General features: G+C 48.3%; 53 protein-coding genes (1 of these 53 only partly in view). 28 read left to right on the forward strand and 25 right to left on the reverse strand.

Translation table 11 applies throughout. From position 1 onward, the window contains the following. The 3 genes from NC980_RS02000 to NC980_RS02010 all read left to right on the forward strand — a co-directional run. Nucleotides 1–486 carry the 3' portion of an ABC transporter ATP-binding protein gene (locus tag NC980_RS02000; RefSeq protein ID WP_190378794.1) on the forward strand. Its footprint begins 384 nt before the window's first position, so the window shows 486 of its 870 coding nt (coding positions 385–870); its start codon lies beyond the left edge, outside the window; the stop codon is at nt 484–486. Between the two features lie 273 nt (nt 487–759). Further along, nucleotides 760–1,344: a TetR/AcrR family transcriptional regulator gene (locus NC980_RS02005; protein ID WP_190378795.1), complete on the forward strand. Its 585-nt coding sequence runs from the start codon at nt 760–762 to the stop codon at nt 1,342–1,344. A gap of 54 nt (nt 1,345–1,398) precedes the next feature. Next, complete coding sequence (locus tag NC980_RS02010) at nt 1,399–2,034, forward strand: methyltransferase domain-containing protein (protein ID WP_190378796.1); 636 nt, start codon at nt 1,399–1,401, stop codon at nt 2,032–2,034. Nucleotides 2,035–2,320: 286 nt separating this feature from the next. Here NC980_RS02010 and NC980_RS02015 read toward each other — a convergent pair whose 3' ends face one another. Beyond that, entirely contained in the window at nt 2,321–2,944 is a 624-nt protein-coding gene (locus tag NC980_RS02015; protein ID WP_190378797.1) for a methyltransferase domain-containing protein, read from the reverse strand. 27 nt (nt 2,945–2,971) lie between these two features. Then, nucleotides 2,972–4,327, reverse strand: a complete 1,356-nt coding sequence (locus NC980_RS02020) for an amino acid permease (RefSeq protein WP_190378798.1) — start codon at nt 4,325–4,327, stop codon at nt 2,972–2,974. A 310-nt stretch (nt 4,328–4,637) separates the two neighbouring features. On the opposite strand from NC980_RS02020, the gene NC980_RS02025 reads away from it, so the two are divergent. Next, on the forward strand, nt 4,638–5,639 hold the full coding sequence (locus NC980_RS02025; protein WP_190378799.1) for a peptidoglycan-binding protein: 1,002 nt from the start codon (nt 4,638–4,640) through the stop codon (nt 5,637–5,639). A gap of 11 nt (nt 5,640–5,650) precedes the next feature. Here the strand turns inward: NC980_RS02025 and NC980_RS02030 are convergent, their stop codons facing one another. The 9 genes from NC980_RS02030 to NC980_RS02070 form a co-directional block, all read right to left on the reverse strand. Continuing rightward, nucleotides 5,651–6,115 (reverse strand): transcriptional repressor, encoded by a 465-nt coding sequence (locus NC980_RS02030; RefSeq protein ID WP_190378800.1) that lies wholly within the window; start codon nt 6,113–6,115, stop codon nt 5,651–5,653. Nucleotides 6,116–6,224: 109 nt separating this feature from the next. Next, nucleotides 6,225–7,460 (reverse strand): RNA polymerase sigma factor SigC, encoded by a 1,236-nt coding sequence (sigC, locus tag NC980_RS02035; protein ID WP_190378801.1) that lies wholly within the window; start codon nt 7,458–7,460, stop codon nt 6,225–6,227. Between the two features lie 342 nt (nt 7,461–7,802). Continuing rightward, nucleotides 7,803–9,641 (reverse strand): DNA/RNA helicase domain-containing protein, encoded by a 1,839-nt coding sequence (locus tag NC980_RS02040; RefSeq protein WP_190378802.1) that lies wholly within the window; start codon nt 9,639–9,641, stop codon nt 7,803–7,805. A 42-nt stretch (nt 9,642–9,683) separates the two neighbouring features. Further along, a complete protein-coding gene (locus NC980_RS02045) occupies nt 9,684–10,502 on the reverse strand; it encodes a RodZ domain-containing protein (protein WP_190378803.1) in 819 nt (272 codons plus the stop codon). Next, nucleotides 10,499–11,290 (reverse strand): pseudouridine synthase, encoded by a 792-nt coding sequence (locus tag NC980_RS02050; protein ID WP_190378804.1) that lies wholly within the window; start codon nt 11,288–11,290, stop codon nt 10,499–10,501. Before NC980_RS02050 ends, NC980_RS02045 begins: the two co-directional genes overlap by 4 nt. A 176-nt stretch (nt 11,291–11,466) precedes the next feature. Next, entirely contained in the window at nt 11,467–12,771 is a 1,305-nt protein-coding gene (locus NC980_RS02055; protein WP_190378805.1) for an ATP-binding protein, read from the reverse strand. 52 nt (nt 12,772–12,823) lie between these two features. Then, nucleotides 12,824–13,585, reverse strand: a complete 762-nt coding sequence (locus NC980_RS02060; protein ID WP_190378806.1) for a response regulator transcription factor — start codon at nt 13,583–13,585, stop codon at nt 12,824–12,826. A 79-nt stretch (nt 13,586–13,664) separates the two neighbouring features. Next, on the reverse strand, nt 13,665–14,669 hold the full coding sequence (locus tag NC980_RS02065) for an AEC family transporter (protein WP_347272967.1): 1,005 nt from the start codon (nt 14,667–14,669) through the stop codon (nt 13,665–13,667). 63 nt (nt 14,670–14,732) lie between these two features. Then, a complete protein-coding gene (locus NC980_RS02070) occupies nt 14,733–16,835 on the reverse strand; it encodes an IMS domain-containing protein (RefSeq protein ID WP_190378807.1) in 2,103 nt (700 codons plus the stop codon). 357 nt (nt 16,836–17,192) lie between these two features. Between NC980_RS02070 and pdhA the strand changes: the two genes are divergently transcribed. Further along, entirely contained in the window at nt 17,193–18,224 is a 1,032-nt protein-coding gene (gene pdhA, locus NC980_RS02075; protein WP_190378808.1) for a pyruvate dehydrogenase (acetyl-transferring) E1 component subunit alpha, read from the forward strand. Nucleotides 18,225–18,330: 106 nt separating this feature from the next. On the opposite strand, the gene NC980_RS02080 is transcribed toward pdhA, so the two are convergent. Continuing rightward, complete coding sequence (locus tag NC980_RS02080; protein WP_190378809.1) at nt 18,331–19,653, reverse strand: ATP-binding protein; 1,323 nt, start codon at nt 19,651–19,653, stop codon at nt 18,331–18,333. Between the two features lie 297 nt (nt 19,654–19,950). Next, entirely contained in the window at nt 19,951–20,478 is a 528-nt protein-coding gene (locus NC980_RS02085; RefSeq protein ID WP_348253899.1) for a LuxR C-terminal-related transcriptional regulator, read from the reverse strand. Nucleotides 20,479–20,774: 296 nt separating this feature from the next. Here NC980_RS02085 and NC980_RS02090 point away from each other — a divergent pair, with 296 nt between their 5' ends. Then, nucleotides 20,775–24,308 carry an NB-ARC domain-containing protein gene (locus NC980_RS02090; RefSeq protein ID WP_190378811.1) on the forward strand — a complete coding sequence of 1,178 codons (3,534 nt, stop codon included), beginning with the start codon at nt 20,775–20,777 and terminating at the stop codon, nt 24,306–24,308. Between the two features lie 9 nt (nt 24,309–24,317). Further along, nucleotides 24,318–24,944 (forward strand): DUF938 domain-containing protein, encoded by a 627-nt coding sequence (locus NC980_RS02095; RefSeq protein ID WP_190378812.1) that lies wholly within the window; start codon nt 24,318–24,320, stop codon nt 24,942–24,944. On the opposite strand, the gene ileS is transcribed toward NC980_RS02095, so the two are convergent. Together ileS and NC980_RS02105 are read right to left on the reverse strand one after the other, a co-directional pair. Further along, nucleotides 24,945–27,827 (reverse strand): isoleucine--tRNA ligase, encoded by a 2,883-nt coding sequence (gene ileS, locus NC980_RS02100; RefSeq protein ID WP_190378813.1) that lies wholly within the window; start codon nt 27,825–27,827, stop codon nt 24,945–24,947. A gap of 187 nt (nt 27,828–28,014) precedes the next feature. Next, entirely contained in the window at nt 28,015–28,206 is a 192-nt protein-coding gene (locus NC980_RS02105) for a hypothetical protein (RefSeq protein ID WP_190378814.1), read from the reverse strand. Nucleotides 28,207–28,393: 187 nt separating this feature from the next. On the opposite strand from NC980_RS02105, the gene lpdA reads away from it, so the two are divergent. The 4 genes from lpdA to NC980_RS02125 all read left to right on the forward strand — a co-directional run bounded on the left by lpdA (nt 28,394) and on the right by NC980_RS02125 (nt 32,181). Next, nucleotides 28,394–29,818: a dihydrolipoyl dehydrogenase gene (gene lpdA, locus NC980_RS02110; protein ID WP_190378815.1), complete on the forward strand. Its 1,425-nt coding sequence runs from the start codon at nt 28,394–28,396 to the stop codon at nt 29,816–29,818. 114 nt (nt 29,819–29,932) lie between these two features. Then, nucleotides 29,933–30,823 carry an indole-3-glycerol phosphate synthase TrpC gene (gene trpC / locus NC980_RS02115; RefSeq protein ID WP_190378816.1) on the forward strand — a complete coding sequence of 297 codons (891 nt, stop codon included), beginning with the start codon at nt 29,933–29,935 and terminating at the stop codon, nt 30,821–30,823. Between the two features lie 120 nt (nt 30,824–30,943). Continuing rightward, on the forward strand, nt 30,944–31,201 hold the full coding sequence (locus NC980_RS02120) for a DUF5340 family protein (RefSeq protein WP_190378817.1): 258 nt from the start codon (nt 30,944–30,946) through the stop codon (nt 31,199–31,201). A gap of 65 nt (nt 31,202–31,266) precedes the next feature. Next, nucleotides 31,267–32,181 (forward strand): hypothetical protein, encoded by a 915-nt coding sequence (locus NC980_RS02125; RefSeq protein WP_190378818.1) that lies wholly within the window; start codon nt 31,267–31,269, stop codon nt 32,179–32,181. On the opposite strand, the gene leuB is transcribed toward NC980_RS02125, so the two are convergent. The 3 genes from leuB to NC980_RS02140 all read right to left on the reverse strand — a co-directional run bounded on the left by leuB (nt 32,178) and on the right by NC980_RS02140 (nt 35,319). Beyond that, on the reverse strand, nt 32,178–33,257 hold the full coding sequence (leuB, locus tag NC980_RS02130) for a 3-isopropylmalate dehydrogenase (RefSeq protein ID WP_190378819.1): 1,080 nt from the start codon (nt 33,255–33,257) through the stop codon (nt 32,178–32,180). The two genes, NC980_RS02125 and leuB, sit on opposite strands and share 4 nt — an antisense overlap. A 308-nt stretch (nt 33,258–33,565) precedes the next feature. Beyond that, complete coding sequence (gene codA, locus NC980_RS02135) at nt 33,566–34,828, reverse strand: cytosine deaminase (RefSeq protein WP_190378910.1); 1,263 nt, start codon at nt 34,826–34,828, stop codon at nt 33,566–33,568. Between the two features lie 176 nt (nt 34,829–35,004). Further along, entirely contained in the window at nt 35,005–35,319 is a 315-nt protein-coding gene (locus NC980_RS02140; protein WP_190378820.1) for a hypothetical protein, read from the reverse strand. A gap of 345 nt (nt 35,320–35,664) precedes the next feature. On the opposite strand from NC980_RS02140, the gene NC980_RS02145 reads away from it, so the two are divergent. The 5 genes from NC980_RS02145 to nuoK all read left to right on the forward strand — a co-directional run bounded on the left by NC980_RS02145 (nt 35,665) and on the right by nuoK (nt 39,966). Continuing rightward, on the forward strand, nt 35,665–36,807 hold the full coding sequence (locus NC980_RS02145; protein ID WP_190378821.1) for a citrate synthase: 1,143 nt from the start codon (nt 35,665–35,667) through the stop codon (nt 36,805–36,807). 451 nt (nt 36,808–37,258) lie between these two features. Further along, a complete protein-coding gene (gene nuoH, locus NC980_RS02150; RefSeq protein WP_190378911.1) occupies nt 37,259–38,377 on the forward strand; it encodes an NADH-quinone oxidoreductase subunit NuoH in 1,119 nt (372 codons plus the stop codon). Between the two features lie 24 nt (nt 38,378–38,401). Continuing rightward, nucleotides 38,402–38,983, forward strand: a complete 582-nt coding sequence (gene ndhI, locus NC980_RS02155; protein ID WP_190378822.1) for an NAD(P)H-quinone oxidoreductase subunit I — start codon at nt 38,402–38,404, stop codon at nt 38,981–38,983. A gap of 59 nt (nt 38,984–39,042) precedes the next feature. Beyond that, nucleotides 39,043–39,648 (forward strand): NADH-quinone oxidoreductase subunit J, encoded by a 606-nt coding sequence (locus NC980_RS02160; protein ID WP_190378823.1) that lies wholly within the window; start codon nt 39,043–39,045, stop codon nt 39,646–39,648. Nucleotides 39,649–39,660: 12 nt separating this feature from the next. Further along, on the forward strand, nt 39,661–39,966 hold the full coding sequence (gene nuoK / locus NC980_RS02165; protein ID WP_190378824.1) for an NADH-quinone oxidoreductase subunit NuoK: 306 nt from the start codon (nt 39,661–39,663) through the stop codon (nt 39,964–39,966). A gap of 154 nt (nt 39,967–40,120) precedes the next feature. Here the strand turns inward: nuoK and NC980_RS02170 are convergent, their stop codons facing one another. Then, a complete protein-coding gene (locus NC980_RS02170) occupies nt 40,121–40,948 on the reverse strand; it encodes a pentapeptide repeat-containing protein (RefSeq protein WP_190378825.1) in 828 nt (275 codons plus the stop codon). Nucleotides 40,949–41,292: 344 nt separating this feature from the next. On the opposite strand from NC980_RS02170, the gene NC980_RS02175 reads away from it, so the two are divergent. Then, nucleotides 41,293–42,210, forward strand: coding sequence for an NAD(+) kinase (locus NC980_RS02175; protein ID WP_190378912.1), 918 nt, complete (start codon nt 41,293–41,295; stop codon nt 42,208–42,210). Nucleotides 42,211–42,254: 44 nt separating this feature from the next. Here the strand turns inward: NC980_RS02175 and NC980_RS02180 are convergent, their stop codons facing one another. Beyond that, the gene (locus NC980_RS02180) at nt 42,255–43,352 is read right to left on the reverse strand and encodes a glycosyltransferase (protein WP_190378826.1); all 1,098 of its coding nucleotides are present in this window, start codon (nt 43,350–43,352) and stop codon (nt 42,255–42,257) included. Beyond that, the gene (hpsE, locus tag NC980_RS02185) at nt 43,349–44,257 is read right to left on the reverse strand and encodes a hormogonium polysaccharide biosynthesis glycosyltransferase HpsE (RefSeq protein ID WP_190378827.1); all 909 of its coding nucleotides are present in this window, start codon (nt 44,255–44,257) and stop codon (nt 43,349–43,351) included. The genes NC980_RS02180 and hpsE overlap by 4 nt, the downstream gene beginning before the upstream one ends. A 118-nt stretch (nt 44,258–44,375) precedes the next feature. On the opposite strand from hpsE, the gene NC980_RS02190 reads away from it, so the two are divergent. The 7 genes from NC980_RS02190 (at nt 44,376) to NC980_RS02220 (ending at nt 50,580) form a co-directional block, all read left to right on the forward strand. After that, nucleotides 44,376–44,753 carry a hypothetical protein gene (locus NC980_RS02190; RefSeq protein WP_190378828.1) on the forward strand — a complete coding sequence of 126 codons (378 nt, stop codon included), beginning with the start codon at nt 44,376–44,378 and terminating at the stop codon, nt 44,751–44,753. Between the two features lie 64 nt (nt 44,754–44,817). Next, on the forward strand, nt 44,818–45,417 hold the full coding sequence (locus NC980_RS02195; RefSeq protein ID WP_190378829.1) for a TIGR04282 family arsenosugar biosynthesis glycosyltransferase: 600 nt from the start codon (nt 44,818–44,820) through the stop codon (nt 45,415–45,417). Continuing rightward, complete coding sequence (locus NC980_RS02200) at nt 45,414–46,106, forward strand: TIGR04283 family arsenosugar biosynthesis glycosyltransferase (RefSeq protein ID WP_190378830.1); 693 nt, start codon at nt 45,414–45,416, stop codon at nt 46,104–46,106. The genes NC980_RS02195 and NC980_RS02200 overlap by 4 nt, the downstream gene beginning before the upstream one ends. 15 nt (nt 46,107–46,121) lie before the next feature. Further along, nucleotides 46,122–46,973: a class I SAM-dependent methyltransferase gene (locus NC980_RS02205; RefSeq protein WP_190378831.1), complete on the forward strand. Its 852-nt coding sequence runs from the start codon at nt 46,122–46,124 to the stop codon at nt 46,971–46,973. A gap of 77 nt (nt 46,974–47,050) precedes the next feature. Then, nucleotides 47,051–47,749 carry an HAD family phosphatase gene (locus NC980_RS02210; protein ID WP_190378832.1) on the forward strand — a complete coding sequence of 233 codons (699 nt, stop codon included), beginning with the start codon at nt 47,051–47,053 and terminating at the stop codon, nt 47,747–47,749. Nucleotides 47,750–47,847: 98 nt separating this feature from the next. Continuing rightward, nucleotides 47,848–49,686 carry a DNA repair protein RecN gene (gene recN / locus NC980_RS02215; protein WP_190378833.1) on the forward strand — a complete coding sequence of 613 codons (1,839 nt, stop codon included), beginning with the start codon at nt 47,848–47,850 and terminating at the stop codon, nt 49,684–49,686. A gap of 78 nt (nt 49,687–49,764) precedes the next feature. Next, complete coding sequence (locus NC980_RS02220; RefSeq protein WP_190378834.1) at nt 49,765–50,580, forward strand: TlyA family RNA methyltransferase; 816 nt, start codon at nt 49,765–49,767, stop codon at nt 50,578–50,580. Here NC980_RS02220 and NC980_RS02225 read toward each other — a convergent pair. Both NC980_RS02225 and NC980_RS02230 read right to left on the reverse strand, forming a co-directional pair. After that, the gene (locus NC980_RS02225; protein ID WP_190378835.1) at nt 50,569–51,672 is read right to left on the reverse strand and encodes a saccharopine dehydrogenase NADP-binding domain-containing protein; all 1,104 of its coding nucleotides are present in this window, start codon (nt 51,670–51,672) and stop codon (nt 50,569–50,571) included. The genes NC980_RS02220 and NC980_RS02225 overlap by 12 nt on opposite strands. A 164-nt stretch (nt 51,673–51,836) precedes the next feature. Continuing rightward, on the reverse strand, nt 51,837–52,583 hold the full coding sequence (locus tag NC980_RS02230) for a tetratricopeptide repeat protein (protein ID WP_190378836.1): 747 nt from the start codon (nt 52,581–52,583) through the stop codon (nt 51,837–51,839). 248 nt (nt 52,584–52,831) lie between these two features. On the opposite strand from NC980_RS02230, the gene psb27 reads away from it, so the two are divergent. Further along, nucleotides 52,832–53,230 carry a photosystem II protein Psb27 gene (psb27, locus tag NC980_RS02235; protein WP_190378837.1) on the forward strand — a complete coding sequence of 133 codons (399 nt, stop codon included), beginning with the start codon at nt 52,832–52,834 and terminating at the stop codon, nt 53,228–53,230. A gap of 91 nt (nt 53,231–53,321) precedes the next feature. Here psb27 and NC980_RS02240 read toward each other — a convergent pair whose 3' ends face one another. Beyond that, nucleotides 53,322–54,272, reverse strand: a complete 951-nt coding sequence (locus NC980_RS02240; RefSeq protein WP_190378838.1) for a GDSL-type esterase/lipase family protein — start codon at nt 54,270–54,272, stop codon at nt 53,322–53,324. Between the two features lie 346 nt (nt 54,273–54,618). Here NC980_RS02240 and NC980_RS02245 point away from each other — a divergent pair, with 346 nt between their 5' ends. The 3 genes from NC980_RS02245 to NC980_RS02255 all read left to right on the forward strand — a co-directional run bounded on the left by NC980_RS02245 (nt 54,619) and on the right by NC980_RS02255 (nt 57,095). After that, on the forward strand, nt 54,619–55,605 hold the full coding sequence (locus NC980_RS02245) for a PfkB family carbohydrate kinase (RefSeq protein WP_190378839.1): 987 nt from the start codon (nt 54,619–54,621) through the stop codon (nt 55,603–55,605). Then, nucleotides 55,586–56,668 (forward strand): lipopolysaccharide heptosyltransferase II, encoded by a 1,083-nt coding sequence (gene waaF / locus NC980_RS02250; protein ID WP_190378840.1) that lies wholly within the window; start codon nt 55,586–55,588, stop codon nt 56,666–56,668. The genes NC980_RS02245 and waaF overlap by 20 nt, the downstream gene beginning before the upstream one ends. A gap of 157 nt (nt 56,669–56,825) precedes the next feature. Then, on the forward strand, nt 56,826–57,095 hold the full coding sequence (locus tag NC980_RS02255; protein WP_190378841.1) for a GlsB/YeaQ/YmgE family stress response membrane protein: 270 nt from the start codon (nt 56,826–56,828) through the stop codon (nt 57,093–57,095). Nucleotides 57,096–57,221: 126 nt separating this feature from the next. Here the strand turns inward: NC980_RS02255 and NC980_RS02260 are convergent, their stop codons facing one another. After that, nucleotides 57,222–57,470, reverse strand: coding sequence for an RNA-binding protein (locus tag NC980_RS02260; protein ID WP_190378842.1), 249 nt, complete (start codon nt 57,468–57,470; stop codon nt 57,222–57,224). Between the last annotated feature and the right edge of the window lie 201 nt (nt 57,471–57,671).

Raw genomic sequence — 57,671 nt, forward strand, 5'->3', positions numbered from 1 at the left:
TATCCGCAGATGCCACTTGCGAAACAGAGAGACCTTGTGCGCGAGTACATTGATCTCGTCGGGTTGCAGGGAGCCGATCGCAAGCATCCTCATGAGCTTTCTGGAGGCATGAAGCAACGGGTGGGAATTGCCCGCGCTCTAGCAATTAACCCAGAAATTCTGCTGATGGATGAACCCTTTGGAGCGTTAGATGCGCTGACAAGAGGCTTTCTGCAAGATGAGATTGCTCGCATTTTGGAACAACAGCGTAAAACCGTGATTCTGATTACTCATAGTATCGAGGAAGCACTGCTGCTCTCTGACAAAATTGTAATGATGAGCCGCGGACCAGCAGCTCGAATCGTGGAAGTGTTAGATGTACCCTTTGCTCGTCCTCGCAAGCGCGAAAACCTGGATCAGTATCCGGCTTATCATGAGTTGAAGGCACAGCTAGAGCTACACCTGTCGCGAGAAACACGAGCGATCGAAGAATCGCGGATACATTGATGGTTGTCGCCGGACGAATCGCCTGACTAACCTTTGACTAACCTTGATGAGATTGATGTAACAATTTTGAAAGGTTTGAATCATAGCGACATCTCTAATTCATCTAACTCGTTAAATTGGCTTTCAGTCTTTCAGCATCGACTCTTCCCAAATGTTTGGACTATGCTAGACTTTGCCTGATTGTTCTCAAATCTCTGAGTCGAGAGAAATCCAAAGACTGCAAAGCCTTTACCTTGTTTAGTCATGCTTCACTGCTAGCCACATTTCCCCACAATGGTCAATCTTAAGCGCACTCGCGAAGATATTTTATCCTCGGTTATTGAGTTGATCCATCACCAAGGATTTCAATCAACCGGGCTAAAGGAGTTATTTGCCGCAAGCAACACTTCTTCTGGCAGTTTCTACAATTATTTCCAATCGAAAAATGAATTAGCTCATGCACTAATTGATTACAAATGGAGCCAGATCAAAGCAGTCATCATTGAACCTGCTCAACAAATTTCTGACCCGATCGCGCAAGTGTTTGACATGATCGATCGTCTGGAGGCAAAACATCAATCTGAACCTGATTGCGGCGGCTGTTTCCTAGGAAATTTGATTGTAGATCTAGCAAAACATGACCCATCGTTTCAAGAACATCTCATTCAGGTGTTTGATGCTTGGCAGGCTGCAATTGCACAGTCTCTACAAGCTGGAAAATTTGCGCTGAAACCAGAAATCAACCCTGTTTTGCTTGCCGAACAAGTGTTAACCCAGATAGAAGGAGTGCTGTTAATGAGCCGCCTCTATAATCAGCCCGCTCGCCTCAAGCGTAGCTTCGACATGGTTCGCCAGACGGTGCAATCGGCATTACGCTAAACTCATTTGTCCTGATAAAATCGCTTCAATCTGCTTAAATCGATTTGCTGATCAATGGGTACAAACAAGAGGGTTGAAACGATCGTTCAACAAGAATATGATCGCCTTGCCAAGATCTACGATCAACGTTGGCATAGTTATATTACAAACACACTCACTTTTCTGAAGCAGTGGGCACAAATTGGCTCCCATGAGATTGTTCTAGACGTGGCTTGTGGAACAGGGGAGTTTGAGCGATTGTTGTTGCAAGACCATCCGAATCAGCAGATCGTTGGAATTGATGTCTCAACAGAGATGCTCACGATCGCTCAAGCAAAGCTTCAACCCTACAGCACCGTAACATTTAAGCCAGGAAATGTGACCGCACTTCCTTTGAAGGATGAATGCTTTGATACTGTAGTTTGTGCCAGTGCTTTTCATTATTTTGACTGTCCACTTGATGCCCTAGCAGAAATGCGACGAGTGCTTAAGCCAGGCGGGAAAGTCGTGATTTTGGATTGGTGCAAGGACTTTTTACTCTGTCGCCTCTGCGATGTCGTCTTGAGAATCGTTGATCCAGCCCATAAACAGTGTTACACGCAGAAAGAACTTCAAGATTTTCTGTCCCGATCGCAACTCAGAATTAAAGCTAGCACAAAGCTGCGGTTTGGAGCGTGGGGGTTAATGGCTGCAACAGCGACTAAAGATTAAGCTCGATCATCACTTGGCAGGCTTTTTTTGTCCTCAAAGCAGACGCAGCGCCAATGTGTGCAGGTCACACTCTTGAAAACTGGGCAATTCTCCGCACCATGGCGCTGAATGTGTTTCGCTTACACAGCTTTGCCTCTATCACTCAAGGGATTTGGGGGGCTACCCGCAGATCCAAACGCAACCGAGACTTGTATCGAACTCACATTGAATTAGACACAGTATTGTTAAATGAAAAATTGTCGAACTGATGAAAGAGAGATCGCCTGATCGCTCTCACAAAGCTCAATCATTTCAAATTCGCGGGAATCGTTTTCGGAACCGTCCAGAAGTACACATTCGTTCCTTTCACGTTCACCACCCGATCGGGCTTCCAATCTCCCATATCAAACGCATGAGATACAATCCGCGTTCCTGGTTTGAGCTTCAACAACTTCGAGCGCAGTTGCAAATTGATGCGCGGTAATAGATAAAGCGTAATCACCGATGCCTTGCTCAAATCTGTCTTAAACAAATCTTGCTGAGCAAACTTCACTCGATCGCTCACTCCCGCTTTTTTCGCGTTCGCATTCGCTTCCTTAATGCGTTCTGGATCAATATCCACTCCAAATCCGCGTGTACCAAATCGCTTAGCCGCAGTGATGGGAATGCGCCCATCCCCGCTTCCTAGATCATAAAGCACATCCTTCTTGCCTACCTTTGCCACCTTCAGCATTGCATCGACTACCTCGGTTGGTGTCGGCACATAAGGCACATCTAACTGTGGTGTTGAAGGTTGATTTTGCTTTTCTGGATTAGCAGTTTGCGTCTGAACTTGATTCTCTGTCTTCGGAATCAGATTAGCGACTTGCGAACAGCCAGCGAACATTAAGCTAAAAACTCCAGCACACACCACTAAAGGACGAACAATCATTCTGATTTCTCCTAAAAACGATCGAACCTACCGACGCTGCCAATATAAAACGGGAATTCCTAGCGCGACCACAATCACACCCGCGATCGCGCCCACTTTCACATACTCCAAACTGGAATACAGCAAATAAACACAGATACTACAAAACAAAATCGGTGTAAGCGGATAAAACGGCACTCGAAACGCACTCGATCGTCCCGGTTCCTTAAAGCGCAGGATGATTAACGAAAAGCCAACCAGCAAGAAAAAGAACCAAAACACCGGAGCCGTATAATCTACCATCGTTTCAAAGCCTTTCCGGGTCAAGCTCCCTAACCCAACCAGCAGAAGCGAGATCGCACCTTGAACCAACAGTGCCGGAATCGGCGTATTCTGCCTCGACTGCCACTGCCCCAGAAATCGAAACGCATTCGAGTCTTGTCCGAGGGCATAGTTTGTCCGCGCTCCGGTCAGCACAGTCGCATTCAATGCACCTAATGCTGAAACCGCAATCAGCAAACTAATAAACACAACTCCCGGCTGCCCAAATGCCCGACGCATCAAATCCGCAGCCACCGCAGGCGAATTCGCCATACCTGCGGCTCCCAAACCATGCAAATAAGCAAAGTTAAGGGCAACATAGATCGCGGCAATAATGCCAATGCTCCAAAAGAGCGATCGAGCAATATTCCGATTCGGATTACGAATCTCGGCTGAAATATAAGCCGCCTCATTCCACCCACCGTAGGACAGCAGCACAAAGATCATCGCCATGCCCCAATCTGTCGAAATTTTCGCGTCTGTTACGATTTGCGGCGCAGCGCCCGAAGTCGTCAAACCTGCAACAATCACCAAAACCAGTCCCAGCACCTTTGCCGCTGTCAGCCAGTTCTGAACGCCTTTCCCCTGGCGCAATCCCAAAATGTTGATCAGCGTGAATAGCACGATCGCGCCTGCCGCATAGATCGATCCAGAGAAAGCACCCAGCGGCAAGATCTCAGACGCATAATCTCCAAACACATAAGCCAACAGCGCGATCGATCCAGTTTGCACCACCATCATGCGTGCCCAAGCAAATAAAAACGCGATCGCGTTTCCGTAAGCCCGCTGCAAATAGTAATAGTTACCGCCCACATGCGGATAAGTCGTGGCTAATTCGGCATAGCACAATGCCCCAATCAGCGAAACCACTCCCCCAGCAATCCAAGCCAATAGCACAGTTAAATTCGTGCCCGTATTGGATGCAACCAGCGCAGGAGTCTCAAAAATTCCCGCTCCGATCACAATACCGACAATCAGCGCTACTGCATCAATTACGGTTAGAGCGGTTTTTGGGCCGGGCGGCTGTTCAGCGGTCGAAGGTGCGATCAGCTCTGAATAATCTGAAGAGTTAGGAAACCCCATAGTAATACCTAGTTAAAAACCATCACCAGTCGCGCAAACATTAAATCTTTGGGTGAAATTCTCGAAATTAAGGTTTCAAGGGATTTTAGTTCGCTGACGTGGCAAGTGCGATCTAACGCAAGGCATAGGTCGACAGAGCTAGACGATTTCAGTTTGTCAATCCGTCTTGTAGAATCTCTGCTGGGTAATATATTTTTAAGGAGAAAGATCTATTATCTTATCCCTGTCCAGAAACGTTGCTCAAAAAACTATGGAACCGATCGCACCTCTGCATCTAGCCAGTAAACACAAGATGCTTCATTCCAGATCTATGAAGAACTCACGCATTGCGAATCTCCAAGTTTTGAGTGCAATCGCTGGATGCACCCTTGCTGGGCTCATTGTTAGCTTTGCCTCGGCTGCAACCGCACAGCTTGTTCTTCAAGAAGGAGACTCAGGCACAGCCGTTAGCACCCTACAAGATCGCCTCAGAACCTTAGGCTGTTATGACGGCGAGACGACCGGATTCTTTGGATCTCAAACTCGTGATGCCGTCATTCGATGTCAAGAGCAACGTAACATCACACCCGATGGCATTGTCGGAGCCGAAACCTATCGTGCTCTCGAATTGGGCAATCCCGAACCAGGAACTGGGTCTAATCAATATGGCGATCGATTGCAGGTTGGCGATCGCGGTGCAGGAGTCGAAGAGTTACAGCGCCGACTGCAAACACGCGGCTACTACTACGGTGAGGTTGATGGCGTTTTTGGTCAAGAGACGCAAAGCGCAGTCATTCAACTTCAGCGAGATTCTGGTCTTTCTCAGACCGGCGAGGTGGATGCTCAGGTTTATGCTGTACTTGATGGTTCGACACCGCCAGCGCCCACGCCTGATGTGAGGAATGGACTCCAATTAGGCGACCAAAACTCACGAGTAGCAGACCTCCAACAGCAATTGAATCGCCTTGGGTATTCGCTTCCGGTCACAGGCTATTTTGGCACCCAAACTCAGCAGGCGGTTTTGAGCTTTCAACAATCGCGATCGCTGCCCCCAACAGGGAACGCTGATCCAGAAACCTTGCGGGCGATTCAACAAGCAGCAGGCGGTTCAAGCACTCCTTCAAACAATCGCCGCTATTCGGTGGTTATTCCCTTTACCGATTCTGCTTCGTTTAATCGAATTCAAGCTGTGATTCCAGATGCCGTTCCAAGACAGAATCGCTTAGGAAATTTCGTTCGTGCAGGCAGCTTCACCACACCAGAAGAGGCAGAGCGTCAAGTGAATATCCTGCGATCGCGGGGCTTAACCGATGCCCGCGTCGTTTTTGAATAACTTTTGAATAGCTAGAGCGGCAGCAACGATCGCTGACAGGTCGGACAGACCGCATGAATCGTCAACTGGCAGTCTAGAATGTGGTACCCCTCCTTCTGAGCTGCTTTTGTTCCGGTTTTGAGAATCGAATCGCTTTTAAATTCGATCGTCTTATTGCACCGCACACAAATCAAGTGGTGATGATGATGCGGATAGGGCTGATTGATTTCGTAGTGCTTGTGACCTTCTGCCAGTTCGAGTTCACGCAAAACGCCCATCCGTGACATCAATTTGAGAGTGCGATAGATGGTCGATAAACTAATCCCCTCGCCTTTCGTCTGAAGCTCATGATAAAGATCCTCAGCGCTGAGATGTTGACCTTCAGGAAGTTTTTGAAACACTTGAAGAATCGTTTCGCGCTGCGGTGTTAAGCGCCATCCCTTTTCATTCAATTCAGCCTTGAGCGAAGCACTGGTGTAAGTAGGAGCGTTCAACATTGTCAACAAAGCCTCCTTTCTTGAGAATCATAGCATACAAAAAAAAGAGGCGACTTGCAATAAGTTCGCCTAATTGAGAATATTCTGCAATTGTTGGGGGTTAAGCCCTTTAGCTGAGCGATTCTAGATAATCGCGCACTCGGTTGCGGCGCTTCGGTTGCCGAAGTTTTTGCAGCGCTTTTGCTTCAATCTGTCGAACTCGCTCTCTGGACAATTCTAGAGCGCGTCCAATCTCTGCTAACGAGTAGGGTTGCCCATCGCTACCCAAGCCAAACCGCATCTGAATTACATCTCGCTCACGAGTCGTTAGATCCGCTAGAAGTTGCAGCAAATCGCGTCTCAACGATTCGCGCATCAAGGTTTCTTCGGGCGTAACTTCTTCCGTTTCGAGCAGATCGCCTAGCTCAGTGTCTCGCTCTTTGCCAACTTTAGTTTCGAGCGATACGGAGCGCGGCACCTTGAGCAGGACTTCTCGCACTTGAGGCGGCGACATTTCTAGCTCCACTGCAATATCTTCGATCGTCGCAGTACGCCCTTTTTCTTGCGAAATTTTGCGTTGAGCTTTCTTGATTTTGTTGAGCTTTTCGGTGATATGAACGGGGAGCCGGATGGTGCGGCTTTGAGTTGCGATCGCGCGGGTAATTCCTTGACGAATCCACCAATACGCATAGGTGCTGAATCGGTAGCCTTTTGTTGGATCAAATTTTTCCACCGCTCGCTCTAGTCCCAGTGTGCCCTCTTGAATCAGGTCAAGCAGTTCTAAGCCGCGATTTTGATATTTTTTGGCAACAGAGACTACTAGGCGCAAGTTCGCATTAATCATATGCGTCTTGGCTGCAAGCCCCTGGTTGAGTATCTGATCGAGTTCGGCGACCGTGAGATCTACCACTTTTGCCCAGTGCTGCTTGCCTGCTGCTAACATCGGCTTCAAGTCTGCAACGTCGATCTTGGCTTCGGTAGCCCACCGTTCCAGGGAGGGGCGGTGCGTCAGCGTCGAAACCAATCGATCGCGGACATCGATCAACTCCACATATCGACGAATGGGGGCGCTGCCTTTGGCAGCAGCATCGTTGCGCTGTTCCAGAAGTTTCATATAGCGCTGCACTCTCTGCGCTTCAGACACTTCTTCATCGCGTCCGAGCAAGGGATAGCGCCCGATTTCCTGTAGGTAAAGTCTCACCAGGTCGGTCGTCTTCCGTCCAGCGCCGTACAGTCTAGCTTGTCCTGCTAGTTCGGTTTCGAGTTCAGTCAAATCTGCATTCGGATCGAACTCTGGCGAGATCGGCGAAGGCTCCAGGATGGAGGGATCAAATTCTGCATCAGCGTAGAAAGAAGGTGCTGGCATCATGTTCCTTTGTGCGCTATGTGGAAATCGTTCGGTCGGTTGCTTCACTATTGTTCCCGTAGTCTGGGACTCAGGAACAGGGTCGGGAGTTCCAGGAAACGTTGAAACCACGGAAGCTGAAACGCTAAAGGTATGCGATATCAGAAAGGGCTTCGCGTGAAGCTTCTACTGCCTTAATACAGGGAAGTAGGGCTGGAATTCGGAATTTATGCAGGTAAAGTTTTGTACAAAAGCAATTTCCCTCAGCATAGTCAAGTGTCAAAGCGTCTGCCGTGATGGAGATCAGAGTGTGTTTTGCCTAATATCACTGGCGGTCATTTGTAAAGTTTGAACTCATTGACTTCATGCTTCAGTGTCAAGCGCGACTAATCCGGACGATCGTAGGGCTTCAAACGTGCTGCCCATTTTGGCTTCTTCGGGCACGAAAATAATAAATCCGTCTCGTCCGCGTGTGAGTAAAACTCGATAACTATTGATTCGGAGTTGCAGCGGATTGCGAACGTTTTTTTGGGATTTAGTCATCATCCAAGCGCCATTGCTCCAGATCAAATCGTCACCCCAACCAACAATAGGAAAATCAAGTTCTAAGCCTTGGCAGCTAAATTCTGTAACCACGCGATCGAACGCACAGCAAGATGTTTCCGAGTCAGGCGGATCGATATACCAAGCGCCGAGATTGAGTTTTTGAGTTGAAATGTAGTCGTTTCTAATTCCGTATTTCACTAAGTTGCGCGATCGTGAAGAGGCAACTAAACCATAACGCTTATCTGATTGGTCTTCGTAACGCGATCGACAATAGTTTTTTGCGGTTTCAAGATCGCGAGTGAGATAACAATCAAATCCTTCTGAAACTAACAAAGACATCACTGATTTAGCTTGATCAATTTCGCCATTGAGAACATAAGTAACCCAGGTTTGAAGGTGCTTAGCGAGATGCGATCGCAAAGAAGTGGTGAGATTTAATAAATCATTGGTGTAGGTTGTCGTCTCGAAATATTTCGCTTGCTCAGTAGAACAATGAACCTGCCAAGGCTCGATCGCACTCTTTAAGCCCTGATCCCACTGCTCAATTCCACCCTCCTCGCCCACATGAATCGTTTGCCCTTCACCAATTAAGCCAAGCAACACACACCAATCAGGAACTCGCTCACAGATTCGCAAAACTGCACCCGGAGCCGCACGGGTAATGCCGTATTTTTCGGACATACGATCGGCATCCCAAGCTCGCTGAGCCTCATCAAAAACGACAATATGTTCTCGCGCCGCCGTTTGACGACGCACTTCGTGCTGGAGGTAAAAATTACGAATCTCCCGCACAAAGGCTTTACTTTGAAGCGCATATTGGAGAACTGTAATTAAGGGACGGTTGCCGGATAAAAATATGGCTGGACGATCGCGCTCCGTCTGATACACAAACTGCAATCCTACGAGCGTCTTTCCGGCTCCCGGAACCCCTGTGATCAAAATTAAGTGCCGCTCTTTTTGCCGAGAAGCGCGATCGACAATTTGAGCCAGATAGTCCAAAATTTCGGGAATATTTGCGCTTTGAGCGCGTTTAATACTAGGCAGCGGTTCTTGCTGAAAGATCCGCCGCGCCGCATCAATCACCGTTGGGAGCGGTTCATAAGATGAATTAACCCAGCGATCCGCATCAATTTCCGGTTGTATTTCGACTAGCGTTTCTAAGTAGGTTGAAATTTGCTTTGGATTTAGAATTTGAACTGCATTGCGAGTTGTATTCTCTTTTGTGTAGCGAGTCGGAATCAGAATTGCAGTGACAGGATTGTGAGCTGATGCTTGATGATACTCGGCAAGATCCCGCCTATAAGCAGCGACTTGATCCAAATCAGCCGTTGAAAGGGCTGATTTCTGTTTGAACTCAAAAACAAGGATCTGCCCCGCTCCCAGCAGCACCAGATCCGGTCGCCGCCCACCTTCTCCAGGCAACTCATACTCGAATATTAATGTCCAAGACTTACTATCAGGACGAGTATTCAGGAGCGGCTCAAGCTGCGATCGCAGAATTTCGCCACATTCGTCCCACGCTTGCCGCTGCGTTCCTGCGGGCTGCTGGTGGTATAACGTTTGATAATTCGTCGCTAGCGTTTCTAGCCAATTGGCGGTAGGACAGGCGAGAAACGCAGCGATCGACCCAAACCAGCCTGAATGGATACACGACATACGGCACACAAAAACAAAGGGGCGGTTCACGCCCCCAGTTTATTACCGTAATTCACCGATTGTCAGCTTTGCCATTCTTGGCTCAGGAGGAAAAGACATCTCTTCAATTTCTCCAGGTTGACCTAGCGGTTTGGCTTGGCTTTCGTTAAACGTCACAATCACACCGCCCGCATTTCCAGCTCGCACCACGACTTGCCGATCAGCCGTCCAAGTCCGCTGAGCGCCCTTCGGCAGTTGTCCTTCATATTCCACCTTGCTGTCTGCCATCACGCGCACCCAAGACTCCTCGGTGAGCGTTACACCAACACGAACAGGCTTGTTAGCAGTGGAGGTCGGGGCTTCGTGTTTCCAGTCTGTCTTGAAGCTCGGTTGCTGCCTTGGAGGGGTTGGGCCCATTGGCGCAACCGATGCAGGCGGTTGCTGCATTTCAATGGCAGCGATCGAAGTCTGAGCGGAGCGATTGAGAAAATAGGACAACCCATTCACTGCGCCGACAATCAGCGCCATGTAGATTAAGTACAAATGAATGGGGCGCAACTGTGCTCCCGGTAGCGATCGCCAAGATGTCCGAATCGGCTGCACGACAAAACCAGTCGTCGGAAACTCGCTGGCAAACTCTACGCCGTTCAGCCCGATCGCGCCCGCATATTGGCGAATAAAGCTATGGATATAAACGGGCTCTGGCAGTTCTTCAATTTTTCCTTGCTCAATCGCTCTCAACAAGCGCGGCTGAATACAAGTGGTTCCCGCCACGGTTTCGAGTGAGATGCCTTGAGCTTCGCGACGATCGCGGAGTCGATTACCTAACTCTGCCAGCCGCTCTGCTTGCTCTCGATTGGTTGGGAGGGTTTGCTTTTTCATCTGCGCTGCTCCTTCGTCTGTGCTGGCAACTTCTCTAAGGGTGGGTTCATTCCCTGCTTCAATACACGAATTTCAAAGTCTTCTAATGGTCGATACTGCCCCGCTGCTAAAGCGGGCTTGCCTGATAGGTGGAGTTGAATGTCTCCGATCGCGCTCCGGTGTAGCTGAAGCACAGGGTGCCCCAACTGTTCGGCGACTCGGCGAATTTGACGATTTCTTCCTTCACGAAGAATTATACGCAATAACGTACTAGACGGAGTACGGCGTAGAACCTCAACAGAAGCAGGTAGGGTTTTTCGGTGATCCAACATAACCCCTTCGCGCCAGTGTTGTAGAACAGAGCGCGAGACTTCTCCATTGACCCAAACCTCGTAAGTTTTAGGAATGTGATGGCGGGGGTGAGTTAAATAGTGGGTTAACTCGCCATCGTTCGTCAACAATATCGCCCCGGTTGATTCTACATCTAATCGCCCGATCGGATGAAGTCCTTGTCCTTGCCGCAATGATTTTGGTAAAAGCTCAAGAACAGTTCGCCGATCGTGAGGATCATCGCAGGTTGAGATGATCCCTGCTGGCTTGTTCAGCAGCAAATAAATCAGTTGCGGACGCTCGGTGGCTTGAATCACCTGTCCGTCAACTTCAACGCGATCGCAGGCGGGATCAGCCTTTTGACCCAACTCAGCAACTACGCCATTTAGCTTGACGCGCCCGTCCAAGATCATCTGTTCCGCCTGCCGACGCGAGGCGATTCCCCATTGTGAAAGAATTTTTTGTACTCTTTCGGGCATAGCGCAGCCTAAAGCCTGAAAAACGGTGGGTTTCGGAGGAAACTGTGACAATTGTCTATCTATCAAATTGTCTATCTATCAATATGTACAAATATTACATGAGTCTGGATTCCGCAAAATGTCGGAAAGACTGCCTCATTCGGAATTCATATCCGCTCTCAGGGAGTGATAAGTATTCATGAAGAGTGAGACTTCGCCCTTATCGTAGAGCTTTCACAAGGTAGAACCAGTTGCAGCCATGCACCACCGTCAGGATGATTTTGGGCGCGAACTGTCCCTTGATGTGCCTCCACAATTTGACGCACGATTGCCAGACCTAACCCGCTACCACTGGTCAATTGGGTCGCTGCTTGGCTCTGAGTTGGGCGTACCCGCGATGGATCAGCGCGGTAAAAGCGATCAAAGATGTGCGCGATCACCTCTTCGGGGAATCCTTCGCCTGCATCAATGATATCAACCTGAAGTCGGGGCTTTGACTGCTCTTGCAGCGTTGTCTCAACGCGGACGATGCCCTGAACGGGGCTGTATTTGAGGCTGTTATCAAGCAAGTTGAGAAAGACGCGATACATACGGGCTTCATCGGCTCGGAGCTTCACAGATTCTAAGCCGCTGTAGTGCAGTTGCACTTGTTTTTCGCAGGCAAGCGGTTCTAAGCTTTCCCAGGCAGAATAAATCAGTTTGACCAGATCGATCGAGGTTAATCGCAGCCGTTGAGTCGGATTTAGGTCTAACTGGCTGAGATCAAGGAGATCTTGCACTAATCGACTGAGGCGAATGGTTTCATTCAGTAAGCGATCGATCCAAGCCCGATTCGTAGGATCTAAGCGGGCTTGTAGGGTTTCAGCGACGAGGCGAATCGAGGTCAGGGGCGTTCTGAGTTCGTGGGCAACATCGGATGTCCAGCGGTCACGCTGTTGGACTAAGTTGACTGCCTCTTGACGATTTTCTAGAAAAACACCGACTTCGCCCTTGGAGAGCGGAAAGGCAAGCCCGCGAATCGGCGTGGATCGTGCCTGCGACAGATCTTCTGCATCTGCGGAAATCGGATAAAACATCCACTCGCGCTGATGGAGTTGATTGCGATCGCGAGCCTTTTCAATCAATGAGTCAAGTTCGTAGGATCGCACCAGCTCTAAGAGCAGCCGAGGCGCATAATCATCGCTTTGATGAATGCCTAGCATTTGAACGGCAGCGGGATTGCACCAAGTCAGTTGATTTTCGTCATCAACTTGCAGATAGCCGATCGGCGACAAGCTGAGAATCTGCTTCCATTCTTCGAGCGTGCGTTCTAATTGCTCAATTTGCGCCTGATGATGAGAGATCATCATCGATAAGCGAGAGGTGACCGACAAATCAATCTCTGCTTCATCGGGAGGTAGATTTTTGGTCAGGCGATGAATACGGGCAGTGAGTTGGCCCCGATACACCGTGAAAGGAAGAATCCCGATCGCGAGTCCAGCCAGAAACCAAAGAACAGACACAGGCAAAACGTGGCTAAAGGGCGGTAGGAGATAGCTTCTCTCTGCTCTAAGCTTAGCCGAATCGATAGCCAAAACCCCGGACAGTCACCAAATACTGAGGATTACTTGGATCAAGCTCTAGCTTTTCCCGTAGCCAGCGAATGTGAACATCTACCGTTTTACTTTCGCCCACAAAATCGTGTCCCCAAATTTTCTCTAACAGTTGATCCCGTGACCAAACGCGCTTCGGATGCCTCAGGAAAAGCTCCAACAGCTTGAATTCTTTCGGTGAGAAATTCACGACTTCGCCTCGAACCGTCACCCGGCATTCTTGTGAGTAAATCGTGACATCCTGAAATTGCAGAGTGGGACTCGATTGAGCAGGCTGGAACTGCTGATGACGGCGCAGCAAGGCACGGCAGCGAGCAACCAATTCGCGCATTCCAAACGGCTTGGTGAGATAATCATCGGCTCCCACCTCTAGCCCAACGACGCGATCGGTTTCACTCGCCTTGGCGCTGAGCATCAAAATCGGGACGCTGCTTCCTTCGCGCCGCATCCAACGACAAATATCTAATCCATTCACATAGGGCAGCATCAGATCCAGGATGATCAAATCTGGCATAGATGATTTGTCGGAGTCCTGGCTTAGAGCCGTTTGCAGGATTTCTAGGGCTTGACGACCATCAGTAGCAGTGACCACCTCATATCCTTCGTCGGACAAGGTGAGCGCGATCGTGTCGCGAATCGTCTCTTCATCATCGACAAGCAGAATTCGTCGGATGGAAAGTTTGGATGCGGCAGTTGTAGCGTCAGTCAGGAGCGTTGTCTGCATAAAAAGTGCGTCTCGACTTGTCGGCAAGATTCTACCATTGATCCAGATCACCGTATGGGTTTATACAGTTTCTCAAGATTTAATGACTAATCAGTAACCAAACTGGAATGGTCGCCAAAATCGCGATCGTACTCAAAGCAATACTACTCGCTGCTAAATCGTGGTCTAGATTGTACTCCTCCGCCAGAATCAAACTTGCAAACGCACTGGGTACTCCTGCCATGATCGTCAAAGACAGACGAGCATCGTAATTTAGTCCCAGAATTGCGACCGTGATCGCGACTAAGCTCGGCAAAATCAGTGCTTTGAGCAGTACCGGAATTGTAGCTGTTTTTAGGCTGGCGATGCCGTTGAGTTGAATCAGGCGCATTCCCATCAGCAGAAATGAGGCGGGAATGACAAAGACAAGCGAGGAATGCACGATCGTCTCACTCCACTCCGGAAAGGCGATCGATTGAGTGAAATACGCAGCAGCAAATGCCCAGAGCGTCGGAACCGTAAGAATATCTCGCAGCAGCGTCCAGATTGTGCTTTGAGCTTCTGCGCGACCATAATGGCTCGCTACTAGAACACCAATACCATAAGTTCCAATTAAGTTCTGGGTGACGCTGTAGAACACTGCCCAACTCAGATCCCCGGTGCTAATTAACGCAGGAATTAACCCTAGACCGACAAAGCCTGTGTTTCCGATCGTCGAAGCAATCACAAACGTTCCTTGAGCAGCCCGATCCATCGGCGGCAACCAGCTTTCGATCGCACCCAACCAAGTTGGCTTTGCTTCAGTTCTGAGCCAAATTAAAAGCTGCAATGTGAGCCAGGCAAGGGTCAGTCCTGTTCCCAACGTCGCGATCGTCACCGCAGGCGCAATCCCTACGTGGGTTGAAAAGTCAGTTTCTCGTACCAGGGAAAAAATTTGCCACGGTACGCCCACCCAATATAAGCTCCGCCCTAAAAATCGTGGAAACGATAGAGGCAAAAATCGAAATAATAAAGCACCCACCCCAGTCCAGAAGATTAAGGGGGTGTAAGCGTGAACCAAACTTGCGATCATGCCCTTGCCACCATCGGGCGCTACTCCCTGCACTATCGTAACGGATCGATCCTGCAAATAGCGCATTTAATTAGGACGGACATTTTTAACCCAAAATTACTGCCAGTCTTTGATTCGCCACTGATTGTCTTGGCGTACTAAGGTGTAGCGCACCAACATATCTCGATCAGTCTGTACGTCACCAGGGTTATTTCCGGCAAAATATTTCCGCACCTCAGTCACGGTTGCTTTTACGGTCGCCTGATTCGGGTCGGTTGGACTAGCTTCAACGCTTTGCACTTTAACTGCGTGGTCGTATTCGATGTATAAGTTCTCACGCTTCGTTTCTTCGATGTTCTGCTGCCATTCTGTAAGCTTCGGATCAACTAGCACCTGAGCCAGTTTTGAGCCGTCGTAGTTTTTTCCCATTGCCGCTTTCTTTGCATCAAGCCAGGTTTCTACCACTCTCTGAGCGAGACTTTGGTCGAGATTGCCTGAAAGGGTGACGGGTTGAGAAGAAGGCTGTAAGTTGACGATCGGTTGATCAAGCTGCACGGGAAGCGCTTCACTTGCCGTTTGAGCCGATGGATTCATTAGCGCTCTGAGTGCCCGAATCATCAAAAAGCCTAGTCCCATCGCCAGCGCGACTCCTAAAAGTAGCACAATCCAGCGCGATCGACGATTTTCTCTCGGTGCTTTTGCTCTAGGCACATTTTGATCCGGCGCGTGATAGCGAGAGGAGGCAGAACGGTCGCGCCCGTTGCGACCACTGCGCGACGATCGAGGAAGCGCTGAATCCCCACCATTGGTGCTGCTTCTTGGGGAGCGTTCTGAAACGGAAGCTTCTGCAACACCTGTGGTTAATGTAGCGGTTGCCGAGCGATAGCCGCCGATGTTCTCCTCAACTGGAGTCGTGCGTCCATTGCGAGAGGGAGCGATCGTCGAGCCGTAATTTAACTCATGATGCACCAGTCCCTGCTCTGCCAGTGACCAGTCTGTCACCCATTCCCCGTCCGCAGGCAGTTCTTCTAAGTAAGCTTGAACCTGCTCATCGGCAAAGTAATCTTTGAGTAATGCTTCTCGTTTCGCCAAATCCCGAAAATGAGGAAAAACCTCTTCTTGTAGCCAGCGCTCAGAATAGAGACACAATCCCGGTAGAAGATCCGGTGCGCCTTGGGAGTTTTCGCGAATAAATGCCAGCGGCTCGTACTCCTGCGACAGCTCAAGCACGCGACTGGCTTCCTCGGTTTGTCCGAGCAACAGAGCGCAAACCGATTGTTCAAGATGGACATCTTGCCGACTGCCGAGTCGGAATAACAACAATTTTGCTCGACGAATCAGCGCAGGCTGATGATCCGCGAATCCTCGCGCCAACAGAGCGTAGACTGCAAGATAAGTAGCGACGGCTGACGGACGACGAGACTCTTCTTCAAACAAAGCCTGCTGCTCTGCTGCGGTTAAATATCCCCGCAACTGCTGAATAAACCGCAAAAAATCATCAACGCTTAAGCCAGACTGATCATTGCCTGCGCCATCGATGCCACTCCGCTCACGCAGCATATCTTTGAGCAATCGCAACCCCTGTTGACGATCGCCGCCCTCTTCATCCGGCGCTGCCAGTAGTTCTAGAATTCGGTAAGGACGCAGCTTAAATAAATCCGCTTGAATTTCGCCCCGTACCCCCGCAAACAATCCCTCTCGTAGAAGCAGTTCCTGCCCCGTTTCCAGCGCCTCTGCTGCATTTTCATACTGTCCTTGCTGCCACTGCTCGCGACCGAGTTCTAAACAGGCAAGCGCGATCGTCAGAACAATATCTGACAGCACAATGCGGGGATCACCAAATCGACCATCCCGAATCGAGGAGGTTCCACTACTGAGATAAGGTCGCCCAATCTTTAGAACTAATTCGTATTCGCCTAACTCTTGCAGAATTAATAGCGCTCCAATCAAATGCTGATCGTCAAGTTCGATCGTTGCGGCATCTGCATCTTCCTCGTATTGAAGGCTCAGCAGTTTCTCATCAATTGATTTACGTTGAGCTGGGTCAGCGAGCAAAGCATACGCCTGATCGAGCAAATCTCGGCGAGTGGCGATCGCAGCTTCAGAATACTCACGGCGGGGCAACTGTAACGTGCGATCGCGATGAGCTTGCTTCAACTGGTCTGCCGTTGCTTGCATTGGTAGACCTAGAATCCGGTAATAGTCGAGCGGTATACGCACAGTTCACGTCCCCAGCAGTAGATCGAGGTAAGGAAAATCGAGAGTGACGATCGAATTGACAGACATCATACCTTGTCGGTGCGAAGTCAGCAGCGTCGGTGGGCGTAACTTGGAGACTGTCATCCTAACAATAAAAGGATTTGCAGATGGATAGAACCTCAACAAGGTAAATAAATCTTGAAGTTTATCCATCTTTTGCAGTGCATCTGTTACGGTTTCCGGCTTGCTACATTTGATCTTTGATACGTCAGGAAGGTATTTTAGATTAGATTATTCAGAATAGCGCGTGATTCTTTGCGCAGGTTTCGCATTCACTTGTTCGATCTGGGGTTATTGCAGCGAGGTTAATTAATTCTCATGGTTCAAGAAAGAGCATTTCCGGCATTTCAAACCGTCCCCGCGCAAGTGACCCGCGAGGAAGGCTTAATGCTGTATGAGGATATGGTATTGGGGCGCTTCTTTGAAGATAAGTGTGCCGAAATGTACTATCGCGGCAAAATGTTCGGATTTGTGCACTTATATAACGGTCAAGAAGCGGTTTCAACCGGCGTGATTCGGGCGATGCGTCCAGGCGAAGATTATGTCTGTAGCACTTACCGCGATCACGTTCACGCGCTCTCGTGCGGGGTGCCCGCCCGTGAAGTGATGGCGGAATTGTTCGGCAAGGCGACCGGATGCAGCAAGGGTCGCGGCGGGTCAATGCACTTATTCTCAGCAGAGCATCGCTTACTCGGTGGGTTTGCGTTCATCGGGGAAGGAATTCCGGTGGCGACGGGAGCGGCGTTTCAGTCGAAGTATCGTCGCGAAGTGATGGGTGACGAAAGCGCCGATCAGGTAACGGCTTGCTTCTTTGGGGATGGCACCACGAATAATGGACAGTTTTTTGAGTGCTTGAACATGGCGGCACTGTGGAAGCTGCCGATTATTTTCGTGGTTGAGAATAACAAGTGGGCGATCGGCATGGCGCACGATCGAGCAAGTTCTCAAACCGAGATTTACAAGAAAGCGAGCGTTTTCGGGATGCCGGGGTATGAAGTGGACGGAATGGATGTGTTAGCCGTTCGCGGCGTTGCCCAAGAAGCCGTAAAACGAGCGAGAGCAGGTGAAGGTCCGACTTTAATCGAGTGCTTAACCTATCGCTTCCGGGGGCATTCGCTCGCTGATCCCGATGAACTGCGATCGAAAGAAGAAAAAGAAGCATGGCTAGCACGCGATCCCTTGAAGAAATTCTCGTCGTACTTGATCGAGCAAAATCTAGTGAAGCAAAGCGAACTCAAGGATATTGAGAAGAAAGTGCAAGCCTTGGTCGAAGATGCGGTGAAATTTGGATTAGAAAGCCCTGAACCTGATCCGAGTGAACTGTATAAGTACATTTTTGCAGAGGATTAATCGAGGTTTTGCCGCATTCAATCATTAGGTGAATGAGTTTGATTGTCGGTGTTGCCCAACGGATAGAGACGCAATTGATTGCGTCTCTATCTTTTTGGGTGAATGCTTAATATTTCAATTGACGCGGTAATTCGACCCGAAAGCTTGTACCCCGACCGACCTGGCTCTCGATCGAAAGACTCCCCTGCATCAATTCCACCAGGGATCGGACGATCGCCAGCCCCAAGCCAGTACCACCGTTCAGGCGGGTCGAAGTTTGGTTGACTTGCCAAAACTCTTGGAAAATTCGTTCTTGATCCAGCGGATCAATTCCGATGCCTGTATCTTCAACCACGATCAGCACTCGTCCTGCAGGGAGTCCCCACACTCCTAGGGTGACTTGTCCTGCTTCAGTGAATTTAATCGCGTTCGAGAGCAAATTGGTCATAATCTGCCGCAATCGCACGGGATCGCTGACGATCGGTAAAGCCTGTTGAGCGCTGTCCAAATTGAGTGCAATTCCTTTTTGCTCCGCAAAATGGCGTAATTCTTGTGCAGTTTCGTCTGCAACTTTAAGCAGATCAAACTCAGTCATTCGCAATTGCAGTTTTTTCGCTTTCAGTTTCGAGAAGTCTAGGAGTTCTTCGATCAAAGTAAGCAGGTGCTGACTGTTGCAAACAATGCGATCGGCCATGCAGGCTAGGGTGCTATCCTCCATTGTGGAGACACGCTTCAGCAACAGATGGGAAAAGCCCAAAATCGCATTCATGGGGGTGCGTAACTCGTGCGAAATCGTTGCCATGAACTGGTCTTTTAGGCGATCGATTTCCGTGAGTTCAAGGTTTTGCAGTTGTAATTTGTGCAGTTGTGCTTCGCTCTGTTTGCGGGCGGTAACGTCGCGAATCAGCCAGCGAAACGCGATCGCTTTTCCTTGAATATCGCGCACCGTTTCAACAGTAATGGCACTATCGATAGAATGCGTGTCTTGTCCACACATCGTCACTTCCCACTCCTGAACGCGATGAATCGTGAGAAGTTGACTCAGCACCCCTCGAAAAGCGGATCGCTGCTCTTTGTGGACAAAGGAAACGAGAGAGCTTTGGATCAGATGGCGATAAGGGACATTGAACAATTCGATCGCGGCTCGATTGGCTTCGAGTACAGTGCCGTAGAGATCTGTAACGACGTAAGCATCAGGCGCGAATTCAAATAGTTCTTGATAGCGTTGCCGTTCGGCTTCGATCGTGCGCTGAGCCGATAACAAGGACTTATTTTGCTGTCTGAGTTCTTCTTCCGCAGCGTGCAGTTCCTCTAAAGCGGACTGTAACTCCTCTAAGCACCCTAGCATCAAGTGCGGGCTTTCATGAGCGGCAGTCTGTGTAGTTTGATACAACGTCTGGGTGCGTTGCTGCACAGTTTGAATATACTCGCTTGTTAAATCCGTTTCCATAGTTCGACACAGGACAAGTTTCAATCAAGGGGGCGGGCAGATGTAATTAGAATTGTCTGAAGTTTTTAGCAGGCAAGCATCTACCTCTGTTAGGAGTTGAGATTTAAAAATGGAATTATTAGAAAAGATGTCAAGAGCTAAATTTACTAAAACTGTAAGTCAATGATGCAGATTTTCACATTCATCTTTAGACATCCTTAGAATTAAGTCTATAAAAAAATTCTAAAGAATTAAGCCAATAAAAAAAAAGCCCCGATCGTGTAGAAATCGGAGCTTTGGTCGTCCTAATCTTGATGTTTAGCACCAGCTTCCCGAGTTTGCCTGACGCTTCAGTTGAATATTTCCTAAGTGTTTTTTCACGGTGTCGATCGTGATAAATAACTGCGCTGCAATTTCTTTTCGCGATAAGTTGCAGCGTTTGAGAAACCAGACCTCGGCTTCACGCGGCGTGAGACCGAATTTTTTGGCTTCTGTCACCGCGAGACTTTGCAGCGATCGCTGTTGGTCTTCTAAGCGAACCAGCAAGCAAGGCTGTTCTAATTGCAGCCACTGAACGCAGATGCGATAGGTTTGGTGATTTTCTGTCTGTAGCTCGGACTCGATCAAGAGTGGACGAGCGCCGTACCATTGACGACTTTCGATTAACGCTTCGCAGGAACGCCAGACCTCAGCAGGATATTGCTGATAGGGACTGAGTTTTTGGCAAATCTCGGCTCCGGGTGTGTTTGCAAAGAGCAATTGACCTTGCTGACTCACAATCAAAATACCGTCTACTAAACCTTCTAATACGGACAACAGGAAATCATTAGGGGTATTAAGAGGCATATTCATGATCTTCAGGGGCGAATGAGTGGTAAGAGACAAAGGAATCAGGCTGGCTGAGTTCCGATAAAGATGAGTACGGTTAGGGCATTCGTTTTATGCACTCAACTTGATACTCCTGAAGATACGCCAGAGAACGGCGAGCGTCCGTATGAAAAGGTTAGGACTTTAAGGTTATAAAACGTTATTTCGGCAAGCCTGAATCCATCAGAAAATGGAAGTATTCGTAATCTCCCTGACTGTGATTGAAGCGCTAAATATCGCTCAGTGTAAAGATTAATCAGAGAGGGTGAACTACCGTGATCACGATCGAGGAGGCGCTTTGCGTATTGGATCGAGTGCTAAAGCAGGATCGTTTGACTCATCTGCAAGAAGTAGTGTTTCGATGTGCTTGGGAGGGTCTGACTTATGAACAGATTGCGACGGCTGAGGACTACGATCCGGATTACATCAAGTTAGTTGGCGCTCAATTGTGGCAGCTTCTATCCGAGCGTTTGGGGCAACGAGTGACCAAAAGCAATTTCCGCGTTGCGCTGCGCCAATGTGCTCAAATGCAGCAAACAGAAATTCGATCGCTGGAGCTTTCCCATGCGTTAGTAGATTGGGGCGAGGCGGTTGATGTTTCGGGATTTTGCGGTCGTGCTCAAGAGCTAGAAGACCTCGATCGTGCCTTAACCGAGGAACAGTGTCGATTCGTGACGATTTTGGGCATGGGCGGCATTGGGAAAACGGCTCTGTCTGTGAAATTGGCGCAGCAGGTACAAGCAAAGTTTGAAGCGGTGATTTGGCGATCGCTGCAAGATGCACCACCCCTCGATGTGATTTTGTCGGATTGGATTCCATTTCTATCGCGGCAACAAGAAACCGAGCTACCCGATACCGTTGATGGAAAACTGGCTCGATTGATGTATTACTTGCGATCGTCGCGCTGTCTCCTCATCCTCGATAACGTTGAATCTATTTTAGAGAGCGGCGATCGGGCTGGACATTACCCGATCGGGTATGAATGTTATGGAGAGTTGTTTCGCCGCATCGGGGAAACGGTGCATCAAAGTTGTCTCGTGTTAACCAGCCGCGAGAAGCCGAAAGAAGTCGCGGCACTCGAAGGGCAGTTTGTGCGATCGTTTCGCTTGGAGGGTTTGAATCCAACAGAAGCAGGAGAATTTCTCAAGCCAAAACAGCTAGAAGCGAGTTCAACCACATTTACACGATTCATCAATCTTTATAGCGGCAATCCATTGGCGCTGAAAATCGCGGCTTCGACGATTCAAGATTTGTTTGATAGCGATGTGAGCGAGTTTCTGACGCAAGGGACAACTGTGTTTGGTGGAATCTCGGACTTGTTAGATGAACAGTTCGATCGCCTATCGCATCTCGAACAGCAGATTATGTACTGGATTGCGATTAATCGCGATGGAACTTCGCTGTCTGAGTTAGCTGAAGATCTAGTTCCGCCGATTCCCAAACGACAGTTAATCGAAGCCTTAGCATCTTTGGCGCGAAGACCCATTGTTGAAAAACGCGGCGCGAAATTTACACAGCAGCCTGTCGTGATGGAATATGTGATTGATCGATTGATCGATCGCGTGTTTCAAGAACTATGTTCTGAGACGTTTGAACTCTTGATATCTCATGCTTTGGTCAAAGCAACCGTTGAAGATCATATCCGCGATCGTCAAACTCGGATGATCATGCAGCCCTTGGTCGATCGTTTGACTGCTCCGACCCATTGCCAAACAGATTTAGAACAAAAGTTTAGGTCTGTCTTGGTCAAGCTTCAACAACAGTTAGGATGTGCCCCTGGATATGCAGCAGGTAACATTCTCAATTTATTGTGCTGTCTCAGAGCGGATTTGACTGGGTATGACTTTTCGGGTTTGGCAGTGTGGCAAGCGCAGCTACAGGGCGTGAACTTACATCACGTCAATTTTACGAATGCAGAGCTAAAGAAATCCGTCTTTTCAGAAACTTTAGGGAATGTTTGGTCAGTTGCATTTAGTCCCGATGGGACAACCTTAGCTGCAAGCGATACAGCTGGGGCAATTCATCTGTGGAATGTTCTAGAGCGGCAAAAGATACTAACCTGTGATGGGCATCAACATTGGGTCTGTGAGATTGCTTTTAGTCCAGAGGGGGATTTGATTGTCTCAGCAAGTGGAGATAATACCGTCAAAATTTGGAGTACCAAAACAGGCGAATGTTGGCGAACGCTGAGCGATCATCAAGATTGGGTCATTTCGATCGCTGTTTCTCCCACCGCTCCAATTCTTGCGAGCAGCAGCGCCGATCGCACGATTCGACTTTGGGATCTCTACACCGGAAAACTGATCCGAGTGCTAGAAGGACATCAGCACTGGATTTGTAAGGTTGCGTTTAGTCCAGATGGTCGAATGTTAGCGAGTGGTAGTGACGATCGCACAATTAAACTCTGGAGCGTAGAGACGGGAGAATGCCTAAAAACTATTGAAGGACATACAAACACAGTGAGAGGTGTTACCTTTAGTCCCGATGGGTCAATGCTAGCATCGGGCAGTGAGGATGCAACTATCAAGCTTTGGGACGTTCAAACTGCAAGCTGTGTTAGAACTTTAACCGGACACTTAGATCAAGTTCGATGTGTGAACTTTAGCCCAGATGGGCAACTGATACTCAGTAGTAGCTTTGATCAAACGATTAAGCTTTGGGATCGATCAACCGGACAATGCTTAAGAACATTGCATCAGCATCGGGGAGTAGTACGATCGGCTGTGTTTAGTCCCACTGGAAACATGATTGCGAGTGGTAGCGCTGATCAGTCTGTTCGACTTTGGCACACGCAAACCGGAGAATGTTGTAAAACCCTCCAAGGCTATACCAACTTTGTCTTATCGGTTGAGTTTAGCTTTGATGATCAATTTCTAGCCAGCACAAGCACAGATCAAACCGTTAATCTTTGGGATGTTGCTTCTGGAGCTTGTATCAGTAGCTTTTACGGACATGAAAACTGGGTTTGGACAGTTAAATTTAGTCCAGATGATCAATTGCTTGCGAGTGGTGGCTTTGATCACACAGTTCGAGTGTGGAGTCGATCGACTAATCAATGCTTGAAAGTGCTACGCGGACATACCAATTGGGTGTGGTCGGTGGCATTCAGTCCGAACGGGACTACGCTTGCTAGTGGTAGCTTTGATCAAACCATTCGCCTCTGGAATCCGCGTACTGGCGAATGCTTGCAAATTCTCGCGGCACAGAGTCGAATTTGGTCGATCGCTTATAGTCCTGATGGTGAGTTCCTAGCAAGCGGTGAAGAAAATCATTTGATTCATCTTTGGAATCCGCATACAGGTCAATGTTTGAGAACCTTACAAGGACATACCAGTCGAGTGATGTCTGTTGTTTTTAGTTCGGACGGAAAACGGTTAGTTAGTGGTAGCGAAGATGGAAGCGTGAGGATTTGGGATCTGAAATCGGGACAGTGTGAAATGGTGTTTCGGGATAGCGATCGAATCCTATCTATTGCAGTTTCTCCAAGCGGCGATCGCGTTGTCAGTGCCGGAATTGATCAAACGGTAAAAGTATGGAATCTCCAAACCGGGGAGTGTGAAATTTTACAGGGGCATCGCGATCGGATTTGGTCGGTGAAATTTAACGGAGATGGCTCAAGAATTGCCAGTGGAAGCGAAGACCAAACAGTCCGGTTGTGGAATGTTGAAACCGGAGAATGCGTGAAAGTATTACAGAAACCACAGCCTTACAACGGTACGAACATCACAAATGTTAGCGGAATTACGAATGCCCAGAAAACTACATTGAAAGCGTTAGGAGCAATAGAGGAGAATATCTGTAGGTTTTGAGGATTTGATATGAATGTCCCCGACGATCGCCAATACGCTCCTGCCACTCAACGAAATCGCGAACCAATCTTAGAAGTTCTACTTGAGGTTTTGCCCCCCTCTGGAACGGTACTAGAAATCTCTAGTGGCACCGGAGAACACGCGGTCTTCTTTGCACCTCGCTTAGCGCCTCGAAAATGGCAGCCTTCTGATCCAAACCCGATCGCTCGTGCCAGTATTTCTGCATGGCGTAAGTTTGAGCCTGCCGAGAACTTAGAAGCACCAATTAACATTGATGCTCGTGATGCGGTTTGGAGCGTCGAACAGCAGCAATTATCTGAGCCAGTTCGGGCGATCGTCAATATCAATATGATTCACATTTCTCCCTGGTCAGCGTGTTTAGGAATGATGGCGGGTGCAAATCGAATTCTCCCATCTGGTGGAATCTTGTATCTGTATGGTCCTTATAAACAAGGCGGGAAACATACTGCACCCAGCAATCAGATGTTTGATGAAAGCTTGCAACTACAAAATCCAGAATGGGGTGTGCGAAACCTAGAGGACGTTGTGACTGCCGCTCAAGATCAAAAACTGGCACTGCTTAAAGTTGTTGCAATGCCAGCGAATAATCTATCGGTTGTGTTTCAGAAACAATAGCTAGAACTGACCTCCGATCGCTGGAACACACCGTTCACATAACAATGGATGCTCTTTCGATTCACCCACATGAGTGGAATAGTTCCAGCAGCGATCGCACTTCTGCCCGTCAGCATTCACCACACCAGTTCCCAAGGTTTCCGTTTGGGTAGTGTATTTTGCTTCAGTCAGTCGATCGCTTAAATCCACTAATTCAACCTGCGAAGTAATGAATAGATATCGCAGTTCATCCACGCGATTTTCGCTCAAACTATCAGACGGATTAAAGGTTTGAAGCTGCGATCGTAAATCTGAATCCGCGACAAACAGCAGTAACTTCGCTTCCAAAGAGGAACCGATCGCTTTAGCAGTTCGCGCTTGTTCCAGCACTTTGTTGGCTTCAGCACGAAGTTCGCGTAACTGCTCCCAACGCTGAGCTAACTCTGGATTTCGCCATTGATCCTCAAGCTTCACCCAACCCGCCTCAAACACCGATTTATAAGATGTTTTGTACGGGAGATACTGCCAGATATCTTCTGCCATGTGTGAGAGAACAGGCGCGATCGCTTTCGCTAAGTTCTCAAGCGTGATCGCTAACACCGTCTGACAACTCCGACGGCGCTCTGCATTGAGTGAACTGATGTACAGTCGATCTTTTGCAATGTCGAGATAGAAGTTAGACAAATCTACAGCACAGAAGTTCTGCACCGTTTGGAAGAAACGGAAGAACTGATAAGTTTCAAACGAGTCTTGGATCTCGTCGAATACTTCAGTAATGCGATGCAGCATATAGCGATCGAGTTCCGGTAACTTCTCATATGCAACTGCATCTTTCTCCAGATCAAAGTCGTGTAAGTTCCCCAATAGAAATCTCGCGGTGTTGCGGATTTTGCGGTACACATCCGACATTTGCTTCAGGATGTTTTTACCGATCGGTACATCATTGGTGTAATCCACAGAAGACACCCACAACCGTAAGATATCCGCACCATAAGGCGGCTCTTGCTGTTGGTTTTTGCCGCCTTCAATCACCACCATCGGATCAACTACATTCCCCAAAGATTTACTTTGTTTGCGCCCTTGTTCATCCAACGTAAAACCATGCGTTAGCACAGTCTTATACGGTGCTTGTCCCTGAGTTGCAACACTGGTCAGCAAGCTCGATTGGAACCAACCGCGATGTTGATCTGATCCTTCAAGATATATATCAGCCGGATAGCGCAACTCTGGACGCTGTTCAACCACTGCTGCCCAAGATGATCCAGAATCAAACCAGACATCCATTGTGTCTGTGCCTTTGCGGTACTTTTTGCCGTGATACTTCTCAGGTAAAAGCTCTTCGATCGACAATTCCCACCAAGCATCCGATCCTTTTTCAGCAATGATGGCTTGCACATGAGAAATCGTTTCTTCGTTCAATAACGGCTCTCCGGTTTCTTCGTCATAAAACACCGGAATCGGAACGCCCCAACTGCGCTGACGGGAGATACACCAGTCCGATCGTTCAGCCACCATTGCCGTAATCCGATTCTCGCCTTGTGCTGGAATCCACTCTACCTCGGCGATCGCTTTTAATGCCTCCTCTCGGAAGCCTTCAACTGACGCAAACCATTGTTCAGTAGCGCGGAAGATTGTCGGCTTTTTCGTGCGCCAATCATACGGATATTTATGTTGATACGGTTCTTCTTTTAGAAGCGATCGTGCTTCTTTTAGGGCTTCGATCACCGCAGGATTTCCATCGCCCAATACGTTTAAGCCCTGAAACTGCCCCGCTTCCTCGGTAAAGTCGCCATTGTCATCAACCGGAGATAGAATCGGCAATCCATAGCGCTGTCCCACTAGATAGTCATCTTGACCATGACCGGGAGCCGTATGAACTAAACCTGTACCCGATTCAGTCGTGACATAATCGCCGCCAATCACAATTTCGCTGGTGCGATCGAACAAAGGATGACGATAAGTACAATGCTCTAACAATCGTCCCATCATCGTCGCTTTGACTTCCAGCGTTGTCCCAAGAACTTCCGATAAGCGATCGACTAAATCCTTTGCAACAATCAAATACTTAAATCGTCCAGGCGCATTCTCCCCAACTTCCACCACGGCATAAACTAATTCCGGGTTCACACTCACCGCTAAGTTTGCCGGAATTGTCCAGGGAGTCGTCGTCCAGATCGCTACACCTAATTCACCCAAGAATGGATCAAGTGGCATCTGCAACTCTTTCGACAAGTTCAGCACTTCAAATGCTGCATACAAGCTTCTTGAAGTATGACCTTCTGGATATTCGAGTTCCGCTTCTGCCAGTGCCGTTTTAGAACTCGGACTCCAGTGAACAGGCTTCAATCCGCGATAGATATAGCCCTTCAGTACCATCTGCCCAAACACACCGATTTGAGCCGCTTCGTATTCAGGCTTTAGCGTTAGATAGGGATGCTCCCAATCGCCCCACACGCCATAGCGCTTAAAGCTGGCGGATTGTTGAGCAACCGTATCCAATGCAAAATCTCGCGCTTTTTGCCGCAACGTTAACGGAGTCAGTTGGCGACGTTCTTCGGGCTTGAGAGTTTGCAGGACTTTGAGTTCGATCGGTAAACCATGACAATCCCATCCCGGCACAAATCGAACTTTGCGTCCTTTCAGTAACTGATACTTATTAATCGTATCTTTGAGAATTTTATTCATTGCGTGACCGATATGCAGCGCTCCGTTTGCATAGGGCGGCCCGTCATGCAGAATAAACAATTCGCCTGGATTTTCTTGCGACAGGTGTTCGTAAATTTGCTGCTCTGCCCAGAATTTTTGCAGTTCGGGTTCACGTTTGACGGCGTTCGCACGCATATCAAACTTCGTCTGGGGCAGGTTCACGCTGTTTTTGTAAGAACCGGGTTCTGTCGCAGTCATAAGATAAAGGGCAAAAATCACATATCCGTCTATTCTGTCAGGAATTTTGCCACTGTGGAGATGAAAGCGCGATTTGTTTTACGTCTCTGGGAGTTTGAATACGTCAGAGTTAAGAAGATCCTGAAAAAGAAAATTGCAAGCGGAATTGGGTCAAGGGGAGCGATCGCTCCCCCTTATATCTCACTCCTTAACCCTGTTCCTCTTTCTCATGCATAAAGCGTTCAATATCTGCCAGCGCTTGCTCAAAATCGATCGCTAAATTCGGTGCTTCTGAAGCGAGATGAGATTCAGGAGTGCAAAGCGTGTTTTCTAGCTTATTCAGCGACTCAGCAAAAGCTTGAGCGGCGGCGCGACGCAATTCTCGCTGTTGACGATCCATAAGGTTCACTCCTAATCAGTATGAGAGATTAGCCCGAAAGCCATATGCACGATTTTTAGGGTAGCTGCGCTCAGATCAGGATGCCCAATTTCAGATGAAAGCGTTTCATGACCGATTTGGCAGTTTATATTGTCGAAGCGACGCTTCACGGATGAGAATAGATAGGCATTGAGAACGGGAGAGAACTGTGGCTTACGATTATGATTTGGTAATTGTCGGCGCGGGCGTTGGAGGTCATGGAGCGGCACTCCACGCCGTTGATTGTGGTTTGAAGACTGCAATTATCGAAGCCGCTGATATGGGCGGAACCTGCGTGAATCGGGGCTGCATTCCTTCTAAAGCGCTACTTGCAGCCTCCGGACGAGTCCGAGAATTGCAAAATGCCCATCATTTGAAATCGTTGGGGATTGAAGTCGGGGATGTGGCATTCGATCGAGCCGCGATCGCCAATCACGCACAAGCGATCGTCACTAAGCAGCGCGAAGGCTTGATCGGCAGCATGAAGCGTCTAGGCGTTGAAATCATTCACGGACGCGCAAGAGTTGCAGGCAGCCAAAAATTAATCATCTCAACGCCAGAAGGCGAAAAGACGATCACGGCAAAAGACATTATTTTGGCTCCGGGATCAATTCCGTTTGTGCCGCCGGGAGTGCAGACTGACGGCAAAACCGTTTTCACCAGCGACGATGCGATTAAATTAGAATCGTTGCCGCCCTGGGTGGCGATCGTCGGTAGCGGCTATATTGGCTTAGAATTCTCGGATGTTTACACGGCGCTCGGCTGCGAAGTCACGATGATCGAAGGACTCGATCAATTGATGCCAGGATTTGATCCCGATATCGCAAAACTGGCGCAAAGAATTCTAATCACACCTCGCGATATCGAAACAAAGGTCGGGGTGTTTGCGGCGAAAGTGACTCCGGGATCTCCCGTGACGATCGAGCTAATCGATGCCAAAACAAAAGAATTGGTCGAAGTCCTAGAAGTCGATGCTTGTCTGGTTGCAGCAGGTCGCGTTCCGTTTGCCAAAGAGTTGGGACTCGAAACCGTCAACGTAGAACTTGATCGCGGGTTTATTCCGGTCAACGATCAGATGCAAGTGTTGTCTGAGGGTCAACCGGTACCGCATTTGTGGGCGATCGGGGACGCAACCGGAAAAATGATGCTGGCTCATGCAGCTTCGGCTCAGGGCGTGATTGCGATCGAGAATATGTGTGGTCGCAAGCGTGAAATCGATTACCGCAGTATTCCCGCTGCCGCCTTTACTCATCCTGAAATCAGCTTTGTAGGCATGACCGAGCCGCAAGCAAAGGAATTAGGGAAAAAAGAAGGCTTTGAAGTCGCAGTGGTGCGGACTTACTTTAAAGGAAACGCGAAAGCGCTGGCTGAGGCGGAATCTGAAGGAATTGCAAAGATCGTTTACCGTAAAGATACCGGAGAAGTGTTAGGCGCACACATCATCGGGATGCACGCGGCAGATTTGATTCAAGAAGCAGCGAATGCGATCGCGAAACGAGAATCAGTGCGATCGTTGGCATTCTTGGTTCACACGCATCCGACGCTCTCGGAAATTTTGGATGAAGCGTACAAACGGGCAGCGGTGCATTCTTAGTCGGATTGCTTCGTTTCAGTTCGTTGAAGCCCCCTAAATCCCCCACTTGTGGGGGATTTAGGGGGCAAACTCCAGTCAAAGTAAATTCATTCCCTCACCCTTATCCGTAACTCAATGGAAATCCGTCGTCGTTGTCCGAATCCTGCTGTTTCTGTTCAAGAACTGCGCTACCAAGCCAAAGTTCCAGACAGCGCCCCTCGAAACATTTTGGAAGAAATCGTCTGGCATAAGGAAACCGAAGTCGATCAACTACGGGAAAAAATGCCGCTGATCGAACTCCAGAGCAAAGTTAAAGATCTCCCTGCTCCTAAAGATTTCTTAGCCGCACTCAAAAACAGCAAAACCAAGCCTGCTGTGATCGCAGAAGTCAAAAAAGCATCACCGAGTAAAGGAGTGATTCGCGAAGACTTTGACCCGGAGACGATCGCACAAGCCTATCAATCCGGTGGTGCAACCTGTCTTTCTGTCTTAACCGATGCTCAATTCTTTCAAGGTAGTTTTGAGAATCTGGCAAAAATTCGTGCGATCGTCGATCTTCCGTTATTGTGCAAAGACTTTATCGTTTATCCCTATCAGATGTATTGGGCGAGATTACACGGAGCGGATGCCGTTCTGTTGATTGCTGCAATTCTCTCGGATAAGGATTTGCAGTATTTCCTCAAAATTGTGAAAGCGCTGGGGCTGACCGCCTTAATTGAAGTTCACACCCTTGAAGAACTCGATCGCGTTTTAGCGTTGGATGGCGTAACGCTCGTTGGCATCAATAATCGCAATCTGAAAAATTTTGAAGTCGATTTGCAAACGACTGAAGACATTTTGCGCGATCGTGCTTCGGTGCTGGCAGAAAAGGGGATCACGATCGTCAGCGAGTCTGGACTGTACACTTCAGCGGATTTGGCGCGAGTGGCGAGAGCCGGTGCGAGTGCGGTACTAATCGGAGAATCCATTGTCAAGCAACCCGCTCCCGGAGAGGCGCTAGCACAGCTTCTTGCCGGACTTGCTTAAGCCTTTGGGGGCTAAGGTTTGCTGCATTCAGCTTTTAGGTTAGAATCTGAAATCTCTTCTGATAGAGTTCGTGCAACCTGCCTCCTCTCGCTCTACACCATTATTCTCTGTAGGTTTTTCATGGAACCGATCCCCCTACCATCGCACATTCACTACGAGTTATTGTTGCAACTGTTAGAGCGTCAGACTCTGTTTGCAGTCGGAGGGCGACAACGAGAGCAAGTTCAGCAGCTAATCGTCGCGCTCCGTAAGGCACTCTCGCAGCAAAAACAGCTTGAAGGCGAATTAGAGCGATTGAACCTGCCGATCGAGTATCGCTGGTCACTCAATAGTGTTCAGATGCCGACCGCCCCCCTGCCGCAAGAGCCAAAACTTTAAGCTACGGAGGCGCAAATCTTAGACTGCGTGTAACTTTATGATCGAACTTGTGGGAGGTTCGAGCGGTGTCAGAACCGGAGCAACTCAGTTTGAGCTTCGAGGAGAAGTCGTCTGTTTCGGACTTGATAGAGCAAGTTCAAGCGCAGCAACGGCGAATTCGGGATTTAGAGCAGGCGCTAGATCAGTCGATCGCGAGCCTAGAGGATCTGCGATCGCAGGTCGTCAATCAACATTTTCTAGAACGTCAACTAGCTTCGACCGAGGAAATCGCCAATGTGCAGCAGCAAGCGATTCACCAGCTAAAGCTGCAATTTTCTCAGCAAAAAGCTGAACTCGAACATAAGATTCACCAGGCACAGCAGCGAGAGCGTGATTATCAGAGCCTTCTAGCTGCGGCTGAAGCACGGCAACAAGCAGAGTTAACGGATGTGCAGCCGTTTGAAATCGAGCAACAACTCCAAGTGCTGCAAACCGATCTGCAACTGCGACGGCAGCAACTCCAAGATCTTGAAGCCGAAAAGCAAGAATCCCACACTCGCAGGATTGAGCTAGAAGCGCAAGTCGAAGCACTAGAAGCGCGAATTGCGCGTCACATGACCACACAAGCGCTGCTGCAACAGGTTTGCCAGGAACTCGAAGTCGATCGCGAACAAAGTCAAGGCCGGATCACCGAGCTAGAAAGCCAAGCAGCAGAGATGCAAGAACAAATCCTCAGTCAAGCCCAACAAGCGAGCGAGTACGAAACCGCCATTCAGCACTGGAAAACTCGCTTTCACGGACTACACGAAATTGCGATCGCGCTCAAACAAGCGTTGACCGATCAAGATCTTCCACCGGAGATTAAAACAGTTTTAGACGAGATCGATACAACACCGCCCCCGGATCTTAAATCGACGACGCGATCGAATTCGTTCAAGCCGGAGAGCGACATTCCCGAATTTCTAGTTCGCCGCCGCACTTATCGCACTCGCAAAAGTTAGAGCGCAGCGACGATCGCATCTCCGATCGCCTGACATCCCACTAACCTTTTGCCCTCGGACATAATATCTCCGGTACGATATCCCTGATCCAGAACCTTGAGAACAGCCTGTTCAATCTGCGTTGCTGCTTCAGCTTGATCGAAACTGTAGCGAAGCATCATTGCTGCGCTTAGAACTTGCGCCAACGGATTGGCTTTGTCTTGTCCCGCAATGTCTGGGGCGGAGCCGTGAACAGGTTCGTAAACGCCGGGATTCGATGCCCCTAAACTCGCAGAAGGCAGCATTCCAATACTTCCGGTTAACATTGCAGCCGCATCAGAGAGGATATCACCAAAAAGATTGCTGGTGACGATCGTATCAAACTGCTTCGGAGCGCGAACTAACTGCATCGCAGCGTTATCCACATACAAGTGCGTCAATTCAACATCGGGATATTCTGCCGAAAGTGCAATCATCCGATCGCGCCAAAACTGTGAGACTTCTAGCACGTTTGCTTTATCGACTGAGCAAAGCCGTTTCGATCGTTTCTGGGCAGTTTCAAATGCCACGCGACCGATGCGATCGATTTCTGATTCGGTGTATGCCATCGTATTCACACCACGCTTTTCGCCTGTTTCTGTCGTAAAGATTCCGCGGGGTTGACCGAAATAAATCCCACCCGTTAATTCCCGCACAACCATAATGTCGACTCCTTCCACGACTTCACGCTTGAGCGTTGAGGCATCGACTAATTGAGGCAAAATCGTTGCAGGGCGAAGATTTGCAAAAAGCTGTAAGCCCGATCGCAGTCCCAACAATCCAGTTTCAGGGCGCAAATGACGCGGCAGGGAATCCCATTTGTACCCCCCGATCGCAGCAAGTAAGACCGCATCGCTTTGTCTACAGGTTTCGAGCGTTGCCGCAGGAAGCGGTTCACCCGTCGCATCGATCGCGGCACCCCCAATCAGCGCTTCTTGAAACTCGAAATCGAGCGCAAACTTCTCGCTAACGGTTTTGAGAACGCGAACGGCAACTGCCATAATCTCAGGCCCAATGCCGTCACCGGGAAGAAGTGTGATGCGATACTGTTGGCTCATAGCGCTTTACGATGCTGAAGACTGCGGAAAGTATCATATCGCAATGCTTTCCCTAAAATGAAGGAATTGTTCTGGTTCTGATCAAAATCAGCATTGCCAAAGATTTACGCCCTGATTCGCGAAATGGCGATCGTTAAAGCGATCGTCTTTGTAATCAATCTGGCGGTGTTTGCTTATCTGAAGAAGACTTTTCCGAGGCATCGGTCTTCCATGGATTCTTAGTTCCCATTTCAGTGAATGCAGAAAAGACTAAGTACAGAATCAATAAGCCTGCACTCAGAAGAAATGAAACAATCTCATCATTCATGCTAGATATCCCCGCGCCACTTTGGCTTCGGCGGTTCCGTTTGCGCTAGGAGTTTACCTTGAGAAATGACATACCGCACAGTAGCGCGTCGGCGAATAGCATCGTATCGATCGATCGCATCCAGCACAATCAAATTCGCAGGCTTACCCACTTCAACCCCATAATGATCTTGAACATTCAAGGTTTTCGCCCCGCCCCAAGTCACCATGTTATAACAAGCATCAATCTCAGTCGTTCCAGTCATTTGACACACATGAATCGCCATAGATGCCACATCGAGCATATTGCCTGTACCGAGTGAGTACCAGGGATCTTGAACGCAATCATGCCCTAAGCTCACATTCATTCCTTGCTGCCACAGTTCTTTCACTCGCGTCACGCCGCGCCGCTTGGGATAAGTATCTGTCCGACCTTGCAGCGTAATGTTGATCAAGGGATTCGCGATGAAATTAAGCTGGGTGCGCTTGAGAAATCCCAGCAGCTTGAACGCATAAGCATTGTTATAAGAGCCGAATGCAGTCGTATGACTAGCAGTGACTTTCGACCCCATTTCAGTACGAATGGCACAGGCAGCAACCACTTCTAGAAATCGAGATTGATCGTCATCGATTTCATCACAGTGAATATCGATTAAGCGATCGTACTTCTCCGCCAGTTCAAAGATGCGATTGACCGATCGCACTCCATCCTCGCGTGTCAGTTCATAGTGGGGAATGCCGCCAACCACATCCGCTCCCAGCCGCATCGCTTCTTCCATTAATTCATCGTTCTTTGCGCCGCCGTAAATTCCATCCTGCGGAAACGCGACGACTTGCAGCATCATCCAATCTTTCACTTCTTCACGCACTTCGAGCAACGCTTTCAGCGCGGTTAAGCTTTGCTCACTTACATCCGCGTGACTCCGCACAAAAAGAACCCCCTGCAACGCCTGCTGTTTCAGCGTCTCGATCGCTCTTTGTTTCACGTCTTCCAGCGAGAGATCTTGCTTGCGGTCTCGCCAAATCTCGATACCCTCAAACAGACTCCCGCTCTGGTTCCAGCGCGGTTCCCCTGCCGTGAGTGCAGAGTCCAAGTGAATATGCGATTCGACAAACGGAGGGCTGACTAGATAGCCTTGGATTTCTAGTTTTATCTCCGCTGTTGCATCGAGGTGAGGGGCAATCTCAACAATCTCACCCGCCTGAATCGCAATATCCACCCGTTCAGAAACATCAGGAGCGCGAAGGAGTTGACAGTCACGCAGCAGAAGGTCATAGTTCGGCATAATCCAGCACCGCAAAGATCTCATCGCCCACTCTAACGGATTCGAGTACGTTTCCGTGTGCCGGAGGCATCGCGCTCAAAGGTGCCAAATTGTGCAAATTGTTGTTAGCTTCTTTTATCGATCCGTAATCCGCGTTCCCAAGCTGATGTAGCGCTAACAACTTGCGTTCTAAATTTTTAACACGCTTGATCCATCAAGGGTTCAAGCCAAGGTTGAAACTGATCTCGTCGGAAAATCTGAGCGCGACGGTGAGAGTCAAACCGGACAAGGCTCGGTAATCCATATTGTCGAACGCATTCTTTAATCCAGGAAGCCACACCTTGATTGGCTTCGGGGGCCATTTCCGCCTGGAAGAATCCGTACATTAGCACTAGTTGACTGTGAGAGAAGAGTGGAGCATCTTGTTCAATCAACCGAGTCAGGGTCGTTCGGGGTGCGTCTTCGCGGTAGCGGTGATTAGAGCGATAGTCTTTTTGAGGTTTTTGAGACATTTTGTGAGGCATATAACTCCTTACGATCGAATATAAAAAATCGCCAAACGACTCCTTCCGAGCAAAAACCAGGTCGAGAAGAGAGTCAGTTGGCTGATGAATAGATGCAATTTCGTCAAGATGCAAAACTTTCTAACCTGATAATATTCGCTTTTATAAAAAACTGCAAATGTTTACAGATCTGTATCGATTTTTTGTCGTTTTGGGTACGAAAGTATGTTATCCAAGACGATGAGAAGTTCTGTGAAGAATTGCACGATCGCGCCTTCTCTGGTAGTTACACTACAAAGCTTGGTAACGGATCTGGTAAGTTATCTTGTGAGTTTATTCAGCCAACGGTGAACAATGACTGTCGAATTTAGGGCAGGTCTAGAGGGCATTCCTGCAACTCAGTCCAGCATAAGCTTTGTAGATGGGCAGAAAGGGATTCTAGAGTATCGCGGCATTCCGATTCAGGAACTCGCAATACAGCCAGACAACACCTTTTTGGAAACCGCCTACCTTCTGATTTGGAACGAACTGCCGAACCGGGAAACCTTGGCAGAGTTTGAGCATGAAATTCAGTATCATCGCCGCTTGAAGTACCGCATTCGCGACATGATGAAGTGCTTTCCAGAAAGCGGACACCCGATGGATGCGCTGCAAGCTTGTGCTGCTGCTTTAGGTCTCTTCTACTCAAAGCGAGCGCTCGATAATCCAAGTTATATTCGAGCAGCGGTCGTACGGATTCTGGCCAAGATTCCGACGATGGTTGCTGCCTTTCAACTGATGCGAAAAGGAAATGATCCGGTACAGCCGCGTGACGATCTGAGCTATGCTGCAAACTTCCTGTATATGTTGAACGAGCAGGAACCCGATCCCTTTGCAGCGCGGATTTTTGACATCAGCTTGACGCTTCACGCAGAACACACGATCAATGCGTCTACGTTTAGCGCGATGGTAACTGCTTCGACCCTGACTGACCCCTATGCGGTGATCGCCTCGGCAGTAGGAACTCTGGCAGGGCCGCTTCACGGTGGAGCCAGTGAAGAAGTGATCATGATGCTAGAAGAGATCGGTTCAGTTGAGAACGTCCGTCCATTTTTGGAAGATCGCCTAGAGCGCAAGGAAAAGATTATGGGCTTTGGGCATCGGGTTTACAAAGTCAAAGACCCTAGAGCCAACATTCTGCAACACCTAGCCGAGCAACTGTTTGAGAAGTTTGGTCAAGATAAGTATTACGATATTGCGGTCGAACTGGAGAGAGCCGTCGAAGAGCGACTAGGGCACAAGGGAATTTACCCGAACGTCGATTTTTACTCCGGTTTGGTGTATAGAAAGTTAGGCATCCCAACTGACTTATTTACGCCTGTGTTTGCGATTTCACGGGCTGCAGGCTGGTTGGCACACTGGAAAGAACAGTTAGCCGAAAACCGCATTTTCCGACCCACGCAGATTTACACTGGGCTGCACGGATCTCCTTATATTCCGATCGATCAGCGAACATGAAGTTTGTATAAATCGAATGATGGGTCAGACCCCTCTTGTGGATTTGGCTAACCCTTGCAAGGATATCTACGTGACGATTTTCAGGAACTCCAGCCCTCAGGAATCTTGCTTCTGAGGGTTTCTTTCATGGAAGCTGAATTTATTACAGTCAATTTGGACGACAACAGAAGTAGGGAGTGGGGAGTAGGAAGTAGAGAGAAATACCCCACTTCCTACTCCCCGCAGTTAAGATTGATATAGAAGAATTGCGATCGTTCTTTAGATGAATATTCAGTTGAGTCAATCCGTCTCATTGGATACTTTGATAGCTCAAAACGCCATAAATTCGGGAGTTCGATGCGTTTCGGTTCCATCGAGACCGCTATACTGAAAGACGTTGAGTGCATCAATAATTCTTCATGTATGGAGAGCGATCGACCTGCCTCAACTGCTTTCCTACGAGTCGGGAACCATGAATCCAGGAATTGACCTTCAAGGAACCTTTATTGAAACTGTGCAGAGCCTTGGCATTCCTGCCGGGGCAGCCAAAGCCCTCTGGATGCCATTGCCGATGCTGATCATGCTGGTTGCAGCAACGGTCAGTGTCTTGGTCGTGGTGTGGCTAGAGCGGAAAATCTCAGCCGCCGCTCAACAGCGGATCGGCCCTGAATTTATCGGCCCGCTCGGTGTCCTTGCACCGTTGGCGGACGGATTGAAACTGGTATTCAAAGAAGATGTGGTTCCGTCCAAAGCAGACAAGCTGCTGTTTACGCTGGGGCCTGCGATCGTTGTGATTCCCGTCTTCTTGTCCTACCTCATTCTTCCATTTGGACAAAATTTACAAATTACCGATGTTGGCTTAGGCATCTTTTTGTGGATTGCACTCTCTAGCGTGGCTCCGATCGGGCTTCTGATGTCGGGCTATGCCTCGAATAATAAGTATTCGCTCTTGGGTGGACTACGTGCTGCCGCACAGTCGATTAGTTATGAACTGCCGTTAGCGCTCTCCGTCTTAGCAGTCGTAATGATGTCGAACTCGCTCAGCACCGTCGATATCGTAAATCAGCAAGCGGGTTACGGCATTCTTGGCTGGAATATTTGGCGGCAACCCGTCGGATTTATCATCTTCTGGATTGCAGCATTAGCAGAATGTGAGCGAATCCCCTTTGACTTACCCGAAGCAGAAGAAGAACTCGTTGCAGGCTATCAAACCGAATATTCGGGGATGAAGTTTGCGCTCTTTTACTTGGGATCTTATGTCAACCTGACGCTGTCTGCGCTGCTATTTGCGGTGCTTTACCTCGGTGGTTGGGAATTTCCAGTGTCGCTGCCGTACATTTCGGGTCTGATTGGCATTCCTGAGAATACGCCTTGGCTGCAATTGATCTTTGCCTCGATCGGGATTGGAACCACAATTCTGAAAGCGTACTTCCTCGTGTTCCTCGCGATCTTGATGCGGTGGACTGTGCCCCGTGTGCGGATTGACCAACTGCTTGATCTCGGTTGGAAATTCTTACTTCCTGTTTCGTTGGTAAACCTGCTGGTTACTGCAGGCTTGAAACTTGCATTCCCGGTCGCATTTGGCGGCTAACCTCTAACCCTTGGAGAACACTTCATGCTGAAATTTCTCAAACAAGTCGGTGACTATACAAAAGAGGCGATCCAGGCGGGTAAATACATTGGTCAAGGGTTATCTGTGACCTTCGATCATATGCGCCGTCGCCCGATCACGGTTCAGTACCCTTACGAAAAGCTGATTCTTTCAGAGCGATTCCGAGGACGGATTCACTTTGAATTTGATAAGTGTATTGCTTGCGAAGTCTGCGTCCGGGTATGCCCAATCAACTTACCTGTAGTGGATTGGGAGTTCAACAAAGAAACGAAGAAGAAGAAGCTGAATCACTACAGTATTGATTTCGGCGTTTGTATCTTCTGTGGCAACTGTGTGGAATATTGCCCGACGAACTGTTTGTCAATGACCGAAGAATACGAACTGTCTACCTACGATCGACACGAACTCAACTACGATAATGTTGCGCTCGGTCGTTTGCCTTACAAGGTGACGAACGATCCGATGGTGACTCCGTTGCGCGAGTTTGCTTACCTCCCTAAAGGTGTGAACGAGCCGCACGATCTGCCGGCAGGGTCGCGCCGTGCGGGGTCGCGCCCGGAAGAGATTGTCGAAAAAGGGTCGTAGTTGACCTTACAGAGACGTGCTCGATCGCGTCTCTTGTCTGATATTTAGGAGAGAGAACCGTGAATTTAGCGGAAGGTGTTCAAATTGTGTCGTTCGCGATCCTGACAGCAATGATGCTGGGATCTGCAATTGGCGTTGTGCTTCTCGAAAATGTGGTGTATTCCGCCTTCTTGCTGGGTGGAGTATTCATCAGCATTGCTGGATTATATCTGCTGTTGAATGCAGACTTCGTTGCAGCGGCTCAAGTGTTGATTTACGTGGGAGCGGTCAACGTTCTGATTCTGTTTGCGATTATGCTCGTGAACAAGCGGGAAGCCTTTAAGCCGATGGCGAAATCTTGGATTCGTCGGGCTGCGACTGCACTTGTTTGCGCTGGAATTTTTGCCCTATTGAGTGCGATGGTGGTCACAACTCCCTGGGCGATTTCTACAGCCGTTCCAGTTGAAAGCTCGATTATTACGATCGGCCTTCACTTCTTCAGCGATTTTCTGCTGCCGTTTGAGTTGGCTTCGGTCTTGCTGCTGATGGCGCTGATTGGTGCGATCGTACTGGCTCGCCGCGAATTCATTCCTGAAGCCGACGAATTGGCTGGAACGACTGCGCTAACTTTGCCAGAGCGTCCGCGTGAACTGACCCCCGCCGGTCAAAGCAATCTTGAAAACTAAGGACTTCCCCCGATGCAACTTCAATATTTCTTACTGATTGCGGCGGCGTTATTCTGCATTGGCATTTATGGTTTGGTGACGAGCCGGAATGCGGTGCGGGTATTGATGTCGATCGAGCTAATGTTAAATGCGGTCAATCTCAATTTGATGGCGTTTTCTAACTATCTTGATCCGCAGCAAATCAAGGGTCAGATTTTTACCGTTTTTGTGATTACGATCGCCGCTGCGGAAGCAGCGGTTGGATTGGCGATCGTACTTGCGATTTATCGGAACCGCGACACAGTGGATATGGAGCAATTTAACTTGCTTAAGTGGTAGATTGCTTCTCAACTTCGAGGAAAGGCGTAGCTAAGCTGCGCCTTTTTTGTTTTTATTGAAACCTCATTATCAGAGTCACGGAAGAGCAAGAGAGCAAGTACTAGACCTTTTCGCGGAGAAGAGTAATTAGAAGGGCGATTACTTCAGTGGGGAGCTAGAGCTCAGGTACGGGCTTGTTGCAATCTCGATTACTCTTCGTATCATCAGGCATTGTAGTTTCACAAAGATATGAATTTTGGAAAATAGCAAAGTCAAGAAAGTCAAGCTTTGCTTTAGACAGGTTTGCCCCCTTTAAAGTTGCTTTGCTTAGATTTGCTCCTCTCAGATCTACTTCGGTTAAATTTGCTTTAGACAGGTTTGCCCTTTCTAAAGTTGCTCTGCTCAAATCTGCATGAGCCAAATCTGTTTCAACTAAATCTGCTCCATATAAACTTGCCTCATTCAACTTCACGACTGCTAAGTTTGCCTTAGTCAATTTTGCTGCAACTAGGTAAGCCTTGCTTAGATTTGCTCCAATCATTCTTACTTTGATCAGTTTTACTCCAGTCAATTTTGCCTCAGCCAAATCAGCGTCGTCTAATTCAATGACTGATTCTTTTTCTTGATGCAACAAATCCTGTTGAATGAGGTTAGCTTCACTCAAGAATTGCACTAAATCGCCCTTACGTCCTCCGTCTAAGTTGCGTAAAGCAGATAGTGTTCTCGCTCGTGCTATAACTCGAACTTCATTCCCTGGCTTTGCAGAGCGTAGTTTTCGATCCAAAAGCAATGCGGAAGTTTGATCAAAATACTTTGTCAATATCTCCTGCTTCACTTGATCGTTCGCAATTTTAAGTTCCTGTTTTTTGGCAGCATCTTGTAAGTGAAATACCCCAAGTGCTAATAGAGCGGGTACAGCAAAGTCCTTCGATAAATCCCATATTGTTTTGTCTTTCCAATTCCAATTCCACCAGGGTTCTCTAGAAGCTTTTCGTGGGCGCATATGAGAGTTTACTTAAGTACTTCATGTAATTACTACAACTCTATGTACAGAAATTTCAGAGCTAGGAGATGGCAGACCCTGTTAAATGGGGAGACAGCAATAGATCAACTTATGCAGAGCGCACAACTACTGTTTTCACTGAGACTGTTGTTGAGATTAGAGGATTTGAATTTCTGTGATCGTCAGTTCAGTCACTTCAGCGATCGTCTCTAGAGCAAGATTCTTACGAAGCATTTTAGTGCGATCGCTTGCGCCCGATCGGTCTGTTAATCCGTGGAAAGCGTAAATTGTTCTCGCATTTGAATTAGCATTTAGGGGTGCTTTTTTACCGATTCTCGATCGTTGTGCAGCTAAAACAAGTTCTGATTGTTCACAAGTCTGGAGACCCGTTGAGTAAGCGATGGGCAGAAAATTGCGCTCAAGCGCTAGAAAAGCGAGGGTGTCGCGTTTTACTGGGCCCAAGTGGGCCGAAAGATAATCCGTATCCGGTGTTTTTGGCTTCTGTTGCGCCACCGAGCGATTTAGCTGTAATCCTTGGTGGTGATGGAACGGCGCTTTCTGCGGCTCGGAATTTGGCAGCCGATCGCATTCCCATTTTGGCAGTGAATGTTGGTGGACATTTGGGATTTTTGACCGAATCGCCGGATGATTTTGACAGTGAAGCGATTTGGGAGCGCTTAGAGCAAGATCGATTTGCGGTGCAGAAACGGATGATGCTTCAAGCAACTCTGCATGAGGGCAATCGGACGAATCTGGAGCCTGTAAGCGATCGCTATCTTGCCTTGAATGAAATGTGTATTAAACCAGCTTCTGCCGATCGTATGATCACCTCGGTTCTAGAAATGGAAATTGATGGGGAAGTAGTCGATCAATATCAGGGTGATGGATTAATTGTGTCTACGCCGACCGGATCAACCTGTTACACGGTTGCGGCAAATGGGCCAATTATTCATCCGGGGATGGCAGCGATCGCGATTACGCCGATTTGTCCTTTGAGCTTATCGAGTCGTCCGATCGTGATTCCGCCCGGCTCTGTCGTGAGTATTTGGCCCTTGGCTGACTATGATTTAAGTACAAAGCTTTGGATGGATGGCGTGTTAGCAACTTCAATTTGGCCTGGTCAGCGCGTTGATATTCGGATGGCAGAAGAAGAAGCGCATTTCATTGTATTACGCGAAGATTATTCCTACTACACAACGCTGCGTGAAAAATTGCAATGGGCAGGAGCGCGAATTCGCTACAACAACAATCACCGCAATTAATATAGGTAGATTAAAGTTCTTGTTGATCGTAGCGCTGCACCCATTTAGTGTGAAATTGCTGAACTGGGCTTCATTTCTTGACAAATTTCAAGCAATTCCTGAGCAGCTTTTTCGATGGTGAATTGCTCAGAGATATATTGGTTTGCTTGATTACCTCTTAACAGGGCTTCTGCCGGGTTTTCTAAGCAAGTTTGCATCTGATGTGCCAGCATCTTGTAATCTTCACGCTCGAAAAATAAGTTTGAATTTCCGGCCATTTCCGGCAAACCTCCAACTCTTGCAACAATCGAGCAAGTCCGAACGCTAGAAGCTTCAAGCGCAACGTATCCGGCGGGTTCTTGCCAGCGAGACGGAACCACTAAAGCGAGCGACGATCGCACAATTTTTAGCGCTTCCCGGTTTGGGAGACTACCGAGAAATTCGATACGATCGCTAATTCCTAACTCTTTAACTAACGCCTGAAGTCGCTCTAAATCTTGTCCACTTCCGATGATTTTTACTTGAAAAGATTGCTCCTGAATTAGTTGCGTTGCTCTTAAAAGTAAATCTACGCCTTTATCGAGATTCAGGCGGCCAACATAAGTAAAGGTATAGGGCTGAAACAGATCATCAAACGTTTTTTCTGGTGAGCTTGACTCAATCGGGCAATTTAGCGCTGAAACTTTCCAGGGGAAACTTAGGGATTCAGCTAGAAATTGGCTACAGGCAGTATGTCGATCGCACAGTAAAGCAGTTCCGAATCGGATGCCAAACCTTGCCCATTTCACAGCAGTATGTAGCTTCCATTTCAAGGGATAATGTGACTTAGGTAATGTTTGAATAAATTCGCGTTTTAATCGTTGCCATAGAGACATTTTCTCATAATGTGAATGCGTCGAAATATAAAAGAGGTAGTGATACTTAATCACAATCTTTTTGTCGAGTAGTTTACATAAAATTGCGAATCCTAAATGATTAGAATTCATGTGAACGATATCTGCCCATCGAATCGCTGAAATCCAGAACTTAATCGAATTTGTTCGAGTAGAGAGAACGCGAGTTTCTACACCGAGCGCATTCAAACCTGGAACGATCGCGTCAATATAAGTCAGTACGCCTGCAATTTCGTCTGGTATGTGGGTGTGTTGAATCAGCAGTTTCATGCTTTTTGTCTCAAGCTGCTTAAATAGAATGGACTGACCAAACTACTAATTAACAATTGCTGTTCGCAAACGACTTCTAGACTTTGCGATCGCCCAAATTTCACCCAATGCACAATCAATTTTCTTAAATCATCTGCCAGATAGATCAGCGTGATGATTGGACGCTGCCAAGCCTTCCAGCGAGTCATGCGGATGTGATGTCGTGCTAGTCCAACGCCTTTGACCAATTTGAGCAGATACGATCGCTCCGTTCGCCAGTGGGGAATTTGGTGATACAGGTGCATTTCCGGGTTGTACCAAATCTCGCGCCCGGAGTTCTGAATGTGCAGAATCGCTTCGATGTCTTCACTGGCAAGCATTGCAGTGGTCGTCCGTCCCACTAACACTAATCTTTCAGGAACCGCATCGATCCACGCTTGACGCTGCACCACTAAGCCCGCGCCCGGAGGCAACACACGATCGTACCGATGCGGCTTTGATCCACGTTCGACGATCGCTAAGTATGGCGCAAGTTTCTTCACGCTAGGGGGCGGCTCGACTTCGTATTCTGCGTGAATTTGTCCACCGAACGCCCCGATTTCTGGATGCGCTTGAGCAAATCGATCAGCTTGAGCAACCCAGTTTTGATCCGGCAGTGTGTCATCGTCGAGAAAGGCAACCCAGCGTCCTACAGCTTCGCGAACAGCCCTCGATCGTGCAAACGCTAATCCTTGCTCTGGCTCGAAAATATATCGAACTTCAGGGTAGTTTGAAACAATCTGCTGAGTATTGTCGCGACTATTGTTATCGATCACTAAAACTTCCCAAGCGATCGCCTGTGTGTGAAGCTGCGATCGCAGTCGGTCTAAGACTTGCCCGATTCGAGCTTCACCGTTGTAGGTGCAGATGACGACACTCAGATCCATAGTTCATGTTCAATCCGTTGTCCCCAGTATGGACAAGCTCGATCGAGCGCTAACAATTGCCTGGAATTCCGATTGCATCTTTTGTAGAGATTAATACAAATCGAATTTAATCCTGAAAATGAAAGTCCTTTTGACTGGTTTAGCTGCAAGTCTACTCGCATTGATGCCTGCCACGGCTCAAATGAATTCCCGCTCGATCGAATCCTTTAATGTGATTGGAACTGAACCGTTTTGGAACGTGACGATCGACAAAACAGGAATCACTTACAAAACGCCAGACCCCCAGAAGATAACGTTTCCCTACGTTGCGCCCCTGAGTGCCCAAGGAAAACCCGCAGACTATGTGCGTGTTTATCCCCTACGTGGACGAACAAGCGGAACCTTGGTGATTCGACGGGGTGCGTGTAGCGATGGAATGTCCGATCGCAAATATAGCTACACGGCTACGCTGGTCTTAGGCAATACCGTTCGAGATGGTTGCGCGCTGAAGAAGTAATTCTTCTTTGCCATCACTGTAGAACTGTGGTAGAAACTCTACTCAGTTCTATTTTTTTGTCTTTGTGCAAGAGCAGTTAATTATTTTCACGCGCTATCCTGAACCGGGTAAAGCCAAAACTCGTTTAATTCCAGCTTTGGGAGAAGTTGGGGCGGCGGCACTACATCGACAGATGACGGAAGCAATGATCGCGCAATCCCGCAAGCTGAAAAACGATCGTTCTGTCTCAATTTGTGTTTATTACACAGGTGGAACACTCATCCAAATGCAGGATTGGTTAGGGCATGACCTGGAGTATCGATCGCAGTGTTCCGGCGATTTGGGCGATCGATTAATCGATGCGTTTCATTCCGCGTTTGATTCCGGTGCAAGATCAGTTGTTGCAGTTGGAACAGACTGTCCTGATTTGACTGCTGATGTATTAACGACAGCATTTCTAAAATTAAACTATTATAATTTATCAATTGGTGCTGCAACGGATGGTGGATATTACTTAATTGGATTAAATCAGTTTGTGGCTAGTATTTTTCAAGGCATTACCTGGAGTACAAATCTTGTATTTCAGCAAACGTTGGAGATTGCAAAACAGTTAAATTTATCGATCGCGCTCTTACCGACGCTGAATGATATCGATCGCCCTGAAGATTTGCGGCATTTGCCATGAAAATCTCGATCGTCATTCCGGTTCTAAATGAAGCAAACGCACTTTCTAAAATTCTCTCGATTCAAGCGACTGATATCGAAATCATTGTGGTAGACGGTGGAAGCCAAGACGAAACGGTTGAAATTGCGAAATCCTACGGCGTTAAAGTCTTGCACTCGATTCCGGGTCGCGCCGCACAAATGAATGCAGGAGCCGCGATCGCAACCGGAGAGATTCTCTTGTTTCTTCATGCCGATACACGATTGCCCCCAGGATTCGATCGAATGATTCACCATGCGTTATCGAATTCGACCGCGGGTGCATTTCAATTAAAGATCGATGCAACATTACCGGGATTGTGTTGGGTGCAATGGGGGGTCAATCTACGATCGCGTTACCTTCAATTTCCTTATGGTGATCAGGCGATCTTTCTGCATCGCAAAACGTTTGACGCGATCGGTGGATTTCCAGACCTGCCGATTATGGAGGATTTTGAATTTGTCAGAAGATTACGACAAAGGGGAAAAATTACAATCGTTCCTCATGCTGTCCTGACATCTGGACGACGCTGGCAAAAAATGGGCGTTTTCAGAACGACGATCGTCAATCAAATCGTGATATTGGCATACCTGTTGGGAGTTGCACCGGAGCGAATCCAGCGCTGGTATCGCACCGGACTCAAACCAATTCGTTACACTAGGCATCAGTAGTGTTGTGATGAATGTATGGCAACTCGCAAAGATACGATCTTCGAGCAGTATTTAGCTCCGATCGCCCGCTTGCTCGTCGATGAAACCGAGATGCGGCGATTGCACGACAGTATTGACTGGAAAACGGCATGCGATCGTTTGGCTGATCCCGATTTGGTCTATCCGAACTACTACAAAGCTCAGAACTTTCACGGCATCGAAGGTGGCTATTTAACGATCGGCGCTGCGACAACTTACGATCCCATCACTCAGTTGGCGTTACCCCCGAATGAAACCTGGGTACGCCAACAAGTGATCGAAGCCATTCAGGGACAGCCCTTACGAATTCTAGACCTCGGTTGTGGCACCGGATCAACCACGCTATTACTCAAACAAGCGTTTCCGAATGCAGAAGTGTTCGGCTTAGATTTATCGCCGTTTATGTTAGCGGTTGCCGATCGCAAAGCCAATCAAGCCAACTTAAACATTCACTGGATACACGGCAAAGCAGAATCTACGAAATTCTCTGATCATTCATTTGATCTAGTAACCGCTTCGTTATTGTTTCACGAAACACCACCCTCAATCTCTAAGTTAATATTACAGGAATGCTATCGGTTACTTAAATCGAGTGGCGAAGTGATTATTCTTGATGGCAGCCAGAAAACACTCCGACAAACAGAATGGTTAACACAAATTTTTGAGGAACCCTATATTCGTGAATATGCTCATGACAGCATTGAAGCATGGATGGGTGCAGCCAGATTTTCAACCATTCATAGCGAAGAATTTTGGTGGCTGCATCAAATTACGCATGGAGTGAAAGCACTCGCCAGCACCGATTTTGAGGAGTTTGACGAATTTGGTGGAGCATTTGCGGTGTCGTAGTCTATCTGACATTCGCGATCGCGCTCTGCAAGCTTGAGTGTAAGGTAGAAGACGGAACGATCGCGCTTTATATTCCGATGCTGAAAGCTGTTCTATTTGATTTCAACGGGGTCATTATCAACGACGAGCCACTCCACGACAAACTGCTAGAGCAGATTTTGATCGAGGAGAACCTACGCCCCAAGCCGGGAGAGTTCCGCGAACTTTGTTTAGGACGCAGCGATCGTGTTTGTATTCAAGCTTTACTAGAACGGCGCGGCAGAGTGATTAATCCGGCTTATCTTAATGAATTGGTGATGCGGAAAGCCCACGCCTACGTGCAGCAGATCAGCGCATTAGAAAAGCTGCCGATTTACACCGGAATTGAAGACTTGATGTTTAAGCTGCCTCAGTGCAAGTTTGCGATCGTCAGTGGCGCACTGCGGTCTGAAATTGAACTGGTCTTAGAGCAGACAAATCTGCGATCGCGCTTTTCAGTTATCGTGTCCGGCGACGATCTAATCGTCAGCAAACCTGAACCGGATGGATATCTGTTAGCGATCGATCGACTCAATCAAACTTTCCCGAATCTTCAGTTAACGGCTTCAGAATGTTTAGCGATCGAAGATACCTTCAGCGGCATTGAAGCGGCGAAAGCAGCGAAGATTCCGGTTGTGGGAGTTGCAAATACCTATCCGTTTCATATGCTGCAACGCTGCGCCAATTGGACAGTCGATTATTTAATTGATTTAGAAATCGATCGTCTTCAAGATAGCTTTGCGATCGTTCCAGTCTAAAAAAGTCGAATTCATCATTGCTTATTTTTTAGTCTCTTAGATTTTTGCTACGCAGTAACATGGAACTAGAAGTGCAAATCGTTGTTTTGTGAGTCTTCATGCTATTGTCCCTGCGGATCGAAAATTTTGCGCTGATTGATCACCTCGACTTAACGTTTGGGGCAGGACTGCACGTTCTGACCGGAGAAACGGGTGCGGGTAAATCGATTATTTTGGATGCGATCGATGCGGCGCTCGGCGGAAAGGTGACAGGTCGGGCGGTACGAACCGGAGAAGAGCGCGCCACGATCGAAGCGACTTTCCGAGTGAATGATCTGCTGAAGTCCTGGTTTGAGCAAGAGCAAATTGATCTACTCGATGACGAAATTGCCGTTTGTAGCCGTGAGATTGTGGCGTTGGGCAGTGGGCAACGCAATCGATCGAGAATTAACGGAGTCCTAGTCAACAAGCAGCAGATGGAAGCGTTGCGCGATCGTTTGGTTGAAATCACCGCGCAAGGGCAAACCGTTCAACTGGGGCAACCCGGACTTCAGCGAGATTGGCTTGATAGTTATGGCGGAATCGCCTTATTAAAGCAGCGCGAAGTCGTCAGTCAGGCATTTTCCAGCTATCAGCAGGCGGCTCAAGCTTTAGAAAAACGCAAACATTCAGAGCAGCAGCGCTTACAGCAGCTTGATCTGTTTGAATATCAGTTACGCGAACTGAATGCAGCAAACCTCGACGATCCAGACGAGTTGGATCAACTAGAGCAGGAACGCAAGCGGCTCGGTCATAGTGTGGAATTACAGCAGCAGAGCTATCAGGTATATCAAGCCCTTTATCAGAATGAAAATGGAGAAGATGCCTGTGCAGACTTGCTGGGTAAGGCAGAAAGCTTGCTGAACGACATGGTGCGCTATGACGATCAGATTCAGCCCATCTTAGAGATTGTGACTTCTGCACTGGCACAAGTCGAAGAAGCAGGACAGCAAATTAATGCTTATGGCGACGATTTAGAAACTGATCCGCAGCGGCTGCAAGAAGTCGAAGAACGCATCGTTGAATTAAAACAAATCTCCCGCAAGTACGGTCCTAATTTGAGTGATGCGATCGCGCTGCGGCAATCGCTCCAAACCGAACTCGAAGAACTCACCGGAGCCGGACAATCGATCGAGGAGCTTGAAAAGCTCACCGCAACTCGAAGAACTGAGCTTGTCGAGGCTTCAACCCTTCTCACTGAATTGCGTCAGTCCACGGCTCAAGGTTTAGAAGCACGCTTGATTGCAGAACTCAAACCGCTGGCGATGGAAAAGGTGCAATTTCAGGTGGGAATTACACCGATCGCACCGACCGCCGCCGGGAGCGACCGCATTAGCTATCTATTTAGCCCGAACCCTGGTGAACCGTTGCAGCCGTTAACCGAGATTGCGTCCGGTGGGGAAATGAGCCGATTTCTACTCGCGCTGCAAGCTTGTTTCTCTCAAGTCGATTCGGCAGAAACGCTGGTCTTTGATGAAATCGATGTTGGGGTTTCCGGTCGAGTCGCGCAGGCGATCGCAGAAAAGCTGTATCAACTGGGTCGGCATCATCAAGTTCTCTGCGTGACGCACCAGCCGATCGTGGCAGCTATGGCAGATCAGCATTTCAATGTGGCAAAGCAAGTGATTGAACTGAGCAACGGATCGCAAAATGGGAACGGAGCCAGCGCAGAGCTTAGAACGATCGTGCGGGTGAGCGCACTCGATCAGGAGCAACGCCGTCAAGAGTTGGCACAGTTAGCCAGCGGTCAAGTCGGCTCGGCTGAAAATACCACGACTGAGGCGGCGGCGATCGCGTTTGCGGACTCGCTGTTAGCGCAAGCAGTAAGTTTGCGAGATGGAGTCAGTCCGGCTGAACCCGCTGCCAAACCTGTGGAAGCAGCCGCGAGGAAAAAAGCACGATCGACCCGGAAACGCTAGTCCGGTTTATCACTTGCAGCAGGGATCGAGCGATAATAGCAACACACTGCTAGATCTACATTGGAATGCCTAATTGGAATGCCTAAACAACGGCTCGATACACTTTTAGTCGATCGCGAACTCTGCTCGTCGCGCCAACAGGCACAGCGACTCATTCAGGCAGGCGAAGTGCGAGTGGATCAACAAGTGATTGATAAGCCTGGAACTGAAGTCGCGATCGATGCCGCGATCAACATTCGAGCGAAATCACCGTTTGTCTCGCGGGGGGGTGAAAAACTCAGTAAAGCCTTGCAGGAATTCCAGATTGAAGTGAGCGATCGGGTCTGTCTCGATGGCGGCATCTCAACGGGTGGCTTTACCGATTGCTTACTGCAATCGGGTGCAAAGCAGGTTTATGGAATTGATGTAGGTTACGGACAAGTGGCCTGGAGTTTGCGTCAAGATCCGCGTGTCGTGTTGAGGGAACGGACGAATATTCGACATCTGAAGCCGGAAGAGTTGTACACCAATGATCAACCAATTCCTGATTTGGGGGTTGTTGATGTTTCATTTATTTCTCTGACTAAAGTTCTTCCTGCACTCTGGGAGCTTTTACAGCCGCCAAAAGAGGCGATTTTGCTCGTAAAGCCTCAGTTTGAAGTGGGGCGCGATCGCATTGGTAAAAAAGGCGTAGTGCGCGATATCAAAGATCAAACAGGCGCGATCGCGCAAGTGTTAGAAAGTGCACGATCAATCGGTTGGCAATATCAAGGACTCACCTGGTCGCCGTTGTTAGGCCCTGCGGGAAACATTGAGTTTCTGCTCTGGCTTAGAACGGAACCCACAACGACAGCACTAGATTTTGAGCAGATCAAACAGTCGGTGCAATCTGCTCAGAAAGCGCTACTCCATTAATTGCTGATGAATTTCGATTCCCCGGTTTTGCATCGCTCGATCGAACAATTCTGTCGGGAGTGCTTGCTCGATCGCCCAAACTCCCGGTTTTTTCAGCTCACCCGATAACAGCATTTCCGCGACTGTGCCTGTTCCAATTCCGGCGGAAACTGCGGTATCGGGATGCGTCATGGTTGAGACACAGCGCACCGATCGACCATCTTTTTCTCCGGTAACTTCCGATCGAATCGCTACCCCAATTCCGCTAACGCGATCGGTGACATCGGTCATAAAGTGGCTGACATGAGACAAAAACTCAATCACTGCTTTCGTTTGCAGTAATTTTGGATGCCACCAACGCGCCACACTCCAAGTTAGATAGTTATAAAACGTGGGCACCGTTGCAAACTTAGTAATCACCGTTTTCACCGGAAATGTATCTGGCAGCGTGAAGGCTTCGGGCATATCAAACCAGTAAACACCGACCTTACCGTATTGTGGAAACTCGACAACTTCGCGATCGCTATACGGCTTCACCATTTGCCAGTCTCCGCCGATCCACGCTTCAAACGGTCGCTGCAACCCAAGAAACGTAGTTCGCATCACGGTAATGCCCGCTCCACCAGAACCTGCAACTACATAGCTTAAATGAATTTTTTCTGCATGATCTAACTGTTCAACATCACGTCGCACCATGCTATTGGAAATACCTGGGAAAATACCTGTGTTAATGATTGCGGTAACGTCAGCGGATTCAGCATTCGATCGAAATGCCAGCGCTTTGCGAGTGAACGAAGGATGATCACTGACATCAATGTAGTTAATACCTTGATCAATACAAGATTGCAACACGCTTGCATTACGGTAGTGAAACGGGCCAGCACAGTGAATTACTAAGTCTGACTGCGCGATCGCATTCTTTAACACCGCAGCCGCAGATAAATCGATCGCGCTAAATTTGACTCGTTCTCCCAGTTGCTGACTGACCTGTGCGCCTGTGAGTAAATTGCGTCCGGCAATCGTAATCTCTGCATCGGTATGAGCAATCAGATCTGCTGCTACCTTACTACCGACTCGACCCGTGCCACCGAGAATGAGAACTTGCTTTGTCATGAGCCATCATTCGTTCACGTTAGTTTCTGAGAAACCCAGCGCTGATTCCTAGCAAATAAGGCTTCTCATCCCTAAACGATACCAAACAAAAATCCAAGTCGATCGCTTCTCCAAATAGTGCAACAGTCCGTAAATTGCTGCAATCAGAAATAAACGAATATCATCTAAGCGATTTCAGCTTGAATTGCTTTGTACTGGGCTTGAAATTGAGGGTTCTGCTTTATCGCAGCTTCGCAAGCTTGTAGAGCGGCGTTGAATTGTCCCAACTTTCGGAGGCATTCGATTTGATAGTACCGCGCATAGTTGAGTGAATTTGCATCGCTGAACGCACGATCGATTGCCTGGTTCAGCGATCGTAAGGCTTCTTCATACCGTCCTAATTGATGCAGGGCATATCCACGATCGGCTAAGACATGGGCGCTATTCGGTTCATATCGCAGATATTGATCGAGCGATACGATCGCTTCTTCGTACCGTTCAAGCTGGAGTAACGTATCGCCTCGTTCATGCGCTAAATCTCGATAATCTGGGCGCAGGGCAAAGGCACGATCGTAACTTTCAAGGGCTGCTTCAAAGCGCTGATGTTTTGCGAGGGCTAAGCCACGTTCGTGCCACAGTCGAAAATCGTTGGGGTATTGTTTCAAGCCTTGCTCGTAAACCGCGATCGCGCCTTCGAGATTTTTCGCGTTTTCGAGTTGTTTGCCGTAACCGAGCCATTGCATCGGTTGCGTGAAAGGGAGGGGCTGATAAGGATCGAGTGCGGGTTGAGGTTGTTTTTTACGAAGGGATTGACTTGCGATCGCAATTCCCAGCACGATCGCGACGATGCCCCAACCCACGACGGGCGAATTCGGAGAAATTGAGATTGGTGTAGAAGATGGCTCTGAAGTCGTGAAGAGGTTTTTCGACATACGGCAGATGAGTCAACTGTCTCACACTCTAGCATTTTGCTCTTGGAGATTTTTCAGACACGAAGAGTGCGTTTATTAAGATGACAATGTGCGATCCAGAGGGATGAATCGATCGCACATTGCCATCTTAAGGAATCGTTAAAATTCTCAAAATCCAAACCGCTTGCTTACCCGATTCTGATCCCATCGCTCCTGATCACGGTACGATGAGTAGATTGTTACTTTTGTTCATCTAACGCGAACTGCTTATGAAGCGCTTATTGTCTCGCCTGCTGGCGCTAGTGATCGTTGTGGCGATCGGGCTTGTCGGATGCTCTCCTGCATCGGGCGGTCTGACGGGCAACTACCGCGATGACACGCTCGCCGTGATCAACACCCTCAAAACTGCGATGACGCTCCCCGCCGATGCACCGGACAAAGCGGCAATTCAAGCCGACGCACGAAAATTAATCAACGATTTTGCTGCTCGTTATCGTCGCGATACATCTTTAGCCAAGCTGAGTTCTTTTACCACGATGCGAACGGCGCTTAATTCCCTTGCTGGGCACTATAGCTCTTACCCGAATCGTCCTGTCCCGCAGAAGATGGTCGATCGCTTAAACATCGAGTTCAACCAAGTCGAAGCTTCGCTAAAACGCGGCAACTAAATATTGATTTCATCTAGAAACCCCAGGCACGAGATAATCTCGTGCCTGGGGTTTCTCATGTTTTTCAGCACGTGAGAATTTCGTAGATGCCTTAATTTGAGATTGGAAGCGCTGCAATTTTGCTGCCGGATTCTTGGAAGACAGATTGCCAAGCTGCATAACCCTGAGCGCTGAGGTGAATTCCATCTGTTGTGTACTCAGACAAAATCTGTCCATCTTGATCAACAAACTCAGAGTACAAATCCAGATAGCTTGCGCTTGCCCGTTGTGCGATCGCTTTTAACTGGACATTGATTCCAGCAATTCGATCGTGCGGAATCCGGTGCGATCGCGTGGGCAAAATCGATTCAACAATAATTCTGGCATTCGGGTGCATCTCTTGCAGCTTTGTAATGATTCGCTGAATATTCCAGACAATCTCTGCATCAGTGGCACCCATCTTTAAATCATTCACGCCTGCCATGAGGTAAATCTCCGAGGGGCGCGTCTCTACTAGATCAGACAGTCTCGCCAAAATATTCCAGGTTGTATCGCCAGAAATGCCTTGATTTAGCCAGATTCGCGAAGACTGTAAGCGATTGCAAGGAAACCATAAACTCAAAGAATCACCAAGTAGAATCGCAAGATCGCGATCGCTTCTCCGCTTAGACACAGCTTTGGATTCTTGCGCCAGCAGATTACGCCATTGTTGATAAGTAGGCTGTAATGCCGCTCCTCGCCAAATTTCCGTGAAACTGTCGCTCGGCAATCGGGTATAAAGCTTGCCAATTTGCAGGGCGGCTAGACGCTGGACATAAAGCTGTCCACCCGACTGAGGCGCTTGACTCGAATTGGCTGCAATTTTCGTTGAAAACTCCGGCTCGAAGTTGGATGCGATCGGAGCCAATGGTAATCCACTCGGTACCGTTGGCACGTTGTCTGAAATGATTTCGGGTGACGCAACTGGAGCCGGGAACATTTCGAGACGCGAAAGAATCAGTGGAGATGAAGCGGAAGCCAACGCAGACAAAAAAGCCAATGCAAACGCTGTAGAGGTTGCCATAAACGAGCGGATAAACGCTAATTATCCTTAACGTGACAAATATCACACAGTCAGGATAGTTTCGCAATCGTAAGGTAGGCTTTTCTCTAAGATTTTTATTCAATTACAATAATCGCGCTTCATCAGAACTCTTGGCCTGTCGCGCTCTATCTGATTGGCTCAGTTTTATAAATAAATTCTGAGCCTTCCATCTGCAAAGGATCAATGTCAAGTTAGTATTCTCCCTAGAATCAGGCTGAACCTTGGGATGAGCCTGAAATTTCGTTGTCTGACAAATCTATCTCAAGAGCGTTTATTTTCGCTTAGATGAAGCTCTATTCATAGTCTTGTCCCTACGGGTTCGAGCATGAGCGACTTTCTTTCGGTGCTGGAGCAGTTTTCCCGATCGCGCATCCTTGTCATTGGAGAAGCGATGCTCGATCGCTATCTTTACGGCGGTGCTACGCGCTTATGTCAAGAAACTCCAGTTCCAGTCATCACGTTGTCTCACGTGATCGACCAGCCTGGAGGAGCCGCCAATACTGCCATGAATCTGCAAAGCTTAGGAGCAAAGGTGACTCTACTTTCAGTCGTTGGTGGAGATTGGGAGGGAATCAGACTTCGGCAAGTGTTGCAGGGAATTGAAGGAGTTGTTAGCGCTAGCGATCGCACGACGCTCACAAAACAGCGTGTCATGGATGGCGATCGTTTATTGCTGCGGTTCGACCAAGGAAGTACCGAGTCGTTAACGACAGAACTAGAAGATAAGCTCATTACTGAACTCAAAACACAATGGAAAGATTATGATGCTGTAATCATTTCAGATTATGGCTATGGAATTCTGACGAATCGCATCATTGATACGATCGATCAACTTCAGAAGTATCGTCCTAAGAGCTTGATTGTTGATGCTAAGAATTTGCTAAAGTATCAAACTCTAGACGTAACCGCAGTTAAACCAAACTATCAGCAAACATTAGCTTTACTGAATCAGATTGAGAACGTAAACTCCTCCAGAGTTCAGTATGTGAAAAATAACGCAGAGCAAATTCTAGAGAAAACAGGAGCAAAAATCGTAGCGGCAACGCTCGATCGAGACGGCGTGATTCTGCTACAGCGCGATCGCGCTCCGTATCAAATCCGCGCAAACCCAGCTTGTTCCACACAAACGATCGGCGCTGGAGATACCTTTACGGCTGCATTTGCGATCGCCTTGGCTTACACCAACAACGCCACGATCGCCGCAGAACTGGCCGCCGCCGCCGCCGCGATCGTCGTGCAAAAACCAGGCACCGCTCGATGTACCTTAGAAGAGCTCAAATCAAGATTTAGTCATGTCCTGGAACCAAGCTAAAAATCTACTTTGCATTCGTCTGGATACGATCGGCGATGTCTTGATGACCACTCCCGCATTTCGGGCACTCAAAACCGCCCTGCCCGATCGCCGATTAACGCTGCTGACTTCTTCTGCGGGAGCCGCGATCGCGCCCCTGATTCCTGAAATTGATCAGACGATCGTTTACGATTCTCCGTGGCTAAAAGCAACTGCTCCCCGCGAATCGCCGCGCCCAGAATACGACATGATCGACCTGCTTCGACAACATCAGTTCGACGGCGCAATTATCTTTACGGTCTATAGCCAAAATCCTTTGCCTTCTGCGTTCTTGTGCTACCTGGCAGAAATTCCGCTCCGACTGGCGCACTGCCACGAAAATCCGTACCAACTGCTCACCGATTGGATCAAAGATCCAGAACCCGATCGCGGCATTCGTCACGAAGTCCAGCGCCAACTCGATCTCGTTACTGAAATTGGCGCAACGGCTGAAAATCAGCACCTTTCACTTCGAGTAGACCCCAGAGAGCGCGATCGCGTGTCTCATCTGCTGAGTTCATTCAATCTGCCAAAGCGATGGGTTGTTATGCACACCGGCGCAACTGCTCCTTCACGCAGATATTCGATCGAACAGTTCGCGATCGTTGCGGATCAGTTAATTCTTGAGCATGATTTCGCGGTGATTTTTACAGGGACTGCGATCGAACTCGATAGCGTGGCTCAAATCCAGGCAAAAATGCAGGCGACGGCTCACTCGCTGGTTTGTCAATTAAGCTTAGGTGAGTTCGCAGCACTGATCGAACTTGCACCCGTCGTCATCTCAAATAACACTGCACCCGCGCATCTTGCCGCCGCGCTCGGAACTCCAGTTGTTGATTTATACGCTTTGACCAATCCACAACACACGCCGTGGCAAGTTCCTCATCGACTGCTGTTTCAAGATGTGCCTTGTAAGTATTGCTATAAGAGCATTTGTCCAGAAGGACACCACAACTGTTTAGCGCAAGTTGCCCCTGAAACCGTGGTAAAAGCAACCTGTGAATTGCTCGAAGAAGTAACACAAATGCTTGAAGTTTCGGCTTAAAAGTTATCAGACTTAAACGTTTGCAAGCAGTTTAGCTGATTCTAAAAAGTCTCTCTTCCCTGAGACATTTTTGATTATCACTTCTGACAGATGGGTAACTACGAAGTCACTTGATACTTTGTATCTGTGAGCTAAAAACTTTTAGGAGAAACTGATTATGAATCTTATCGCTTGGATTATTTTAGGTTTGATTGCAGGCGCGATCGCAAAGGCAATTTATCCTGGAGATCAAGGTGGCGGTATTCTTGGCACAATTATCTTGGGAATTATCGGCGCATTCATCGGTGGTAGCCTTTTCACCTTCCTGACGACAGGGGCATTGAATCTAACCGCCGCTTCCTTGAGCTTTGGTGGTATCTTGATTGCAATCTTGGGCGCGATCGTTGCAATCTTCCTGTGGGGTCTGTTGACTCGTCGTGCTGCTTAGTTCAGCGATCTAGAGCATCCGCAATCTTTCTAATGACAAAAGCTTTCTCTGCATAAGTTCAGAGAAAGCTTTTAATTTATGGAAATTATTTAGTTTTAGGCTTGATCCAGACTAATTTGGGGTTAATTATTCTCCTTTCGGTTTTGCTTTATTGACGCGAAGCTCCCGACCCATCCACTCCGCTCCATCGAGTTCACTGATTGCAGCGTCCTCTTGGCTATCTTCTTGCATCTCAACGAACGCAAAGCCTCGCATCCGTCCTGTTTCTCGATCGGTGGGTAAGACAACGCGCTTTACCGTTCCATATTCAGCGAACACAGATTTGAGGTCGTCTACGGTCGCGTTGTAAGAAAGATTTCCAACGTAAATGGTCATGAGAATTTCCGAAACAAAGAGCAAAACTGGATTTTAACGGCGATCTCACTCAACAAATTGCTACTGAGTGACGGTTTTTGCGACCGGACTCCAAAGGAAATACTTCAGAAGCTTTTTGCAATTCGGATCGAATGGTTAAAATTCCGCTTTAATCATCGCTCTTTTCTTGCCATTCGGTTTGTTTTACTGACTACATCTTCA

This window comes from Leptolyngbya sp. AS-A5 (genome assembly GCF_039962495.1).
In the GTDB taxonomy this organism is placed as follows: domain Bacteria; phylum Cyanobacteriota; class Cyanobacteriia; order Leptolyngbyales; family Leptolyngbyaceae; genus Leptolyngbya.

Bases quoted from the DNA above. Each gene is read 5' to 3' on its own strand.
- NC980_RS02005 (WP_190378795.1), top strand. From the start codon at position 760: ATGGTCAATCTTAAGCGCACTCGCGAAGATATTTTATCCTCGGTTATT.
- NC980_RS02010 (WP_190378796.1), top strand. From the start codon at position 1,399: ATGGGTACAAACAAGAGGGTTGAAACGATCGTTCAACAAGAATATGAT.
- NC980_RS02015 (WP_190378797.1), bottom strand. From the start codon at position 2,944: ATGATTGTTCGTCCTTTAGTGGTGTGTGCTGGAGTTTTTAGCTTAATG.
- NC980_RS02020 (WP_190378798.1), bottom strand. From the start codon at position 4,327: ATGGGGTTTCCTAACTCTTCAGATTATTCAGAGCTGATCGCACCTTCG.
- NC980_RS02025 (WP_190378799.1), top strand. From the start codon at position 4,638: ATGAAGAACTCACGCATTGCGAATCTCCAAGTTTTGAGTGCAATCGCT.
- NC980_RS02030 (WP_190378800.1), bottom strand. From the start codon at position 6,115: ATGTTGAACGCTCCTACTTACACCAGTGCTTCGCTCAAGGCTGAATTG.
- sigC (WP_190378801.1), bottom strand. From the start codon at position 7,460: ATGCCAGCACCTTCTTTCTACGCTGATGCAGAATTTGATCCCTCCATC.
- NC980_RS02040 (WP_190378802.1), bottom strand. From the start codon at position 9,641: ATGTCGTGTATCCATTCAGGCTGGTTTGGGTCGATCGCTGCGTTTCTC.
- NC980_RS02045 (WP_190378803.1), bottom strand. From the start codon at position 10,502: ATGAAAAAGCAAACCCTCCCAACCAATCGAGAGCAAGCAGAGCGGCTG.
- NC980_RS02050 (WP_190378804.1), bottom strand. From the start codon at position 11,290: ATGCCCGAAAGAGTACAAAAAATTCTTTCACAATGGGGAATCGCCTCG.
- NC980_RS02060 (WP_190378806.1), bottom strand. From the start codon at position 13,585: ATGCAGACAACGCTCCTGACTGACGCTACAACTGCCGCATCCAAACTT.
- pdhA (WP_190378808.1), top strand. From the start codon at position 17,193: ATGGTTCAAGAAAGAGCATTTCCGGCATTTCAAACCGTCCCCGCGCAA.
- NC980_RS02080 (WP_190378809.1), bottom strand. From the start codon at position 19,653: ATGGAAACGGATTTAACAAGCGAGTATATTCAAACTGTGCAGCAACGC.
- NC980_RS02085 (WP_348253899.1), bottom strand. From the start codon at position 20,478: ATGCCTCTTAATACCCCTAATGATTTCCTGTTGTCCGTATTAGAAGGT.
- NC980_RS02095 (WP_190378812.1), top strand. From the start codon at position 24,318: ATGAATGTCCCCGACGATCGCCAATACGCTCCTGCCACTCAACGAAAT.
- ileS (WP_190378813.1), bottom strand. From the start codon at position 27,827: ATGACTGCGACAGAACCCGGTTCTTACAAAAACAGCGTGAACCTGCCC.
- NC980_RS02105 (WP_190378814.1), bottom strand. From the start codon at position 28,206: ATGGATCGTCAACAGCGAGAATTGCGTCGCGCCGCCGCTCAAGCTTTT.
- trpC (WP_190378816.1), top strand. From the start codon at position 29,933: ATGGAAATCCGTCGTCGTTGTCCGAATCCTGCTGTTTCTGTTCAAGAA.
- NC980_RS02120 (WP_190378817.1), top strand. From the start codon at position 30,944: ATGGAACCGATCCCCCTACCATCGCACATTCACTACGAGTTATTGTTG.
- leuB (WP_190378819.1), bottom strand. From the start codon at position 33,257: ATGAGCCAACAGTATCGCATCACACTTCTTCCCGGTGACGGCATTGGG.
- codA (WP_190378910.1), bottom strand. From the start codon at position 34,828: ATGCCGAACTATGACCTTCTGCTGCGTGACTGTCAACTCCTTCGCGCT.
- NC980_RS02140 (WP_190378820.1), bottom strand. From the start codon at position 35,319: ATGTCTCAAAAACCTCAAAAAGACTATCGCTCTAATCACCGCTACCGC.
- NC980_RS02145 (WP_190378821.1), top strand. From the start codon at position 35,665: ATGACTGTCGAATTTAGGGCAGGTCTAGAGGGCATTCCTGCAACTCAG.
- nuoH (WP_190378911.1), top strand. From the start codon at position 37,259: ATGAATCCAGGAATTGACCTTCAAGGAACCTTTATTGAAACTGTGCAG.
- ndhI (WP_190378822.1), top strand. From the start codon at position 38,402: ATGCTGAAATTTCTCAAACAAGTCGGTGACTATACAAAAGAGGCGATC.
- nuoK (WP_190378824.1), top strand. From the start codon at position 39,661: ATGCAACTTCAATATTTCTTACTGATTGCGGCGGCGTTATTCTGCATT.
- NC980_RS02170 (WP_190378825.1), bottom strand. From the start codon at position 40,948: ATGCGCCCACGAAAAGCTTCTAGAGAACCCTGGTGGAATTGGAATTGG.
- NC980_RS02180 (WP_190378826.1), bottom strand. From the start codon at position 43,352: ATGAAACTGCTGATTCAACACACCCACATACCAGACGAAATTGCAGGC.
- hpsE (WP_190378827.1), bottom strand. From the start codon at position 44,257: ATGGATCTGAGTGTCGTCATCTGCACCTACAACGGTGAAGCTCGAATC.
- NC980_RS02190 (WP_190378828.1), top strand. From the start codon at position 44,376: ATGAAAGTCCTTTTGACTGGTTTAGCTGCAAGTCTACTCGCATTGATG.
- NC980_RS02200 (WP_190378830.1), top strand. From the start codon at position 45,414: ATGAAAATCTCGATCGTCATTCCGGTTCTAAATGAAGCAAACGCACTT.
- NC980_RS02205 (WP_190378831.1), top strand. From the start codon at position 46,122: ATGGCAACTCGCAAAGATACGATCTTCGAGCAGTATTTAGCTCCGATC.
- NC980_RS02210 (WP_190378832.1), top strand. From the start codon at position 47,051: ATGCTGAAAGCTGTTCTATTTGATTTCAACGGGGTCATTATCAACGAC.
- recN (WP_190378833.1), top strand. From the start codon at position 47,848: ATGCTATTGTCCCTGCGGATCGAAAATTTTGCGCTGATTGATCACCTC.
- NC980_RS02220 (WP_190378834.1), top strand. From the start codon at position 49,765: ATGCCTAAACAACGGCTCGATACACTTTTAGTCGATCGCGAACTCTGC.
- NC980_RS02225 (WP_190378835.1), bottom strand. From the start codon at position 51,672: ATGACAAAGCAAGTTCTCATTCTCGGTGGCACGGGTCGAGTCGGTAGT.
- NC980_RS02230 (WP_190378836.1), bottom strand. From the start codon at position 52,583: ATGTCGAAAAACCTCTTCACGACTTCAGAGCCATCTTCTACACCAATC.
- psb27 (WP_190378837.1), top strand. From the start codon at position 52,832: ATGAAGCGCTTATTGTCTCGCCTGCTGGCGCTAGTGATCGTTGTGGCG.
- NC980_RS02240 (WP_190378838.1), bottom strand. From the start codon at position 54,272: ATGGCAACCTCTACAGCGTTTGCATTGGCTTTTTTGTCTGCGTTGGCT.
- NC980_RS02245 (WP_190378839.1), top strand. From the start codon at position 54,619: ATGAGCGACTTTCTTTCGGTGCTGGAGCAGTTTTCCCGATCGCGCATC.
- waaF (WP_190378840.1), top strand. From the start codon at position 55,586: ATGTCCTGGAACCAAGCTAAAAATCTACTTTGCATTCGTCTGGATACG.
- NC980_RS02255 (WP_190378841.1), top strand. From the start codon at position 56,826: ATGAATCTTATCGCTTGGATTATTTTAGGTTTGATTGCAGGCGCGATC.
- NC980_RS02260 (WP_190378842.1), bottom strand. From the start codon at position 57,470: ATGACCATTTACGTTGGAAATCTTTCTTACAACGCGACCGTAGACGAC.